The organism is Micromonospora sp. NPDC051227, assembly GCF_044455385.1.
Lineage (GTDB): Bacteria > Actinomycetota > Actinomycetes > Mycobacteriales > Micromonosporaceae > Micromonospora.
In genome coordinates this window covers 1-57021 of the sequence record NZ_JBITET010000005.1, presented here as the reverse complement: position 1 = coordinate 57021, position 57021 = coordinate 1, and the positions used below count along the sequence as shown (strand labels likewise).

The window sequence follows — 57021 nt, the reverse complement described above, 5'->3', positions numbered from 1 at the left end:
GTGCGTTGTGCTCGGTCAGGCCGGGTCCCGGCGGTGCTCGGCGGTCAGCCCTTCGAGCAGCGGCACCACGTCGCGGGGCGTCGGTACCGCGAGCAGTTCCCGGCGCAACCGCTTGGCGTGGTGGGCGTACGACGGGTCGGAGAGCACACGTTCCAGCGCCTTGCGCAGCAGCCCCCCGGTCAGCTTGTCGGAGTCGGCGACGTAGACGCCCGCGCCCTGGTCCTCCACCCCGTTCGCCACTGCCAGTGGACCGAACCACTTCTCACTCCAGTACGCACCCGGCACCACGAGCTGCGGAACCGCGTGCTCGTACGCCGACGCCGATGCGCCGTTGCCGCCGTGGTGAACCACCGCCCGGCAGGTGGGTAGCAGCACGTTGAGCGGCACGAAGTCGGTCAGCCGCACGTTCGCCGGCACGGGCGTGTCGCCGACCTGCTCGGCGTTCAGCGTGGCCACCACCTCCACGTCCAGCCCTTCCACCGCCTCGAACAGGTCCGCCGCGGTCGCCTCGGCGACGTCGGCGGCCCGGTGCGTGACGCCGAGAGTGAGGCAGACGCGCGGCCGGCCGTCCGGCTGGTGCAGCCACTCCGGCACGATCGACGGGCCGTTGAACGCGGTCGGACGCACGTGCAGGTGGCGGGCACCCTGCGGGCGCCACATCCACGGCGGCTGGGTGTCGATGGTCCAGTCGCCGGTCAGCACGTCCTCGTCGAACCTGCTGCCGTAGCGCTCCAGCAGCGGCTCCAGCCACTCGCGCAGCGGGTCCCGGTCCGGGCGGCGGCGTAGCGCCGCGGTGCGCAGTTGCACGTACCCGTCGGCGCCGAACAGCATGCGGGCGTGCGCGGCGCCGCAGGCCCGGGCCACCACCGCGCCGGCGTAGCTCAGCCCGTCCCACACCACCAGGTCGGGCCGCCAGGCGCGGGCGAAGCCCACGAGCTCGTCGAGCATGTCGTCGGGACACAGGTGCCGCAGCAGGTGGCGGGTGAGGTAGTCCAGTTCTCCGTACGGATCCTCGCGGGCGTAGTCCTCCTGCCGGGGGTGGTCCGGAGCGGCCGGCTTCTCCGCCGGCTCGGCCGCGGCGACCCGCATGAGGGTCTCCCCCATGTCCGAGCCGACCAGCACGCCGGTCAGGCCGGCCTGCGTGATGCTCTCGGCGAGGTCCGGCTGGGTGGCGACGCGGACGTCGTGTCCGGCGGTGCGCAGGGCCCAGGCCAACGGCGTCAGCACGAACAGGTGGGAGGCGAGGGCGGGTGGGGCGACGAACAGGACGCGCATGAATCTCTCCTAACGTCGGGCGATGGTCAGTGGCGGCGTGGTACGGGCGGCCACGGGCGGCCGGTCGGCCGCTGGGGGCACGGATCGCGGTCGGGGCGCCGGCAGGATCGCCGCCTCGCAGTCGAACGCGGCGGTGAGGCTGGGGAGCGCCCGGTGCAGCGCGGCCGCGGCGCAGACCGCCTCGACGAGCGTGTTCGAGACGGACAGCGCGAGCGTCGTCACGCCGACGCGGTGCAGCGCTTGTTGGAAGGTCGGCAGCACCAGTGGGTCGGCGCGGATGCCCTCGCCGTGCAGGATCAGGCGGGCCACGTCGCCGCGGCAGCGCACAATCGCGCCGCCGCCGGCGGGCGCGGCAGTGGCCAGGGCCGTGAGGACCGGTGGGCCGTCGGACCGTGGGGTGACGAAGCTCAGCGCGGTGCCTTCGGGTGCCGGCAGCAGGGTCAGCATCTCCGCCGCCGTGCCGGCCCGGCCGACGGCGGCGAGGACGGCGGCGACGTCCGCGGTCCCGACCAGGCCGGACACGGACACCAGCACCCACGTGTGGTCGTGGGTGAGACGACGGACGATCGACCCTTCCACCTGGGGGCCTCCGGGATGCTCGACGGTGACGCGGCGGGTTCCGGCCCGCCCGGGTGGGTGTCGGTCACGGCGGGGCTCGGGCCGATCGGGGGCAGCGCGGGTCGGGTCCAGCCGGTTGTCGTGACGGCATGATCAGCTCAGCAGCCCCAGCAGGTACTCGCCATATCCGCTGCTGAGCAGGGGCCGGGCCAGCTCGCGCAGTTCCGCGTCGGTGATCAGCCCGGCCCGCCAGGCCGCCTCCTCGACACAGCCGATCTTGCAGCCCTGCCGCTCCTCGACCACCCGGACGTACTCTCCGGCCCGGGCCATGTCGGCGATCGTGCCGGTGTCCAGCCAGACAGAACCCCGATCCAGCACGGTCACGCTCAGTTGGCGCTTCCGGAGGTAGTGGTCGTTGACCGCGGTGATCTCCAACTCGCCGCGCACGCTGGGCCGCAGGCCACGGGCGACCTCCATGACGGTGTTGTCGTAGAGGTACAGGCCGGGCACGGCGTACCGCGAGCGCGGGCGCGACGGTTTCTCCTCGATGGACAGCACCTGGCCGGCGGCGTCGAACTCCACCACTCCGTACGCCGACGGGTTCGGCACCGGCCAGGCGAAGATGTGCGCGCCCACCACCTCGGCGTCCGGCCGGGACCAGCGCCCCAGGTTGGCGCCGTGGAACAGGTTGTCGCCGAGGATCAGCGCCGAACTGCGCCCGTCGAGAAACTCCTCGCCGATGAGAAACGCCTGGGCGATCCCCTCCGGGCGGGGCTGGACGGCATACTCCAGGCGCAGCCCCCACTGAGAGCCGTCACCGAGCAGCCGGACGAACGCGTCGCGGTCCTCGGGTGTGGTGATCACCAGGATCTCGCGGACGCCGATCGAGATGAGCATGGACAGGGGATAGAAGACCATCGGCTTGTCGAAGACCGGAACCAGCTGCTTCGAGATCGCCTTGGTCACCGGCCAGAGCCGCGAGCCGGTGCCTCCGGCGAGCAGGATTCCGCGCATCGACGGATCCGGCCGGAGCGCCGTGGCGGCACCCGGGATGGGCGCCGCACCGTGCCGGTCCCGGCGGTCGGTCCACGAACCAGATTCGATCATGATCGCTCAGCCACCCCGACGTCGGTGGAGGATGCCGGGCGGAGCTTGCGCCCCGCCCGGCCTACCGGTCAGCGCAGGTCGAAGGCGTACAACTTGTTGTTGCCCGTGCCGATGTGGTACCCGGATCCCCAGTAGACCGAGCCGTCAACGACTGCGGCTCCGGCGATCACCGAGCCGCCACTGGCGAACCGCCATTTGATGGCGCCGGTGCGGGCGTCGAGGGCGTACATGTTGTCGCCGGTGCCGGCGCCGGAGCCGACGTACACCACACCGTTGGCGGACGTGACGTAGCCCATGTCGATGTCGCCCTGTGGATCGGGGGTCCGCCACAGGATCCGGCCGGTCGCTGCGTCCAGCGCCGCCCACATTCCCCCGGTCACGGTGGTCTCACCGCCGTTACCGGACGGGATCACGAAGGGCACCCGGTCCGAGTTGGCCAGCGCCACGTAGATCCGCCGGCCGTCGGTGGCCGAGCCCCACTGGATTCCGCCCATGCCACCACCCGGGCCGACCTGGGTCTTCCACACCACCCGGCCGTCGTCCGGGTCCAGCGCCCAGTAGTCGCCACTCTTCTGCCCGATCCCGAGCAGCTCGCGCTGGCGCCCGCCGATCGTGGTGGTGAACAGGTTCGGCGACGAGCCGAAGTTCATGTCGGTGCCCGGCGGCGGGTCCAACTCGGACACCGCGTCGGCGCTCAGCGTCTTGTGCACCCAGCGGACCCGGCCGGTCCGCAGGTCGAGCGCGACCACCGAGTCGAAGTAGTCGTCGGCGGCCGGCAGCTCGCAGCCGGTCTGCTCGGGACGGGTGCAGACGCCCTCCGGCACCGTGTAGTTGTTGCCGGTGCCGACGTACACCAGGCCGCGGCGGCGGTCCACGACCGGGTTGCTCCCCCAGACGGCGCTGCCGGTGTAGCCGGGCGGGGCCATGTAGGTCCGCCACAGGATCCGGCCGGTCCGCAGGTCGAGCGCGACGACGCTGCCCCGGAAGGTGTGCGGCGGCGGCAGGATCTCCTCCGAGGAGGAGATGCCGACGTAGACCACGCCCCGGTCGATCACCGGGGCGCCGGTCACCTTCGCGCGGGGGTTGGGGTCGACCTGGGTACGCCAGCGCAGCGAGCCGTCGCCGCGGTCCACCGCGATCACGCCGGCGCCGCTGGGCGACTCGACGGTGAAGCCCTTGCCGATCACCACCAGGTCACCCGAGACCGCGGGGGTGGTGCGGGAGCCGTCGACCGGTGGGCCGGTGTAGTCGCTGATCGGGTGCGACCACACCGGTGTGCCGTCGGAGGCCCGGATGGCCCACAACATGCCGCCCGCGTCCGGCACGTAGAGCACGCCGTCGGCCACCGCCGGAGTGGAATTGATGTCGCCGTTCGCTGTGAACACCCAGCGGGGCCGCAGTCGGCCGACGTTGCGGGCGTCGATGGTCCGCTCGGTCGCCGCGTGCCGCGTGTTGTGCGTGTTCTGCCCGGCGACTGACCAGTCGCGTACCGATGGCACGCTGGGCCGGTTGCCGGCGCCCGCGGGGGCCGCGACGGCGAACCCGGCGACCACCCCCAGGCTGACGATCCCTGCCAACACCCGCATCCGCATGAGCGCTCCTCCTGTGTCGGCCCGCCCCCGCCGGACCCGGTCAGGGCGGCGAGGGCGGACCACGACGTGGATCGGGGCGCCGAATCGGTCGCCGGACACTGCCCCGGCCCGGCCGGCGGCCCCTGTCGTTCCAGCATGGCGGGGGCCGACGGACCGGGGCATCTCGCAGGCTGCTCACCTCGATCGGGCGAGCGGCGGTCAGGCCGTGTGCGTCACCACGGCAGCCACGATGGTGTCCCAGTCCTGCCTGTGCAGTTCGTGGCCGACCCCGTCGAGACGCAGCAGCGACGCGTCCGGGATCTCCCGGACCAGGGCGGTGGCGTGGTCGAAGGGGTGCACCGGGTCGTCGCTGCCGTGGATTACAAGGGCGGGCGTGGCGAGCTCGCCGAGCCGCCCGCGCCACGGCGGCACGTCCCCCATCGCGAACTGGTTCTTCATGCTCGCCTCGATGTCCACCGCCCGGTCGAACTCGCGCCCGATCAACCGGCGGTAGCGCGCCTCCTCGAACATCCGGCCGGAACCGGTGCAGGGACGTTGCAACGACAACCGGTACTCGATGACCTGCTCCCGGTCCGACCAGTCAGGCATCTGGACGTCCGCGTACGCCTTCTGGAACTCATCGGACATGCCGGACAGGTCGGGGTTGTCCGAGCCCGGCACGACCGGGCTGGACGAGACCAGGACGAGGCCGGCGACCCGGTCGGGGTGATCGAGCGCCACCAGCTGGGCCACCATGCCGCCCATCGACTGGCCGACCAGGTGGGCGGCGGGCAGGTCGAGCGCGTCCAGCACGCCGACCACGTCGGCGGCGAGGTCGAGCAGGGTGTACGGCGGCTTGCCGGGCGGATAGGTCACCGACTGCCCGGTGTCGCGGTAGTCGTAGCGCACCACGAAGCGCGAGTGGTCGGCCAGCCGCTGACAGATCTGCTCGTCCCACATCAGCATCGACGACGTCGACCCGGCCAGCAGTAGTACAGCCGGGTCCGCGGGCCGGCCGAAGGTCTCGACGCACAGGTCGACCCCGTTCGCCTCGACCGTCGTACCGCCGGCCGGAAAGATGCTCTCGGTCATGATCTACCTCTCTCCGTGCCCTCCGGGCACCTCACATGTTGGACTGATCTCCGCCACCGGCGGCGCCGCCAGTGCCCGCAGGGGCGACGGTGCGGGACACCTCTGTCAGGGTCCGCGCCACACACTCCTCCGGCAGCAGGCCGGCCCCGTAATCGAACTCACCCTTGAAGCCGTGCTCGCCGAGCAGAGCGCGGACCCGCGCGGCGATCCGCTCCACGTCCAGGCGCTCGGCCGGCGGCAACGGCATCCCCACCGACTCGCGGGCCGCCGCCGCGGCACCGAGCAGCCGGGCCGCGCCCACCCCGTCGCCGGCCACCGCCTGGGCCCCGGCCAGGCCCTCCATCGCCAAGGCGATGGTCCGGCGCTCCCGGGTCTGCAGGGCGGCTTCCCAGCCCTCCCGGTGCCGGGCCGACGCGGTGTCGGCGTCGCCGCGCTGCTCGGCGACGAACCCCAGCTCGGCCTGCACCGCCGCGATGCCCGCCGGCCAGGCGGCTCGCCGGTTCCAGTCGAGCCACCGCAGCAGCCGCCGTTCCGCAGCGTCGAGATCCCCCTCCCACCGGTCGGAGACCGCCGACCCGAGGTCGGCGGCCTGCTCCATGGCCTTGACCGACTCCTCGGCGGCGACGGTGCGGGCCCGGCGGAACATCTCCCGGGCGCGCACGTGGTCGCCGTGGAGCTGGGCGATCCGGCCCGCACCGTTCAGCTGCCGCGCCACCTCGGCGCGCAGCCCGAGCTCCTGCGCGATGTGCAGCCCGTGGGCGAACCAGCGGCCGGCACGGTCGTACTCGCCGGTGAACAGGGCCAGCTCGGCCAGCGGCGTGGTCGCCTGGAGGATGCCCCAGTGGTCGCCCAGCTCACCGAAGAGCACCAGGCTCCGCTCGGCGTCACGGCGCAGGGCGGAGAAGTCCCCACACAACTGGGCGTGGTACGCCAGCACGGCCAGCGCCGCCGCCTCCCCCCACCGGTCGCCGAGGGCCCGGAAGGTCGCCAGCAGCCGGTTGACCGGGTTCGCGGCCGGCCGGGTGACGTCGATCGGGGTGACCACCGCGAGCAGCAGGGCCGCCCGGGCCCGGCCCGCCGGATCGTCCGGATCATCCACATAGCTCTTCGCCGTGGCGTACCGCTGCTCGACCAGCGCGTCCGGCGGCTCGCCGGCCAGCGCCGCGATGCCCGCCTGCCAGGTCATCGCGGTGCCGCGCAGTCCCTCCGGCGCGGCGCCCGGCACGGCCAACGCGGCGGCCAGCGCGGCGCGGCCCCCACCGACCCGGCTGCGCAGCACCCAGTACCAGGCGAGCGCGCAGGTCAGGCGCAGCGCGAGGTGCGCGTCGCCACGGTGTGCGCAGCCGCGCAGCGCGGCGCGGAGGTTGGCCGCCTCGGCGTCCAGCTGGCGCAGGGCGGTGCGCTGGTGCACACCGCGCAGCCGCTCGTCGGCCTGCTCGGCCAGAGCGGTGTACCACCCAGCGTGGCGGGAGCGCAGGTCGGTCAGCTCGCCGGCCGCACCGAGTTGTTCCAGGCAGTAGGCGGCGACCGATTCCAGCAGGCGGTACCGGGGGCCGTCGGGCTGTTCGGTCGGCACCAGGAGGGAGCGGTCGATCAGGCGGGCCAGCAGGTTCGGCACCTGGCCCGGGTCCACCTCGCCGCCCGCGCAGACCTCGCGGGCGGCGGCGAGCGTGCAGCCGTCGGCGTGCACGGCGAGCCGGCGCAACAGGGCCCGCTCCGGGCCGCTGAGCAGCTCCCAGCTCCAGTCGATCATCGCCCGCAGCGTCTGCTGCCGAGCCGGTTCCGAGCGCCGCCCGGAGGCGAGTAATCCGAACCGGTCGTCCAGGCCGGCGGCGAGCTGGTGCACGCCCATCGCCCGGACCCGGGTGGCGGCGAGTTCGAGAGCCAGCGGGATGCCGTCCAGCCGGCGGCAGACCGCCGCGACGTCGGCCGCGTTGTCGGGCCCGAGCGTGAAGCCCGCCGCCCCGGCCCGGGCGCGGACGGTGAACAGCTCGACCGCGCCGTAGCGGAGCAGCCGGTCCGGGTCGTGGTCGGCCCCCGGTTCGGGTAGCGCCAGCGGTGGCACCACCCACACCTGCTCACCGGACACACCCAGCGGCTCCTGGCTGGTGGTGAGCACGCGCAGGCCAGGCAGCCCACCGAGCAGCCGGCGGACCAGCTCGGCCACGTCGTCGACGACGTGTTCGCAGTTGTCGAGCACCAGCAGGAGACGGCGGTCGTGCAGTGCGTCGGCCAGCCCCTCCACACAGGACTGGGTGTCGGTTCGGGCCCGCACGTCCAGTTCGGCGGCGATCCGGTCAACCAGTCCCTGCATCGCGGAACGGTCGGCCCTGGCCTGGTCGACCGCCCCGACCGTCCGGTCCAGAGCGGCCAGCTCGACCAGCCAGACCCCGTCGGGGAAGTCGGCGCTCAGCCCGCCGGCGGCCTCCACCGCCAGCCGGGTCTTGCCCACCCCGCCGGGGCCGACGAGGGTGACCAGGCGGCCGCCGCCCAGCACTGCGCGCACCTCGTCGACGGCGCCGTCACGGCCGACCAGTCCGGTCAGCGGCGTCGGCAGGTTGGTCAGCCGACGCCGGACCGGCGGCCCGGCAGGCGGTGCCGTCAGGCCCTTCTCCTGCCGCAGGATGGCCTGGTGCAGGCTGACCACGGCCGGGCCCGGTTCGAGCCCCAGTTCCTCGTTCAGCCGCTCGCGCAGGTCCCGGTACGCGGCGAGTGCGTCGCCCTGCCGGCCGAGGCGGTACAGCACCCGCATCTGGGTGGCCCGGAACCGTTCCCGCAACGGATGGTCGGCCACCAGGTCCGCCAGTTCGCCGACCAGCGTCACGTCCTCACCGAGCTCGGCGCGCAGCTCGACCTGATCCTCCAGCGCGGCCAGCCGCCGCTCCTCCAGCCGGGCCACCGCCCCGACGGCGAACGGGGCGTCGGCAAACCCCACGAAGGACGGTCCGCGCCACAGCGCCAGCGCCTCGGCCAGGACCGAGACCCGCTCGCGCCGATCCTCGGTGCGCTCGGCACGGGCCAGCAGCGCCTCGAAGCGGTGCGCGTCGACCGCGTCGGGCGGGATGTCCAGCACGTAGCCGACGCCGCGCCGGACCACCGGGTCGGGCAGGCCCGGCTCGGCGTCGCGCAGCACCCGCCGCAACTGGGAGATCTTGCTGCGGAGCACCGCGTGCGGGTTGGTCGGCGGCCGGTCGCCCCAGAGATCATCGATCAGTCGGTCGGCCGTGACAACCTGGCCGGACTGCGCCAACAGGTCCGCCAACAGCGCCCGCACTTTCCACTCGGGAATCTTGACGTGCCGCCCATTGGTGGTCCACACCTCCAGTGGGCCGAGCACACCAAAGCGCATGTGGGGACTCTAACCGAGACCCGCGCAGATGGCGTTGCGAGGCGTTCTGACGCTGCTCCGACGTGCCGGAACAAATCCGGAACGAATCCGTAAGCCGCGCGACGACAATGGCGACGAGCTATTGCCATCTCGACGGACGCCGGCCAACGGAATACGAGGAGTTCGTGGAATGTCGTCATCGCGATTACGATTGGCAATCGTCGTCGGCAGCATACGGGCCGGTCGTTTTGGCTCGGTCGCGGCCCGCTGGCTCGCCGGCCAGGCCGAGCTGCGCGACGACCTCCAGGTAGACCTGATCGAGCTGGCCGAGGCGCGCCTGCCGGAGGTGCGCCTCGCCGAGGGCGACGTGATACCGCAGGCCGTGTGCGACCTGAGTCCGTGGCTGGCCGGCGCGGACGCCTTCGTGGTGGTGGTGCCCGAGCACAACCGCAGCTTCCCAGCGTCGCTGAAGAACGCCGTCGACTGGTACCGGGAGGAGTGGCAGGCGAAGCCGGTCGGCTTCCTCTGCTACGGCGGCCCCGCGGGCGGCCTCCGCGCCGCCGAGCAGCTCCGGCAGGTCTTCGCCGCGCTCGGTGCGGCGACCATCCGGGAGACCATCAGCCTGTCACACCACCGGGCGCTCTTCGACGCCCGCGGCCGGCCAGTCGACGCCGAGTCCGTGTCGGTGGACGCCCGGCGCATGTTCGACGAGCTGGTCTGGTGGGCCGAGGCTCTGCGCAATCACCGGCAGCTCCGTCCGTACGTCCGGTGACCCTGTCCCGCCGTCCCCGCACGGCCGACAACAGTGAAGGAAGGATCAACATGTCGTCGCACGCCGACACTCCGTCGAACACCGCCGCCCCCCCGGGCGCGCTTGCGGGCCGCCGCGAGTTCGCCGGGCTGGCCGTGCTGGCCCTCGCCGCACTGCTGATGTCGCTGGACCTCAGCGTGCTCTACCTCGCCCTGCCGCACCTGAGCACGGCGCTCTCCGCCAACAGCACCGAACAGCTCTGGGTCGTCGACATCTACGGTTTCATGACCGCCGGCTTCCTCATCACGATGGGCAGCCTGGGTGACCGGGTCGGCCGGCGGAAGCTGCTGCTGCTGGGTGCGGCGCTGTTCGGGATCACCTCGGTGGTCGCCGCCTTCTCCACCTCGTTCTGGATGCTGTTCGGCGCGCGGGCGTTGATGGGCGTGGCGGCGGCCACCGTCATGCCCTGCGGGCTGGGCCTGATCAGCCACATGTTCGCCCACCCGGCCCAGCGTGGCATGGCCATCGCCTCCTGGATGAGCTGCTTTATGGGCGGCCTGCTGATCGGCCCGATCGTCGGTGGTGTCCTTCTGCGGTTCTTCTGGTGGGGCTCGGTGTTCCTGATCGCCGTCCCGGTGATGCTCCTGCTGCTGCTGACCGGTCCCCGGCTGCTGCCCGAATACCGCAACCCGCAACGAGGTCCGCTCGATCTCGCCAGCGTCGGGCTCTCCCTGGCCGGCGTGCTGCTCGTCATCTTCGGTCTCAAGGAACTGGCAAAGGACGGCTGGGCGCCCGCGCCCATCGGCGCCGTGGTCCTCGGCCTCGTGGCGGCCACCGCCTTCGTCCTGCGCCAGCGGTCGCTTCGGGATCCGATGCTCGACACCGGGCTGTTCTCCAACCAGATCTTCGCCGCGGCGGTGATCTTCGGCCTGCTCGGCGGCGCGGTGCAGGGCGGCAGCTCGTTGCTGGTCACGCTGCACCTGCAGACCGTGGAGGGCCTCTCCACCCTGGGGACCGGGCTGTGGATGCTACCGCCGACCCTGGGGCTGATCGTCGGGCTCATGCTCGGCCCGGGTCTGGCGCAACGGATCCGCCCGGCGTACGTGCTCGCTATCGGAATGGTCATCGCGGCACTCGGATACGTGGTGCTCACCCAGGTCACCCGCACCGGCGGCCTGGCGCCCATTCTGATCGGCTTCGGCATCGTGCTGTTCGGCGTGGGCATCCCGCTCGGCTTGGTGACCGGCCTGGCGATCGGCGCTGTCTCCACAAAGGAGACCGGCTCCGCCTCAGCGGTGATGCAGACCGGCAGCGAGTTCGGGGTGGCCTTCGGCATCGCGGCCCTGGGCAGCGTCGCCGCCGCCGTCTACCGCACCGAACTGACCGACGCGCTGCCCTCCGGCGTCACCGCCGAGGCGGCGCGGGCCGCCCGGGGCAGCGTCGAAGCCGCGGAGGCCACCGCCCGGTCGCTGCCCAGCCCGCTGGGCAGCGGCCTGGTCGACGCCGCGCACGACGCCTTCACCGCAGGTCTGAACACCGTCGCTCTGGTCGGGGCGATCGTCGTGCTCGGCTTGGCCGTTCTGTCAGTCGTCGCGCTGCGCAAGGTCGACCCGGTGCCCCCGCCGCCGAAGCCGACCAAGCCGGTCGCCGGCACGGCCGCGGCGGAGGCGCCCGCACAGGCCCGCTAGGCGAACCCGCGTGCGGGGCAGGGCCCGGCCCTGCCCCGCACGCGTGTCCGGACCCGGCAATCTCGGAGACGTTAAGTCCCACGGCGGCGGCCGAGAATGGTGGCGGCGAGGTCGGTATGTAACTCCCCGCGCAGGGCCGACCCCGGCCGCCGGCCAAGCCCCCCGGCGCGGAGGAGAGGACAGCCATGGCGGACGATCCAGTCACCCTGATCACCGGCGGTGCGGCCGGCATCGGTGCGGCGACCGCCGAACGCCTGCTGCGCCGCAGCCACCGGGTCGCGGTGACCGGGCGGGACCCGGAGCGGCTCGCCCGCTTCGCCGCCGGGGCCGACGCCGGGCAGCGACTGGCGGTGATCCCCGCCGACGCGGCCGAGCCCGCCGCGGTGGAGCGGGCCGTACGCACCACGGTCGAGCGTTTCGGGCGGCTGGACACGGTGATCGCGAATGCCGGCATGGCCACCTTCGACGCCGTGGACGACGGGAACCCGCAGGGCTGGCGGGAGATGATCCTCGTCAACGTGCTGGGACCGGCCCTGCTGGTGCGCGCGGCGTTGCCGAGCCTGCGCCGCACCCGCGGCCGGATCATCCTGGTGGGCAGCCTCGCCGGCCTCGTCGCCACCCACGGCAACCTGTACGGGGCGACGAAGTGGGCGGTGACCGGGCTCGCGGAGAACGTCCGCCTGATGGTCGCCGGCGACGGGATCCGGGTCACCCTGATCGCGCCGGGCCGGGTCGACACCTCCTTCTGGGCGCACGCCGGCGGCACTCCCCCGGGCGGCAGCCTGACCGCGGGCCAGGTCGCCGACAGCATCCTCTGGGTGCTGGGCCAGCCCGAGGGCGTCGACCTGGCGAGCATTGTCATCCGGCCGATGCCCGCCGCCGACTGAGCCTCCGGTCCGGCCGGGCCACCGCCCGAACCGCCGGACCTCCCTTCCCGCCTGCGGAGGTAACGCACGGATGCGATACGACCAGCTCATCATTGGCGCCGGCCCGTGCGGACTCGCCGCCGCCCACGAACTGCACCGCGCCGGCGCCCGCCCGGTGGTCCTGGAACGCGGCATGGTGGCCGGCGGGCTCGCCTCGTCGTTCACCGACGAGGCCGGCTTCGTGTGGGACCAGGGCGCGCACGTCGCCTTCAGTTACTTCGGAGACTTCGACGCCCTGCTCGACGACGTCATGGCCGGTGACGTGCTGCGCCACCAGCGCTCCTCTTACATCCGCTACGGCGACAACTGGGTGCCCTACCCGTTCCAGCACAACCTCAGCGCCCTGCCGACCGACGACGCCGTCGACTGCCTGGTCAAGATGATCGAGCGGCCGGACGTCGTGGTACGCAACTACGACGACTGGCTGCTCGCACACTTCGGCACCGGCATCGTCGAGCGGTTCATGCGGCCGTACCACGAGAAGGTGTGGACGGTGCCCACCGACGAGATGTCCACCGACTGGGTGACCCACCGGGTGGCCACGGTCGACTGGCACGGCGCGCTGCGCAACCTGGTCGAGCGTCGCACCGCGCCGGGGTGGGGACCCAACAGCACCTTCACCTATCCGAGCAGCGGCGGCATCGGCGAGCCGTTCCGGCGCTTGGCGGCCCGGCTGCCCGACGTACGGTACGCGGCGCCGGTGCGGCGGATCGATCCCGACGCCCGGACAGTCACGTACGGCTCCGGCGAGCGGCTGTCGTACGAGCGGCTGGTCTCCACCATGCCCCTGACCGCGCTGGTGTCGGCGCTCACCCGGTGCCCGGCGGAGGTACGCGCCGCCGCAGCGGTGTTGCGCCACAACCGGGTGCTGGTGGTGGGCGTCGGCGCCCAGGGCCGGATCGACCCGGCGTGGCACTGGCTGTACTTCCCCGAGGGCAGCTACCCGTTCTACAGGATCACCAACATGGGCCTGTTCGCCAGCGCCAACATGCCGGAGCCACGGGAGCACCACGTGTCGTACCTGGCGGAGATCGCCCTGCCGTCCGACGGCGAATGGCCGGACGACGACGTGGCGGTGCGGCAGACCCTGCTCGGCCTCGAGCAGGCCGGGCTGCTGCCCGATCCCAGCGCCGTCGTCTCCCGGTACGTGCGAAGGATCCCGATGGCGTACCCGATCCCGACGCTGGACCGCACGGAGGCCGTGGCGCTGATCCTCGACCATCTTGAGGGGCGGGGCATCTACTCCCGCGGCCGTTTCGGCGTCTGGATGTACGAGTACGGGAACATGGACCACGCCATGAAGATGGGGGCCGACGTCGCCCGGCACCTGCTCACCGGGGAGCCGGAACGCATTCCCCTGCCGCACCGGCTGCCCCCGTCGGCCCCGTCGGCCCCATCGGTCGCCGCCGCCGTCTACTGACCCGAAGTTCCGCACTCGCGAAGACGTGCCGCCGACGCCGGCTCGGCATGCTCGGATCATCGGCCGCGACGCGACGTTGCACGCGACCGTCCCCCGACCCCCCACCCGGAGGTGAGGCGACGATGACGTTGCAAACGCACCACGAGGATCATCGCGAAACCGCGCCACAGACCGTTTCCGCCGCGCCTTCCGGCCACCGGCAGGCCGCGCTGGTCAGCACCGCCGCCGGCCTGCTGCTGGCGATCATGTGGTCGTTCGAGCTGGTCGACTCGGTGATCGGTGACACCGTGGCGAACGGAGTACTCGGGCACGACGCCAAGGCCACCGCGCTCTCCGGCACCGGCGCTGGCCTGCTCTTCGCCCTCGTATCCGGCTTCGCCGGCACCTTCACCGCCTGCAACATCGCCATGGTCGCCTCGATCGGGCCGATGAGCCAGGCCGGCCGGACGCCACGGACGGCCACCGGGACGTGGCGTCCCCTTCTGCGGACCATCGGCCTGCTGGCGGCCGGCATGCTGCCCGTAGCGGCGGCGTACGGCGCGATCGGCGTGTTGCTCGGCGACCGGCTGCCGCAGCTGTCCACCGCGTCCGTCGGGGACATGCCGGTCCGGCTCATCCAGTCCTCGGTGGTGTTCGGCCTGATCGGTCTGGCGCTGCTCTACCTCGGCCTCGCGGCGCTCCGCATCGTGCCGGACGTGTTCGCACACCGACCGGCGGGGCGCGTGGTGGTGCTCGGCGCGCTCGTCGGTGGATTTCTCATCGGCCGCCCCTATCCGCTGTTCAACAAGCTGTTCCACTGGGCGGTGGACACCGGCAACCCGGTCTACGGTGCGCTGGCGTTCGCCCTGCAGTCCGTCGGCAACATCCTCGTGGTGACAGTGCTGTTCGTTGGCATCGTCCTGCTCAGCCGGGGACGCTTCCTGGGCTGGATGGCCGACCCGCGCCGCAGCACCCTCGTCACGGGGACGCTGCTCGTCGCCTTGGGCGTCTTCACCGTCGTGTACTGGGACCTGCGGATTCCCGCGCACTTCGGTTTCGGTTGGTTCCCCAGCATGCCCTACAACTGACCGCTCAGCGCGCCCTGCAGTTGCTCGGTCAGTAGCTCGCCCCGTGGTCATCGACCAGAACGACGGTTCGACGGGCATCCACGCAAGGGTCATGCCGCCGCGCCCTCATGATCCGCCAACCGAATTGCCACACCAGGTCAACCGCATACTGGGACTCGTCCCCTGCGCCAGGGTGCCAACATGTCAGGGCCGGTGCCGCCCGTTGCGCGGCATGACAATGACAGGGGTCGGTCAGGGCGCAGGTTTGCAATTGTTCACGAAGACGCCGGCGCACCTTTCGCTGGATAGTTTCCTCACCATGTTTTCCGATTCCCCCGCCACTTCGGGGAACGATTTCTAGGAGGGGAAGATGCTCAGACGTCGCGTGTTCGGCATCGGGCTCGCCGCACTGCTGGCGGTCTCCGTGGCCACCGTTGCTACTCCGGCTAGTGCGGCAGAGTCTGCGACGGCTGCCGGGACGATCCCACAGCCGGTGCTCGCAGCGGCACAGGCTCTGGCCGGGGAGCAGGCCGCAGCGACGACGCCCACCTTCAGCCGGGAGCCGACCGCTCGTGGGCCGGCCACGGCGGCCGCCGCGAATGTGATCACCTGCACCGCACGGGCCCAGTACCCACATGCGTCGACCGGCGGCAACGGCATCCCGGGCAGCATCGACGGCAAGGCGGATTCGTGGTGTGACGCGCCAATCCCGTACATCGGTGCTCAGGCCGAGTTGTACCAGTACGTCCCAGGCAGCGGCTTCTTCCTGGTGTCAGTCGGAAGCCTGAACTCCGGCCCGGGGAACAAGAAGTACACAGGTGTCGCCTTCACGATCTGCCAGAGTGTGCCGAACTACTACGTCACCAAGGGCATCCACACGTACACCGCTCCCGGCGGCTACTACCCACCGTCAGTGACGCTGACAACACAGTCGCCCATCGTGCAGGTCACCTGCTGAGGAGGCCGCACGGATCAAACCGGTCGACCGTCGCGGTGCCAGCGGCGGTCGACCGGCTACGCCCGGCCTCGTCATGCCTCCCGCAGCCGGTCGGCGAACGCCCAGGCGACGGCGGCGGTCAGGATCCGCACGCCGCGGGTCGAGGCCGGACGCAGCCCGATCAGCTCCTCTACGCGTCGCAGGCGATAGTCGAGCGTGCGGGTGTGCACACCAAGCGCCCGTGCCGTCGCCGGTCGGGACATGTCGTGCAGGTAGTACGCGTCGAGGGTGCGGATCAGGTCCGGGCCGGCTTCGAGTCGGGTGATGAGCTCCCGCAGCCAACCGTCCATCTGGGGCAAGCGGGCGGCTCCGAGTTCGACGAACCTGTCCGCGACGCTGTAGAGGTGCTGGGGCCTTCGCTCCGCCGACGTCAGGCGGCTGATCTGTCGTGCCTGGTCCAGCACACCGGCCAGCTGGCCCACGGGCCCGAGGGCAGCGCCGGCGGCGCACTCACGGCCGGAGTCCATGGCGACGCCGCGGACCAGGTCCAGGGTGCGATCCGCCGCCGGACCGTATACGCCACCGTCGACAAGCCATGCCGACGTGGCCGCCGGCGCGTCGACCGATGCCGGCGTGACAAGTACCAACTCCGCCGGCCCGAGCCAGGACATCGGGATCCGCCAGGACGCCAAAACCGCGGCGACGATGCGTTTCCGAGCCGGCGCGGTCAGGCCCGGCGGGTCGAACCGAACAACCGTCACCAGCCAGTGATTCGCAAGACGTACGCCGGCCGCCCGAGCGATGCCCGTCGGCGGTGGTTCGTCGGCCAGCAGCGACCGCGCGAGCATCTGGACCTGAGCCGACATCGACCAGGTCTGTGCAACGCCAACAAGGTACCCGTCCAGGTAGGCGCCGCGGGCCCGGTTGCCCTCCCGCCCGAGCCAGTTGGCCATGTGGAGCACATCCTCGGTGTTGGCCGCAGTAGCGGTCTCCACCACATCGCGCAGCATCAGTGCGGTATGGGTGCTGAGCGCCTGCCGCTGCGACGCCAGCGAGAGCCGATCCTCGCCCCGTCGTCGGCCGACGTCGCCGATGGCCGCCAGGTCGTCCTCGTCGAGCGGCGTGTCGTCCCGTACGCGCTCCAGACTCACCAGGCGGATGAAACGCGCGAAGTCGAGCATGTGCGCGAGCTGCTCCGGTGACGGTGACGCGTACTCGGGCACCTCTCGCTGGTAGGTATTGACGGCACGCACAGCATTGACGTCAATCCGCCGTTGGAGCGCCACGATCAGGTCCGGCACGACACCTCCTGCAAGGGACGGCGAACGCATTTCGATCGGTGTTCGCCGATCCTATCGTCGGACCTCGACGCAAACGGCGACGTGGCGACGGCGGTCCACACCTCCGGAGTCGAGTGCGACCTTCATCCAGCAGCGACACCATCACCGATCTGGTGACCACGGTCCTCGGGCCAGCTGACGAAGGCGCCTGGTGGTGCCGTACCTGGAGACCCTGTCCGTGCTCCTCGACAACCAGGGCAACTACACCGCAGCCGACGCCGCCCGTCGGCGGATCTCCGTCGGCTGTCAGGCGCCGGCCTACCGGAAGTCGGCCGCGCGGGAACCAACAGGATCACCCCTACATCCTGCACCTCGGACCGATCAACCTCGAACTGTTAACCGGGCCCACCCCCGATTCGCAGCATGGGCGGACGAGGCCCAGGCTCCTATAGTCCCTTCCGTGGACGCCAACACCGAAGAGTTGAGAGCCTCACACGACGTCCTCGCCGATTATTACGCCGAACGCCTGGCTGACGCTCTTGATCACATGCCCGCAGAGCGGGCCGTCCTCGACCTGTTCTGCGACCTGACGCTTGCCGCGGACTTGGGCATCACCGTCGGCGATGTCGGCTGCGGGACGCGACGCCTCGCGCCCTACCTGGCGGCCAAGGGTCTGGCGCCGTTGGGAGTCGACCTCTCACCCGAGATGATCCGCGTGGCGCAGCGTGACCATGCGGCCTTCCGGTTCGACGTGGCCGATTTGCGTGAGCTGCCCTTCGAGCCAGCGTCGCTGGCAGGCGTGGTTTGATGGTACTCCCTAATCTTTCGGGCACCGGCCGATCGTCAAACGGCCTTTGACGAGCTAGCACGGGTATCACGTTCAGGGAACCGTGTCGCCAGACCGCGAGACTGCTAAGCAACTGGATTGTCGCTCGGTCGCTGTCTGCGGCATCGGTGGCGTCGGCAAGCCGAGGCTGGCTGCCAGGTCGTCGGTGTGCACGACCAGCTCCATGACCCGGGTCAGCAGGAATCGTCGACTTTTAGGCCCCAGTCGCCCAGGTCCACGTTGCGGTCGGGCGGTTGCGCTGTCACCGTGGCACGCAGGTCGGTCAATGCCGCATCGACCGCGTCCGCCAGCTCCCTGGGGGTCGTCGCGGCAGCTGTCTGCTCGCTGCGGCGCCGGATGTCGATGTTGTCGGCACTATCCAAGCCTGAGGTCACCCAGGCGTTGCCGGTGAAGTGCTCAAGCACCGAGATCGCCGATTCTCCTGGCGGTGCGGCAATGAATGCCGCTGTCTGAGTGACCTGGTTGGCCAGATGGTGGGCGAGGCCGCCGGTGGAGAAGTCCGGCAGCGCGAGCCCTTGGCAGTGCGGCGGTGGTGGCAGGATACCCGTGTGGACAGAGGCGAGAGGGATGCGTCAGATGCGTTCGGTCCACTTGCCGACCTGTCGGACGTGGAGTCGACCGCTGCAGCCATAGGTCAGGTCTTATCCATGCTTCTAGCTGCGCGGCAGTGGTGGAGGTGCACAGCCTGGACCTGAGTGGGCCCGTTCTAGAGCAGCCCGGGCTCGGCCATGAGGGTGGCTAACGTCTCGGCGTCTGGTGGTGTCGTAGCCGCCTTCTACGGCGTGGCGGTTGGAGCGGCGTCGGCCCTGGATCGCACCCACGGCGGATACAGCACGGAGAGCAAGCCACCCAGGGCAGGCGTGAAGCACGACAACAAGATCCGACCACCCCGGCCGGCCTCCCCGCGAGACAGTCAGACCCATCGCCGCGACTGCGATCGGTACAGCGCCGAACTAGCTGTACTTTGGCGCAGAAAGACGTCGGCTGGGCGTACAGCATGCCGCGGTGGGTTTGACGACCCGGCCGGGCTGGGACATCGCGTTAGGCGCGCTCGTCGTCGGGCTGGCGTCACCGGTCGCCGGCTGGTCGCTCACCGCGGTCTGTCGCGGAACGCGGCCACCACGGCGTGCGCGACGAGCGAGGACGCCTCCCAGAACGGCTGGCGGGTCTCCGCGCACAACCGGGTGCTCTCTTCGGCGGCGGCCACGGCGTATGACCAGTTTCCCCGGCGCAGGGCGGACCACGCGAGCAGCGACAGCGTCCTGCCGAGCGTGTGCAGGTGACCGTCGGCACGCAGCCGCTTCGCCGCGTCGGTGAGCAGGCCCTCGGAGACGTCGGACGCTCCGGCACACGCCGCCGCGTGTGCGAGCCGGTAGCTGGTGGTGGTGTCCCGGGCGGCGGCCGGTACATGGGCGATCAAATCCCGGATCTCGGGGTCGCTGTCGAAGGGTGAGCAGTACGCCAGCAGTTGCGCGCGCGTCGGAGCGTCGACAACCGCCAGGCGGTCGGCCGCGGCGATCACCTGCTTGCCCACCGGTCGACCGGGAGCGAGGTTCCAGCACCGCAGCGCCGACGCCCGCAGGAAGTCGGTCGCCAGCGCGTCGTCGCCGACCATGCTCGCCCGGCCGGCAAGGTCGACGAGCGTAGTGATGCGCTGGTCGCCGCCGCGGTCTCCCTCGGCCAGCTCAATGAGCCACTCGTACCGCAGACCGTCGTGCTCGCTGTCCATCAGGTCGCGATAGTGCCTCCGGAGCCGCTCGCCATGCTCAGGACGCCGCACCGCCTCTGACCTGCGACAACGTGGAGCCGCAGGCAGGGGTGGGTGCAGTTGAGCGCCGTTCGATGCCGTTGGACGCAGTTCAGGGCCGTTCAGGGCACCCCGCTGCTCCCAACCTGCTCCCCCAAATGGGCTCGCGCCGGACCGTTGGCCGATAATCGTCACCGTAAATGCGCCGAGCATGCTCTCTGTCAGTGCGCTATGCACGACTAGCCTACGGCTACTGGAGCCGCCTCCGTAACTGCCGGTGCTTAAGGACCCCTCGGCGCATCCATGGCCTCCGACCCGAGGAAGACACAAGATACAAGCCGTGGCGCCGACTATTCTCAACAGTTGATCCAACGCGCTGGGCGCAGTCGGGAGCCGTTGACGTAGCCTACGACGAGGCCGTTATCGGCGATCCCCCAGCCGAAGGGGTCTCGGACACCGGGGATGGTGCCGCCTAGGGCGACGAGCCGGTCGCCGTGGTCGACGGCTCGGTCGCCGAGCACTGTGCCTCGACTGTTGACGTCCTGCGCTGATACCAGCGCCGGGTTCACGGCGGACGCCACGCCAGTCCGCAGGTCCCAGCGCACCAGGGTGCTGTCCCCGCCCTCACTGCCGGTGCCGATGCTACCAACTGCCCAGGTCCCCCGGGCCGCGGAGATCCCCGACCACCGGGCCCCGGGGGCGGTGAGCCGGTCGGTCCTTGCGTCGGGATGGCGTACCCAGCCGAAGCTGCCGGCGGTGCCGATGATAGTGCCGTCGTCGAGGATCTCCCTCGCGCTAGCGTAAAACGGGGCGTCGATCACCTCGACGGTGCCCGGCCGGTCAACGGGCCAGAGCAGCGGCAGGGTCGACTCGGTCTCTTCAACGGCGCCCAGGCCAACGATGTCGCCGCGTGAGTTGATCCCCAGCGCAAAGGTGTTGGAGACCGTCGGCAGGACGGGTAACCACTCCAGGCGCCCGTTGTGGTAGCGCCAGGGGCGGTAGACGTTGCCGACGAAGGCATAGCCGACGGCAACGCCGTACCGATTGATGTCCTCGACTTGCCCCGGCGCTCCGATGGTAACGACGGTGAGGCGGGGTTCGCCCCACACTCCAGGCCCGGGTCGGTGCGGCGTTCCGGCCCACAGCAGCAGTAGCGGCTGCGAATCGTCGTCATCGATTCGGTAGCCGATACCGGCGATGAACCGACCAGTCGGGTCGACCGCCAAAGCTCGACCACTCATGTCCGCTGGTAAGGGCAGTGGTCGTAGCGCGCAGACCGGGACGGTCCGGCGCTTCGGCTCGGCCATGGCAACGCCGGGCAGGCCCAGCGTTGCGGTCAGGGCAACAGCGGTCAGACTGACCAAGAAGCCGTGCCGAACAGTCCGGGTCATCTCTACTCCCAGTGGCGTGCAGTGGTGGTGTGCTTACCGAAGCACGTCGGTGTCACCATCGGAAGTGCTGCCTACGGCTAGGCGGCGCTGATTTCCGACACCGCACAGCCGCGCCGTTGCGGAAGCCGCCCTTGCATCAGGCTGTTGAGGTGATGAGTCCGCAGTGAGGGGATCGGCAGGCGCGCCCCGCCCTATCCGATCCTCGAGTAGGAGGACGTGTGCCCGCCCGAGTTGGCTGCGACCCACGCTATCGGAGGCAGATCCGGATGCCGCAGCGCACGCGTCTGCGACGGCAGCCGGCTCATCCTCTGGCACGGCGAGGACGTGCCGCCCGGCGACGACCCGGCCGGGGCGATGTCGTCGTCGCTGCGGGTGGTGCCGCTCTCGACGGTCACCGAGATCGGCTGCCGGCGGCGGCTCATCCGGCTGCCCAACGGGCAGACGCGCACCACTCCATCGACGTCTACCTGCTGTTCACCTCGATGGACGAGGGCGCCCCGACGGAGGAGCACCAGACAACCCGACCTGCCCGAGTGCCGCAGGCGACGGCTGACCGAGCTCTGTTGGAGCTTACGGGCCGGACGGGGCGGCAGTGACCGTCTCGGACTGCCGCCCCCTGGTCACATGCCCGTAGCTGCAGCCTCAATCTTTTTGGCCTGCGTCGGCTTCACCTTCCCCGAGACCCTCACCAACACCCGCCCTTGATCCGCCCTGTAGTGATATTCGGTGCCCAGGATCGGCATGCTTTTCAGCGAATCTTGGATGTACTTCGACCGCCGTTCCACATCTTCAACGGCGGTGAACACTTCAACAACAAGTCCACGGTCAATGCCGTACTTGTCGGCTTGCTTATCCCCGCCGGGCAGGTCAGCAGACGCGCGCGAGGTGTACCCGTTGGGCCTGCCTAGCAGGTCGTTGGGGTCGGTGTCCTCGTTCTGAACAGCACTTGACGTGAGGCCGACTTTCGCGGTGGTCAGCTTGTCAAGCACCTGCTTCGCGGTGAGCGGTTCGGCCGGTGCCGGGGCCGGGGCGGACTGGGTGATGCTCGGCTCCTGTGGGCTGCTAGTCGGTTTGTCAGGTGTGTCGGTGCCGCAGCCGGCGGTGAGCAAGACGGCGACGGTGATGGCGACGGTGCTGTGGCGGAGACGCATCGCACGATCCTGGGGCAGGAGGCGCGTGGACGTAGCCCTGCGACCCGCGGCCGGCCTGTCTAGTTGGCGACACAACCGTCATCGCGGGCCCTAGGCTGTCGTCGCCGGCTTGGCTGAGGCACCTGGGGTTGCGGTGAGTTTGACCTGTACGTCTGGCACGAGGACCAATCGGTCACTGCGGCCGAGGCGCGAGCAAAGCTGGAGCGCTGGGGCGACGGCGTACCGGAAGTGTTCGCCGCGCATCCCGCCGTGGGGCGGCTCTATGACGCACTGCTCGACCGCTTCCCGCCGCTGGAGAGTCTCGGCGATGATGACATCGACCGGCTCGGCGTGTGGAGCATGACTCCCGAGCGTTCCGACGCGATTCTGACCGTCTCGTGCGTCTGGTCGCGAGCCGACGAGGTCGGTACCGCCGTCCTGACGCTCGCCGCCGAGCACGGCCTGGTCTGTTACGAACCGGGGTACCACGTCGTAAACCCGAACGCGCCGGGCTACGCAGCGCCTTTTACGCTCTCGTCGGAGAGTCTGCCGACGATGCCAGACCCCGACGCGGGCCGATTGGAATGGATCATCGGCCAGGTCGGCAAAGACAACGGCTACGTGATCCTCGAACGCGCCGACGGATGGTTCGTCCAGGTTGGCTACGGCGACGCTGCCGGAGTACCCGCCGGGACATACGCACTGGAGTGTCAGGAAGGTTCCATCGACCGACACTTCCGCTGCCAGACCACCGACCGTGAGGCAGCCCTGCGGCTCCTGCAGGATTTCCGAGCCGGCGACGAGAGGTGGAAACGCCGTCACCTGTGGGGACCGCTCTGACCAGTTCCACAACTGTCCATCCAGCCATCACAGTTGTCCGGACGCGTATGCCCAGCGGAGTCCCACCGCACTGAGGCGCGACCGGCGGCATCGCCCGCACGTCGGCTACGAGCCCGATCGTGCGCACTGTTCTCGGCATGTGCAGACGCCGCCCTACCGCCTCAGCAGGGCACCATCGCTGACGCCTTCGGACTCGGCGAAGAGGTCTCCCAGCAAGAAGCCCTGGTCAGAAGGTTGCTGGTGGGATTTGAGTCTCGGCTTCCGGGATGCATACCGACAGCAGCACTGACGGCCTGTCCAACATCGATGAGCACTTCGGGCGCGCTGACCACTTCGCCAACCTGCACCCAATCTGCGCCCAGTTGCAAGGCCGGGCCACCTGGCAGCTCCTTACCGCCGTGACCTGCGATCTCCCCTGCCAGGAGGGATAGAGCGCTGTCGACTGCTGCGGAAAGTCGCGGAGCACTCCGCGGGAACCAGGACGCTGCACCGACTCTGACCTGCGCGAACGTGGAGCCGCAGGTAGGGGTGGGTGCAGTTGAGCGCCGTTCGACGGCGCTGGACGCAGTTCAAGGCCGTTCAGGGCACCCCGCTGCTCCCAGTCTGCTCCCCCTATCCACGCCCGGCACCGCCTCCTTGTAAGTCACAGGCAACACCAGCAATACAGATCCTCGCCCGCGTCTCGCGCGCGCTGAGCAAGCGCGGCAACCTTCTCAATCACAGGCAGCATCTCGTCGTCAGAAAGCGGACCACTCCACGCCAACTCCTCGATCCGCCCCCATTGCGCCGCCAACTCCCGCACCTGGGCGTCGCTGATAGAGGCGAGGGTGTCCCGCGCGGCCCGGTCCAGCGACATCAGCCACGGCCCGTCCTGCTCGTCCCCGCTCCACAACAACTCAAGGTCGACCAGGCTCACATCCCAGTCAACCTGTCGAACGAAGCTCACCAGCTTGCCGAGGGTCACGGTCGGCTCAATGCCCTTCAGGTCAACCGCATCCACAGCTATGCCGCCGCGGCTGACAGCGAACGGTCCGCCCTCGAAATCCTTCATCAACCTGACAGCCGCAGCGTCGTCCTTGGCCCGGAAGTAGTCGTACAGCACACCCATGGCACGCACTTCACCACAGGGATACGACAGCGGATCCCCCACATCCGGGGTACGTCAGGATGCAGGTCCAGCGCTGCATTGGCGACGCTGCCGTGGTGCATGGCAGGCCCTCTTGCTGGGGCTTGTGCCTGTGCCCTAATCCCGCCTACCGGCTCAGGCGCGACAGCGTGGTCAGCTACGAACAGCGCCTGGCCGAGATCCGTCACCGCCCATAAAAACCCCACCATTCGAGAGCAGAGCGACGACGACCTGCCCGCGCAACAAGAAGAGATCTTGTTCAGTTAGGCGATCGGTAGTTGTAACCGAGGGCAGCCGGGTCAATGGAGGCGTACCCGTCGGGCGAGTTCGGCCCAGAGGTGGTCGATGCCGGCGCCGGTGCGGGCGGAGACCGCGACGGCGTCCGGGTGGACCCGGCAGAGCGAGTCCACCCACTCCGGCGGCGCCACGTCGATCTTGTTGAGGACCAGGAGCTCGGGAACGTCGCGCGCGCCGATCTCGTGCAGCACGCCGTGCACGGTGGTGATCTGGTCCAGCGCGTCGGGGGCGGAGGCGTCGACCACGTGCAGTGCGAGGTCGCTGCGGGTGACCTCCTCCAGCGTCGAGCGGAACGCGTCGACGAGTTGGTGGGGAAGGTGTCGGACGAAGCCCACCGTGTCCGTGACGGTGTAGGTCAAATCGCCGGTGCTGATCCGACGGACGGTCGGGTCCAGGGTCGCGAACAGCACGTCGTGGACCTGGGCATCGGCGCCGGTCAGCCGGTTGAGCAGCGCCGATTTGCCGGCGTTGGTGTAGCCGGTGATCGACACCGAAGGCACCTGGTTACGGGCGCGGCGGGTGCGGGTGCGCTCGCGCCGTCGGGCGAGTTCGGAGGCGTTGCGGCGTAGTCGGGTGGCGCGCTGGCGCAGGGTGCGGCGCTGGGTTTCCAGCCGCATCTCACCGGGACCCCGGACACCCATACCGGCGCCGCCGGCCGTCCGGCCGCCGCCGACGCGGGACATGGTGCGGCCCCCGCCGCGCAGACGGGGCAACTGGTAGGCGATCTGCGCCAGTTCCACCTGTACACGACCCTCGCTGGTCCGGGCGTGCTCGGCGAAGATATCGAGGATCAGGGCGGTGCGGTCGACCACCCGTACGCCGACGCGTTCCTCCAGGTTGCGTACCTGACCGGGGGTCAGTTCGCCGTCGGCGATCACCAGGTCGGCGTGTGCGCTTTCGGCCAGCGCGGCCAGTTCGTCGACCTTGCCGGAGCCGACGTAGGTCGCCGGGTCGGGGTTTGGCCGGCTCTGCACCACCTCGTCGGCGACGGCCAGGCCGTCGGTGGCGGCTAGCCGGCGCAGCTCGGTCAGCGAGGTCTGCGAGCCGGGACCGCTGTCGGCTGCGCCGTCGTCGCGTACCGCCACTAGAACCGCCGTCAGGCGCTCGCCCTGGCCACCGGTGTCCGGCCCCAGCAACCACGATCCGGCCATGGTCCCACCTCACCTCGTCTCGGGTGCGTATCACCTACCCCCGCCGGAAGCGACCATGCCGGCCACCCGCTCCCAGCCCGGCTGGTCGGCTGCCCGGCGATCGCCGCGTCGGCCCTTGGTGGCGCCGGCACCAGTCCCCCGCGCACGCGACGTACGCCCCCTTCAGCGAGATGGTCTCAAGAACGGGCCTGACAACGGGCCGGCAGACAGCACCGCCGCCGTGGCATTAGGTTTCGGGAATGCACCACGTCCGCGTGGGTAGGACTACCGGACGACGCGTGCATACGCGGCCCTGAGGGGAAGGAGAGCACATGGCTACCGGAGAAACCGGCTTCGACGACGTGACGTTCGACCTCATCTCCGTGCAGTACCACTCGCTCAAAGCAGGGCACGACTACGGGCAATACGTCCGCGACGCCAAGAACGCCGGCCAAGACGAGATCGCGTCGTTCTTCGAGCAGGTCATGGCGGAGGACTCCGCGCGTGCCCACAAGTGCCACGATTTCCTGGCCCGCCTCGGCGGCACGGACAACACCAGCCCGCAGAACGGCTGAACCACCGGCGTCTCCGCAGGCTCAGATAGCGCCGAGACTGCGGAGACGCCCATTCACGCGGACCGAGTCGAACAGTACGCTGATTGACCCCCAGCTCACGCCCTGACGACGATTGTGCTCGTTGGGCTGCAGCACGCCTGCAGACGTGGCCTCAGGCGAACCGAGACGCCGGCCGGCGCGAGCTATCCCGGGAGCAGCAACGCCTGACCACTTCGAGCTCTACTGGGAGGTCACGCCGCACCGCGCGACCGCATCACTACAGGTCAAAGCCCTCGTCCCTGTCCGGCATCGATGAGCACTTCGGGCGCGGAGAACACTTCGCCAACCTGCACCCAATCTGCTCCCAGTTGCAAGGTCGGGCCAACCGTCGGGTCCTTACCGCCTTGACCTGCGCACACTCGCCTACCAGGCGGCATGGAGCGCTTTCGATCGTATCGCAGAACCGCGGAGCACTCCGCGGGAAACAGGACCCGCACCGACTCTGACCTGCAGAAACGTGGAGCCGCAGGCAGGGATGGGTGCAGTTGAGCGCCGTTCGACGCCGTTGGGTGCAGTTCGAGGCCGTTCAGGGCATGCTGTTGCTCCCCACCTGCTCCCCCATTTGCAGATCACCCCGGTCGTCGCCGACGCCCTCGGCTTCCACCCCACCACCGCGACCCGCCAAGTCACCAATGCCGGCGGCACCTGGAGCCGCTACCCCTAAGCCCAAGGTCATGACTTGTCATCGCGACAACCCCGCCTGTCGGCCCAGCCGGTACTCAGCTGGCTTTCGAGCCAGGTGACCAGCGTCGTGCTGTACTGACTGCTGATGCTCGCGATATCTTCGCGCTCGTCGAAGCTCGGCAGGTGGTCGCATCCATCGAGGCGGCAGACCGTCAGGTCCAGCGCTCCGGTGGTGGCGGCACGCCGCCAGGCGGCGATGCTCGCATCGACCGGCGACCAGGCATCGGTCGCTCCGTAGAACAACAGCACTGGACAGTTCGCCCGCGCGAACACCGGCTCTGGATCGAACTCCATGTCGGTCCACGTGCCGGTCTCGGTGGGGAGCTCGCGGGGTAGCCTCGCCAGCGGAAACCATGGGCGCGCTGCGGCACGGTCTACGGCGTGCTGCGCCGATGCCCGGCCGGTGTGCCCACGCAGGTACTCCTCGACCGTGCCGCGCAGATGGTCCAGGTCCACAAGGTCCGCATCGGTGAAGCCGTACTGGCGTAACTGTTCCGCGGTGCCTTAGCGCATCTGTGCGGCGGGGCTGACTCCGCTGCAGGAAACGAGGATGAGGAAGGCAACCAGGCCGGGGTTGCGCGCTGCGGTCAGCGGTGCGGCCCAGGCGCCCTGGCTCCAGCCCCACAACCCAATCGGCACCGCACCAACGTATCCACGCAGCACGGCGATGGCCGCAGCCGCGTCGTCGGCCTGGTCGGCCAAGGGCACGTCGTGACCGCCGATGCGGGGTCGACGCTCGTACCGCAGGACTGCGACCCCCGCGTCGGGCAGGATCTGAGCGAGGTGCATGTAGCCGAAGTACGAGCGGTGTCCCGCCTGCGCGCCGTGGAGGATGACCACGGCGCCGCGGACCTGCCCGGTCGGCAGGTCGAGCGTCGCAGCCAGCCGCGTGCCTTCAACATCGATACCGAGCTCCATGCGGCAGTCAAGCACGGTGCCGCCGGCGGGGTGCGCCCGAGAACTGTCAGTAGCGGTCCAGGACGGCAACGACCGAACTCGTCCATGTCGAATACGCACTCCTACCGGTCGAAGCGGCTGCCGTCCACGCGCTCCTGAATACCGTGGCCACCGTCCGCGTCCAGTCACAGCAACGTCCCGATGTGCGCGCCTGGCGCGAGCTCTGTGCCAGGTCAACGGTCGATGCTCACCCAAGCCACTGCCTCAGCCGGTCCTGAGAGGTGGGGTTCTTCAGTAGCGGTCAATGGTAGGTACAGCCGGCTGCTCCAGGGCGGTGTCAACCTGCGTCCGCGCGGCCATCTGGGCGAGCGACGGCGGCTGCCTGCGGGATGCCGGAACGTGCCTGGCTCGGGTAATTACAACAGCCCTGCGGACACAAAATTGCGACCATCGCTGCTCGGTCTGAGGACCGGGCGCAGCGGGCCACTCCGTCGAGCGGACGGCCGGAGACCCGCTGCGCAATCCCAAGGATGCGCAGCGGGCCGGCGCAGGCGAGTACTGGTCGTATTACTTGTGCACTGTCAGCGACAGTGGCGGAGTGGCCATCCATCGCACATTAAGAGATTGCCGCACCATCGCGAGTGCCCTGTTGCCGAGGCCGAACCACGACGTGCTTCACCTGGTTGGATGGAGTCAGCGATACGCGGTCGGAGGGGTCTGACCAGGGCAGACTTTATTGGATCCGTTGCCTTGCAACAGGTCGTCCCGTATCCAGCCCCTCTTATCCTTATACGGCACGCTGATGACGTATGTCCACGTGTGGATCCCGTTGATGTCCCGCGCCCAGCAGAACATGTCAAGTTTCTCGCCGGGGTAGATCGTGTAGAGGTCACTACACCTGGTGCTGGAGCCGCTCCTGACATTTGCGGCCTCGGTTACATAGCCCGGACGGTCATCGAGGTTCTGCGGGGCCCCCCTGCCGCAGCTCCAGTGCATCGGGGTCATGTCGGCTGACGTGTCGGCTTTGTCCGCGGCGGCATTGGGCTCGCCGGCCGAGGCTGGTGTCGTGAGGATGGTCGTCGTGGCGGTTACGAGCGCGAGCGTCGACGCGGCGAGGGTTAGTGGACGGATGGGTAGCCTGATCAACGGAACTCCTAAATAGGGAATTGACGTTACGTCGTAGGTTGCCGGAAGATTCGCCGAAAGCCCGGCGCTGTCCTTTGGGGTCAACCTTGGTGAGCTTCGTTCGGGCTGGGTGCGGCGACAGGTGGTGAACGACCGCCGAAATGTGACATGACAGCTCCAACTGGTCGACTCGGATTGCCGGCCGTAGACGGACCCGATGAGTCAGAAATGCCGGCTGCTCACCTGTCAGGCCCGACCGTGATCTCACGACCATGCCACGGGCAGAACCCGTCACCATGAAACCTGGACGTCCATGGACGCCCAATATCGAGGCTTGACCCTCGACCTCGAGGCCCCACCTGGGACTGGTCGCGCAACTGTTGGTCGGCCCTCTTCTCGAACGATCCACGCCGAGCCGGTGCGATGCGGGCCCCTTGTCCAGGAATCTCGGCCAACTTTCGTAGTCGCGACTCATCCGCCGACACTGGGGTCCACCTGGGCCGCGGAAAGCGACGCCACACGTCTCCTCATCGCCGGCCCGCTATCATTTCCGCGAGCCATACCAGTCTTCGAGCCCGCAGCCCCGTGCGGCCTTCGACGCTGACAGGTCCTGCGCAAACCAGGCTCCCGTCTGCTGCCGTACGCGTCCCGCGAACTCGCCTCCGCCGCGACGGGACACTGGTACCTCAAACCGTCGATCTGCTCCGACCGCGAACGTCACGCCAGGGTGAACCGCCGCCGAGAAAGCTTGTCCTGCCACGGATCGGTGGACGAAACTTGCATTCGTGTCCGACGATGTCACGCGTGACCTTGCTGCGGTGTGCACTCTGCAGGACCTCTTGGACGAGCTGAACCGGCTACGTATCAACGCCGCTCGGCACCGAGGCAAGGTACGTCTTTCGCTACAGGATCTCGAGGTGGCCAGCGGCATACCGAAGAGCAGTCTGGCGAACTATCTGACCGGACGTACGCTGATGCCGGCCGACGTGCTGGATCGCCTGGTGGTCGCCTTGGGGGTCGACGCAGCGCAGGTACGCCAGTGGGCTGAGGCGTGGGAGCGGATCATGGATGCCCGGCTGCAAGCGGGCACCCAGGACGTGCGGAATCGTCATGGAGACGCGACCACCGGCACCCGGCGCGACCCCTCAACGGGAGCGGGGAACGCCGGTGGCGGCACGGGTGGGCGCGATGAGGGTGAGACCGCTGCGGCGCTACGTGAGATCACCGCACTGCAGAGCGTGGCGGCCACGGCAGTCGGTCTCGGTCAGGATCAGCACGCGGAGTTTGTCGCCGGCCTTGAGGGCCTGGCCAAGGACCTAGCGGAGTTCGGTCTCATGGTCGGCGATGTACGCGCGCTCACCGCTCGTCTCCAAAGCGACCTCCATCGGCAGGCCGCCGATCGCCGCGATGACCGCGACCACCATCTCCGGCACGCCGCCCAGTTGCGGCTGATCCGGGATGGGCTCCAGGTCATCGAGCAGCGGACCCGCCCTCAGCAGGACACTGACCGCGTCTTTGACGGGGATCAGCCCCCGTACCGTGGTCTGTGGCCGTTCCAGGAGGACCAGGCGGGCGTGTTCTATGGGCGGGAGCGCCTGACCGCCGAGCTGACCGGGCGAGTGGAGCAACGGCTCTCCGGCGTCGGGATGCTTGTGGTGACAGGCGCCTCAGGGGCAGGAAAGTCGTCCCTGGTACGTGCCGGACTGATGCCTGCGATCGCCCGGGGTCAGCTGGCCGTAGCGGGCTCGACGGACTGGCCTCGTCTGATCATCACGCCCGGCACGGCAGCGATCGATGAGCTGGTGATCCAGCTGGCCACGCTTGCCGGGGTGGACGCCGCGTCGCTTCGCCTTACGATCAGCCACCGGCCGACGGAGGCGCGGCTATTGGCCCGACAGGCGGTGCTGGCGCACGCGGCCCGGTTGCCCGTCGAGCGCCGGGAGGCATGCCGGGCGGGTGGCCGACTCGTGCTCGTCGTGGACCAGTTCGAAGAGCTGTTCACGCTCGCCGACGACCGAGGCGACGCGCAGGAGCGCCGACAGGCATACATCGATGCCCTGGTGGCCATCGCCACGGCGGATTCCGCGCCGGGCCATCCACCCGGTCTGGTACTGCTGACCATCCGTGGTGATTTCCTCGACCGGTGCGCCGTGTATCCCGAGCTGGTTCCGGTGTTACAGGACGGCCAGTTCGTGGTCGGGCCGATGAGCATGCCGGAGTTACGGCGTGCGATCACCGGTCCGGCCGCGGCCTGCGGAATTCAGGTGGAGGACGGTCTGCCCGAGGAGATCCTGGCGGAGTTGCGTACCCTGCCCGAAGCCGCTCAGTTCGCCACCGGAGCGTTGCCATTGCTGTCCCAGACCATGCTGCTGACATGGCAACGGTGTGAGTCCAACCGGCTCACTCGCCGCGGATACGGTGCCACCGGAGGAGTGAGCGAGGTCATCGCGACAACCGCGGAGGACGTATACAACCGTCTGACCGGACCGCAGCGGGAAATCACTCGGCAGCTGTTCGAGCGGATGACCACTGTCGGCGCCGACGGGGCACCGACCCGGCGACAGCTCGCCCGCGCGGAACTGTTTGCCGTCGTTGCCGACACAAAGCACCGTGGACGGGTGGAGGCCGTACTCGACGCCTTCACGGCGAAGCGGCTCGTCGTCGCCAACGCCGAGTCGATTGAAATCGCCCACGACGTGGTGTTGCTCGCCTGGCCTCGGTTGCGCAAGTGGCTGGAGGGCGATCGCAACGATCGGCTCATCCACGCGCAACTCCGACAGGATGCGGCCACCTGGCAGGCACGCGACCACGATGCCTCATTCCTCTATCGCGGAGCCCAACTCGCCATGGTGCGCCGTGCCACCGCGGATCGGAGCGCGGTTGCCGGGCCGCGCCTTGCCTTGACCCTCGCGGAGCAGAGCTTCCTCGCCGCCAGCGACCGCCATGCGAGACGGAGCAGCAGGATTCGGCAGTCCATCATGGCGGGCCTGGTCACTCTTGCCCTGGCTGCCTGTATCGGAGCTGTCGCCTCGGTCACCTACGCGGTGAACGCCGACCGTCAACGCGCTGCGGCACTGTCCCGCCAACTCGCGGCGCAGAGTCAAAGCATCCACCAGGACGATCCGGTGAGGGCCTGGCGACTCGCGTTGTCGGCGTGGGCCGTCGCTCCGACCGACGAGGCTCGCAGCAGCATGAATTCACTCATCACCGAACATCGATCCGCCCTCATCGGGCACGTCTCGCCGGTCTACTCCGTGGTGTTCAGCCCTGATGGAAGACAGATCGCCGCGGGCGGTCGCGACGGCACGATTCGACTGTGGGACGTCGCCACCCGCCGTCCCGTCGGCGAACCCATGACCGGTCACCGGGGGCGGGTCTACGCCATGGCGTTCAGTCCAGATGGAAAGTTTCTGGCCACCGCCGCCGGCTTCCAGGGCGACACCAAGTTGTGGAATCTCGCCACCGGCGATGTCGCTGATGTTCCTCCTGGCGCTCCGGAAGGAGGATGGATCACCACGATGTCATTCAGCCCGGACGGCAGGCTTCTAGCGACCACCAGCAGTTCCAGAAGCCAGCTTTGGGACGTGTCCACCGGCCACTTCCGTTGGGTGTCAAAGGAAGAACCCGCGTACATCGCGGTGATGTTCGGCCCTGACGGAAGATTGTTAGCCGTTCCGCGCAGCAGTGGAAAACTCCTTGTTTCGGTGCCGGATCGCACGAAAAAGCCTCGTGATGAGATTGTTACGCACTCGGCCGAGGAATACCAATCAGCGTGGTTCAGCGCAAAAGGTGACCGCCTAGCCGTTGTAGCTGGCCACGGCCACGTGCAGCTGTGGGATATACCGAAAAAAGAACGTATCGGCAAGCCGTTCAACCGTCATGTGAACCAGTACCCGCCGATGGCGCTCAGTCCGGACGGCAAACTCCTGATAACCGCCGCCAGCGACAACAGGGCGCAACTGTGGGACAGCGGCACCCAGACGCCCATGGATGGTTCCCTGTCGGGCCATACGGACACCATCAGGGCGGCAGCGTTCAGCCCAGACGGTGGGCTTTTGGCAACAGCAAGCGACGACGAGACAGTGCGATTGTGGAACCCAGCCACTCTCGATCCAGCTGCAGGCCCGCTGACCAACACCTCGTACTTGGCGAACTCCCTGGGCTTCAGCACCGACGGGAAACTTCTGAGCGCTGATCTGGGCGGGGAGACGGTGCGACTCCGGCGTCCGTTAAGCGGCGACAGCATTGGTGGACAGCAGACCGGAGACACTACAAGCCGCTATGAAACCATGCTCCGCCCGGACAGAGTCCTGACGAATGACATCCATCAAATAGCAATCAGCCCCGATGGTCTCCTACTGGCCATCCTGACGAGCGACAAAGTCCAGGTGTTCGACACCGCTACCGGCATCCGGATGGGCAAACCCACCCAGCTACCGCCGGGGTTCGATTCCGGCCCCATCGCGTTCAGCCCTGACCGGAAGCTTTTGGCCGTGGCGAGGGGTAGCGGCATACATCTCGTTTCCCTGACCGGCACTGACCCAATCAACATACCCTTGCCCAATCACGTAGATACCATCTTGTCGGTGACATTTGGTCCTGACGGGAGATTGTTCGCGTCCGCAGGAGTGGACGGGACGGTCCAACTGTGGGATCCGATCACACGTCAAGCTGTTGGCGCTCCGCTCACCAGACATACGAACGAAGCGACCACTGTGGCGTTCAGTCCTGACGGGAGACTGCTCGCGTCCGCAGGAGTGGACGGGACGGTCCAACTGTGGGATCCGATCACACGTCAAGCTGTTGGCGCTCCGCTCACCGGACATACCGGTGCCGTGATCGCCATGGCGTTCAGCCCGGACGGCAGGCTCCTGGCCACTGCCGGCGACGACAGGACCTTACGGCTGTGGAACACAGCCACCTGGCAACCGGTGAGCACGCCGTTGACCGGCCACACCGCGGCAGTCGTGGCAGTTGCCTTCAGCCCCGACAGCTCAACCGTCGCCACCGCAAGCATGGACACAACGATACGGCTCTGGCACCCCGCCCACTACGTCAAGCCCGTCGAATACATCTGCAGCATGGTAGGACCCCCAACCAGCAAGGAGTGGAGAGGATTCGCCCCGGGCGAACCACTCCCGAGAGTGTGCGCATAGCACTCGAAATCTTAGTACTCCAGCCGTATTTGCCTGATCTGGCGTTTCGGCGCGACGAGTAGCGAGCAGAGGCTTAACAAGCAGCGTCGCTGACGAGTAGACGCCAAGTTTCCGCATGCCGGTTCGTTGTCAGACGTGCACCAGGCAGCGCGGATTGGCGTCGAGTGTGGTGAAGAAGCTGGGGACACTGTGCCAACCGATCGCGAACGAGCCGAGCGTCGGCGACCATGCGCCGTACGCCCGACTGGCGTTTCGCACCCGCTGGGTGATGCCAGCGTCGGTCGGGGCGTCCCACGCCTCACTGACCTGGCTGAGCCGAGGGTCCGACCAGTACGGCGGCAGGATGTACTGCCGCAGGTCGCCGAACCGGGTCGGGTTGCCCGAGGACAGCGGGCGGGCGGCCCGGCCGGCGGCGACATGATCCGGATGATTGTCAACGATGTGCGAGTGCGTTTTGATCCGCAGCGGGCCACCGGGCGCGATCCGGTCCGCGACGGCGGCGATCGCCGCCTCCGCGTCGGCCTGCGTGATCGCCCCGTCCGGCAAGCCGGCCTCATGCAGCGTGAGCGTCCCCGTCGTACCGGCCGCCAGACACCGTACGGCGGCTGTACCCTCGGCGATCCGCGCCGCGCCGAACTCGTCCACCCCGAGCGGCTGATAGCCCTCGGCTGCGGGATCGTGGGTGACGCCCCACCGGGCCGACAACGCCGTGCCGTTGAGTTGGTCGCGAGCGCCGGACGCCGTTCCCCTCGACAGCCACAGCAGGTGCACGTCCTGCCCCGCCGCCAGGTGCTCGGCGAGAGCAACGCCCATCGCCTGGACCTCGTCATCCGGATGGGCCACGGCGAACAAGGCAGGAGGCAGCGCGGCGGCCGCGGAGCCTAGAAGACCGGTCGCGGTCACGCCCGCGGCGCCGGCAGGTACATGTCGACGAGAAACCCCAGCCGCTGTTTTCACCCAGGTTGGAAGCGAACCAGCGATCACGATAGCGCCCTTCGGCCATGGCTAGCGCACAAGGTGAGCTGCGCTTGCTTGAGCAAGACTGCGCTGCGGCCGAACATGCCTGGCGGCAAAATCGTCGACGCCCGGATCGACGGATGCCCTTCGGGCCGCGATGACATCGGCGACAACATCACCGACCTCAGACGCACCCATCCGCCGAGCGACGTACCGCCACACGTCACCGTGATGGCACTCGTACAACTCGGCGAACTGCTCCTTCGCAGCGTCCATCACACCCCCTACGTGCTTATGTCCGGCACCAGCCAAAACGTCACGCACCGCAACGAAGAACCACCCAATCTCGCACCGGCCGCCTCAACCAGGCGGGCCCAGAAGTCAGGCATGCCCAAGAAGGCTGCGAGCCGAAGAACCTTGTCAGCGCACCGCCCATGGGATCGGCGCCCCAGATAACGCCACGCCGGCATGCTCTTTTCAAGGTCACCTGGGATGCCGAGCGTCGATGCCTGCCAATCTTGGTTTGGCTCGCCGCTGTGCCTTAACGGCGGGGCACAGCAGAGCGAACCGGTGGCAGCATGGCTTCGGTGACCGCTACTACCAACTGGCACGACTGGCACCTGCCCTACGACGACGACACATCGCCGCTGTCGCGGAGGCTTCGGCTCGTTCAGCAGCACATCAACGGCTGGCTTGACCAACGTCCTGACTCCTCGCTCCGGATCGTCAGCGTGTGCGCGGGACAAGGGCATGACCTCATCGGCGCCCTTGCGCCGCGGCCGGACGCCGAACGGGTATACGCAGAGCTAATCGAGTACGACCCACGCAACGTGGCCGCCGCCCGGATGGGTATCACCGCCGCTGGGCTCAACGGGATCACCGCCACCCAAGCCGATGCTGGCGACTTCGCCGCCTACCGCACGGCCGCCCCTGCCGATTTGGTCGTTCTCGCCGGGGTACTGGGCAACATCAGCGACGGCGACGTGCGAGCAACGATCAACGCCTTGCCGCAGCTATGCGCAGCCGACGCAACCGTGATCTGGACCAGGACCCGGCGCGGTCCCGACCTCACCCCGGCGATACGCGGCTGGTTCGCCGACGCCGGCTTCGCCGAGGAGGCATTCCACGCACCACCTGACGTGCTGTTCTCTGTCGGCGCTCATCGATTCCACGGACAACCTCAGCAGGCACCACCCACCGGCAGAATCTTCACGTTTACCGCGTGAGTAGCCGATCGCGATGGCTTCTGTCGCCGCGAGGTGATCACAGAGCCCTGCCTTGTCGTTCGGAGCCGCCTTCACTACAGCATGAGCGGACGCCGCCCTACCGACCCCAGAAGGTGCCACACCGTCCTGCACAGGGTCGGTGAGCACTTCGGGCGCGCTGACCACTTCGCCAACCTGCACCCAATCTGCTCCCAGTCGCAAGGCCCCGCCAATCAGTGGCTCCTTACCACCTTGACCTGCGCACACTCCCCTGCCAGGCCATATAGAGCGTTGTCGACCGTTGTGCAGAACCGCGGAGCACTCCGCGGGAAACAGGACGCTGCACCGGCTCTGACCTGCTAAAACGAGAAGCCGCAGGTCATGGTGGGTGCAGTCGAATGCCGTTCAATGCCGTTGGGCGCGGTTCGAGCCCGTTCGGCGCACCCGACTGCTCCCCACGTGCTCCCGAATCCCGGCGGGCAGCTGTAGCGTCGCACGGCGCCACGACACGGCCCGGAATCCGTAGTCACGCGGCCACCGCAGCGTCGACGTACACGCGAGAGGCGACTGCGGCGACGAGCAGCCGCCGCACAAGCCACGCGGCGACGTAGGCGAGGCCAGCGAGGAAGCCGGTGCCCAAAGGTTCCCCGACCCAATGTTTCCCACGGCCCTCCCGGCTCGGCCGTCTGACGAGCTGGGTGAGCGCGCTGGCTCGGCGGCAGCAGCATTGGGGCCACGCCTGCGGCGAACGACGACCTAATATTGGCGGTCATCGTCGCTCATGCCTGCCAAGGGATGCGTCGCAGTGGACCACCAAGGGACCGTGGTGTCCACGCCAAGGCCTTGCCCGGGGCAGGCGAATCGACCGTATGGCGGTTGGTCGAGCAGGACAGGGGTCACGCTGGCTTACGACGACTCACACCGCCTCTGGCGACCTCACGGACGCAGCACAGGGGCGGGCGATCGCCGGTCGTCCCTTCAGCCGGGCTCGGGGCGTCCGTTCCGGCAATCTGCTGATCGAGGGCTGGTCAGCAGTCCGGGATGGCTGGGTCAACGTTCGTCGTGCCGTTGGAGCCGAGGGGGTCGCCGTTGGCGAACACGTCCGACGGCGCGTACAGGCCATCCCACGGGGCGCCGCGTAGCAGGTACCAGTAGGTGACGCTGGTGAGCGGGGAGGCGTTTTGGGTTTTGCAGGCGACTTTGACCTCATGCCCGAATGGAATCCGGTCGGGCACTCCGCTGGCAGGTGTGCCGCTGGTATCGGCGAAGACGGGGGCGCCTGCGCGGTTCGCGGACAGCGCGACATGAAGAGGGTCTTCTCCATTTGGGATGGGGCGACGGCTTGTCGAGGGGGACGCCGGACGCTGGGCCACATCGCTGGCCTTGGGACTCGGGGAGCCAGGACGGGCGGCCTGCACCGTAAAGCGCACCAGCCCGGTGGTCCGGCCGGTGCGTTCGTCGGTCAGCTGGGTGGTGTACTCCCCTGGCGGGTCGCCGGCGCACGGCCAGGTCCAGCTGACGCCACCATCTGGGGTGACCGCGGCCGAGATTTTCGCCAGTCCATATGGCCTGCCGTCGGGGTGCCACGCGCGGGTGGAGTAGGTCCCGCCAACGGTGAATCCGCTACTGCGGGCGGACAGGGTGCCGCCAGCGGTCGTGCAGGAGCCTGTCACGGCGAACACGAGGGGTGCCAGGCTGGCTGTGCCCATCGACGGAGTTCCGGCACTGCCGGTTGGACTGGGCGTGGACATCGGCTTCGTTGGCGCGTTGACCATCCGGAAGCCGATGACCGCCGCTACCAGCACGAGTACGGAGCCGCCAGCCAGGACGAGCGGCTTTCCTCCGCGCATGACCCTCTCCTCGTTGATCGGTGGTATCACTGAGTGGGACGGTCACCGGCGGTTGCGGGGACGTGCGGGTCGGTCTCGGTGTGCTCCGGTATCGCCCTGGCCTCGCGGGCGACGCCACCGGTAACCTCCGCCGCGCCGATTCGGGCAGGCGGCGCCTCGGCTGCGGCGTGCTGGGTGAGCAGCGCGGCTGCGCTGCCGAGTATCAGACCGACGGCAGTGCAGGTGACGACGAACAGCGACGTCCGGACACCGACCCGTGCAAACAGACCGTGGCGATGGGCTTTGGCATAGCCCATCGCGAGCAGTGGCGCCGAGCCGACGGTGATCAAGGCGATGAACAGTGCGGCCTTGTTGGATTCGACGAACGCCCCGGCTATCTGCATGGCGGCGGAGATCGCGCCGATCATCAGGCCAGCAGCACCGAGCAAGGCCATCACTGTGAGTCTGTCGAATTCTGAGCGGTCACGCATTGCCGCCCTTCCGAGGGAACCGACAGACATACGTTGTTCAGTGTGCCAGGCGGATGTTTGAAGATCGCCATCGCGTCGTCCATTCGCACCGTTCTAGCGATGCCACCCCGAGGCAGCGGAGGCAGCGGGCCTGCACTGGGACCCATTTGTCATATCTGGTCCACGCCTGTCCACAAGCACGCTGGAGAAGTGTCGGAAATTGGCAATGGGCAACGGACTAGAAGAGCCGCCGTAGGGAGAAATAGCGACCGCCGACGGCTGGCGGAGCGGTAGCGTGAACCGCGGGTTTGGAAGGGAGCACCCATGGTGGAGTCGGGTACGGTCGGCGAAACGCTACGGCGACTGCGCATTGCGTCCGGCCATTCCCTCAGCGCCTTCGCCGAGATCATTCGCTACGACAAGGGATATCTCAGCAAGATCGAAACCGGCCAACGCCGACCGAGCCTCGCAGTGTTGCAGCGGGCCGACGCGGCGCTGAAGACCGGTGGGACGCTGGTCGCTCACATCGGTCACCAGGGCAGGGCCGCTCGCCGCCTGCCGAAGCAGCGGCCCCCAGCCGACGTCGCGGCTTCCAACTCAACCGGGCGGGCCGGGCTGCCGGAACTGGTGGACCGCCTCGCCGCTCGTGGCATAGCACGACAGGGCGGCAGCATCGAGGTCGCGCCCGATCGGACGTCTCACCGTCGCCTGGCAGCGACGGCCCAAGCTCTGAGCCAGGATCTGCGGGCGTTGTGCCAGCAGGTCAACGCGACGACATGCGCTGGGCTGGTCGAGCCCTGGGCGCTGACGCTGGCGGCGTCTGTGGCGGGCTGCCCGGACGAGACCTGTGAATTGCTGGAACCGGCCTTCGCGTACGCGGACCTCGCTGGCTGGATGGCCCAGGAGAGCAGCAGCGAGGCGGTCGATGACTGGATCGAACTCTCAGCAGTGCTGGCGGAGTGTCTCGGCTCGGCCGACGCCGTCGCACACACGTGGATACGCCAGGCGGAAACGGCTCTGTACCGTTGCGACGCCGCGCAGGTGCTCAGCGACGCCGGCAGCGCCCGAGCCGCCGCTGGACCCGGCGCCGGTGTGCTCGTCTCCCGCATCACCGCCCAAGGGGCGGCCTGCGCGGGCGATCACGACGCCTACGCAGTGGCCGTCGACCAGATGCGCGCCACGACCGACCGTCCTGTAGTGATCGGCCGGTTCCGGCTCGGCTCTACCTCGATCACCGACCTGTTGGGCGCCACGATCGGCTGGTGTGAGGTTGACCTGCACCGGCCCGACCAGGCGATCCAGTTCCTTGAGCAGACGGTAGCGACACTTGCGCCGACCTCTGTGCGAATGCGAGGGCTGTTCGCGGCACGCCTGTCTACCGCCTATGCCCGCATCGGTGAGCGGCGCCAAGCCGTGGAGGTGGGGAGGCAAGCCGTAGCGCACGCGCGACGGACCGGGTCCGGCACGACCCGGGTTCAGTTGCGCGCTGTGTCCCACGAGCTGCGTCGCTGGCGTCGTGACTCGCTGGTGCAGCAGTTCCTGGCTGAGGCCGCGGCGCTCACCTGACCGGTCGCGCCCGCAGGGCCGGCCCCGTCGTGGTCAGGCCGCACAGACCATCCCCATGCCGTGCCGCCCACGGTTTGCCTCCTCGTCACGAAGGTGGTCCCAGATGCACGACGCGACGCTCGGTTCACGGCACGCGCCACGCGGAGACGACACCCACTACGACGTGTGCTTCAGCTTCGCAGGCGAACAACGGCAGTACGTCGACCGTGTCGCCGAGGTCGCCAGAAGCGCGGGAATTCGCGTATTTTACGACCTTTATGAGCGGGTCGAGCTCTGGGGCAAGGACCTCTACCAGCATCTCGACGGGGTCTACTCGGATGCATCGAAGTTCTGCGTGGTGTTTCTGTCCGCAGACTACGCCCGGAAACTGTGGACCTCGCACGAGCTCAAGAGCGCCCAGGCCCGCGCGTTCCGGCAACACGAGGAGTACCTGCTACCCGCTCGTTTCGACGACACCCGGATCCCGGGCATCCGTGACACCGTCGGCTACATCGACCTTCGACAGACGACCCCGGAACAGTTCGGCGCGCTCATCGTGGCGAAGGTCCGGGGTCAGTCAACTGACCAGGTTCCCGTGGCCCGGTCCGACCCACAGGCGGTCGACGGCGAGTGGGTGGCCACCTACGTGGCTGCCGGGCTCGCCGCCGCGGTGACGGGGTTCCTCGCCTGGATGCAGCATTCCCTCGAGGTAACGACCGCCTCAACGGTCGGCTCACTCGCGGTCTCCGCCGCGCTCGCGGCGGCCGCCTGCGGTGGCATCGGGTGGTACACGCTCGCTCGACAGGCGGGCGACCGTCCACGCTACGCGCGGTGGTACACCGCGGTGGCGGTCGTCGTGGGCCTGGCAGTGGGCGGGCTCGCCGGGCACGCGCTCCGGCCCAGCAACGACGGGCCGCCACGGACGTACACCGAGTTCGCCGGCAACCGCATCGGTTCCCCGCTGTTCAAGGATCCAGGTTCCACACCGGATGGCCGGCGGATCCCGTACGGCACTGCGGTCGAGATCGACTGCAAGGTGCCGGACGCGAGCGGCATGGCCAGCGTAAGCAACTGGTATCACATCGTCAGTGATCCCTACCGGGGCCTGTACGCGCCCTCAGACACATTCGCCAACGGTGATCCGCTCGGGGGAGGCGTCACGGCCGTGGACGCACGAGTGCCCGACTGCGTCGACAGATGACCGAGCTCAGCCCGGCACGTCATCCAACCGAGGAGGTATCCGCAGCCCATGCGCCGTCCATCTCTTCTCGTCTCGCTTCTCGTGGTGTTATCGGCCGTGTCTGCGCTCGGCTACTGGTCTGTGTCGCGTCGGACCGATGAGGCACCCCCCGACGCGCCGACCGAGGTCACTCAGGTGTCCCAAAAGCGGCTGGACCCGTCCGGTGAGCAGGCGATATCGGGCACGAGCGTCGTGCGCAGCGACGACGCGAAACTCCCGGTACGCATGCGCGCCGAACCCCGTGGCGGAGACAACGTCATCGACGAACTTCCGGACCACACGAACGTCACGATGAACTGCTGGTGGGACGGACGCGAACCGCTTCCCGGCACGTCGTCCCGATGGTTCATCGTCACGCAGTCAGGGAACGGACCACACCCTGGAGTCAAGGGATGGGTGTGGTCCGAGCTCGTCTGGGAGCAGATCAAAGTGCCCAAGTGCGCTGGGTCCACCGTGACCAACCGCAACCTGCTGGCAAGTAGCCGGGCGGCGGTACGCCGCGGAGACCTCGGTTACAGCGGTTACCGGTACGTGGTGGAACTGACTGGACTGCCCCCGGGATGGCACGCCAAGGTCGAGTGCTACGACGACTCCCCGCTCCCGGTGCCCGGCCGCGCGCCGGAGGCCATCCACGAAATGGTGCTCGTCGCCGACGCGGCGGGTAGGGCCCGGGACGACACCAGCTGCACCTCGGCTCTGGACGGCGAGCACTGGGTGCAGATCCGCCCCGTGCCCTTCGAACCCACCTGGATCGTGAGTTCCAACCGCGCGGTCTGGGACGGCCCCCGCACTCAAACGCCCACCACCCCCAAGCCGGGCGAGAGCAGCGGTCGGCCGGTGGCGCCCCAACCGTCGATCAACTTGGCACGCGGCCCAAACGCAACCGTCGGGTATCGGTACGCGATCACCCTCGAGCGCTTCCCGGCTCACCAGGCCATCTCCGTCACCTGCCGGGACTCCGTCAACCCGGAGGGCTTCCTCACGCTCACCATGCGCACCGACGGAAGCGGACGCGCGTACGCCGAAAACTCGTGTTATTCGGGCGACGGCCCGGACCACTGGGTCACCGCTGGCGGTGTCGAGTCCAACCGTGTGCGGTGGACCGTGCCGAAGGCTGACCCGCCGCCGCCCCCTCCCCTGCCGGCCCCGAGGATCGACTTGGCCAGAGGTGGGGCGGCCCGGTATGGCTGGTGGTACTCGGTGGTGCTGTCCGGCTTCGCGCCCGGCTCCAGCGTCACTGTCACCTGTCGAGACTCGGCCGACCCTGGTGGTTTCTGGACCCAGGCCTTCACGATCGGCGGAGACGGCAGGGCCTCGGACAGCGCACTCTGCTACTCCAGCGACGGACCCGATCACTGGGTCACCGGTGGCGGCGTGGAGTCCAATCACGTCGGGTGGTGAGAACCGCCTTGCGCCCACCGCGAGCGGCTTTGACACCCGCCATGGTAGGGCGGCCAGCCGAATACTGCGGAGCGCTAGTTGTACTGACCCGTGAGGTTTGGGACGCGGCTGGCGGGTGGTAGGCCGTTGAGTGCGGTGTGTCCGCGGTGGTGATTGTAGGAGTGGATCCAGCCGGGGAGGGCTTGTCGGCGTTCGGTCTCGCTGGTGTAGGGCTGTGCGTAGGCCCATTCGTCGAGCAGGGTGCGGTTGAAGGGTTCGACTTTGCCGTTGGTTTGGGGTCGGTAGGGCCGTGTGCGTTTGTGGGTGATCTTGGCGTGATTGAGGGTGTAGCGCCAGAGGTGGGAGCGGTAGCAGGCGCCGTTGTCGGTGAGTACGCGTTTGACGGTGATGCCGGCGTTGGTGAAGAACGCGTGGGCGCGTTGCCAGAACGCTGCGGCGCTCTCGCGGGTCTCGTCGGGCAGGATTTCGGTGTAGGCGAGCCGGGAGTGATCGTCTACGGCGTTGTGCAGGTATTGGTAGCCGAGGTTTGGTCGGTTGGTCAGTCTGCGGGGGCGAGTCGGGTCGCGGTGGGCTGAACTGTTGCGGCTGCCGTCGGCGCGGCCGTGGACGCGGTGGCCGCCGCCGTCAGGGATGTTGCCGAGTTTCTTGATGTCGACGTGGACCAGGTCGCCGGGGGCGTCGTGCTCGTAGCGGCGCACGTTGCGGCCGGTGGCCCGGTCCAGATGGGTCAGACGAGCTAGCCGGTAACGTGTCCCTATGGGTTTCGTCAAGCGGGGACGGGTGCCTGATCTGTCGGCCGTGGTTGGTAGGGGATCTTGTCACGGAGCATGGCGAATAGGACGTCGCAGCGGCGGCGGGCGAGGCAGATGAGGGCGGCGTTGTGGCGTTTGCCTTCGGCGCGTTTGCGGTCGTAGTAGGCCCGGCTGACGGGGTCGGCGAGGGCTGCGAACGCGGCGAGGAAGAACGCGCGTTTGAGGTTCTTGTTGCCGCCTCGGGGTGGGTGTTCGCCGCGGATGCTGCTTCCGGATCGTCGGGTCACCGGGGCGAGGCCGGCGTAGGCGGCGAGGTGGCCGAAGGTGGCGAAGGCGGCGCCGTCGCCGACTTCGAGCAGGATCCGGGCGGCGGTCCTGACGCCGATGCCGGGCATCGAGGTCAGGACCGGGGCAAGAGGGTGAGCATCAAGCATCCCCTCGACTTCTTTGGCGACCTGGTCGCGTTGTCGCAGGACGTCGCGGAGGCTGTCGGCGAGGCGGGGCAGGATCGTCTCCGCGGCCTGGGTGCCGGGGACGGTGACGCTCTGCTCGTCGAGGGCGGCCATGATCTGCTCGACGAGCCGCTCACCCATGCGGGGCGCGTGCGCTGCGGCGATCGAGAGGAGTTTGCGGCGGCCGGCCTTGCGCAGCCCGATCGGACCGCCGCAACGCGACAGCAACTCCAAGACCGCCTTGTGGTGGCCTTTCGGGCCCAGCACCCGCTCCAGGGCGGGATGGATCTGCGTCAGCAGGCCCCGGATCCGGTTCGACACCCGGGTGGCTTCGCCGGCGAGGTCGTCGTCGAAGCCGACGAGGACTTCCAGCTCGGCCAGGGTCTCGTCGCCGGTGTCGACCCGGCGCAGCGTGTGCGGCAGGGTGCGGGCCGCGTCCGCGATGACGTAGGCGTCACGGGCGTCGGTCTTCGCCGAGCCGGGATGCAGATCAGCGATCCGCCGCATCGCCAGACCAGGCAGGTAGGCCACCTGATGCCCGCACGCCCGAGCCACCGCGACCGGCAAGGCGCCGATCGAGGCGGGCTGGTCGACCACGACCAGGACCCGGCCGTGGCGGGCCAGTTTGTCGAACAGCTGCCGCAGCCGGACCTCGATATTCGGCAACGGCGCGTCGTGCAGCCGCTTGCCGTCCGGGGCCAACCCGACCGCGTGGTGATCATCCTTACCGACGTCCCAAGCCTAGGAAGACGCCATATCCGTCGTGCACCAGACCCCCCTCCACGCATCGCATCGTGGCCTCGGCCGCAGTCAGGGCATCGGACTGCCGGCAGCCACGTTACGAAGAGACCTACCCGAACACGGCTGGCCGTGTCCCTATCAGCGGTCCGCCGATGCCACCCGACCCGGCGACAACACCCCCCCGGATCATCCGAACGACAGGGGCAGGAAGTCATACCGGGCCGGGCGACCGAGGGTCCCCGGCTGGGGACGATCAAAAGGTAACGGGCATCTGGGACTACGCGACGTACTACCTCAAGCCCGCGGAGGACGGCTGGCCAGTGCGCCACCTTGAGGTGTACGACTCGGGGTCCAATCCTCATCCTCGGGCTACTTCAGAAAGCGCGACGTGCTCGTGGCTGGGAAGCTCATGCAGTCGAGTGCGAACCACCAGTCGAGAATCCCGCCAGTACCGAGCCGGCACCCGCGGTGACACGGTCATCATCTGCGCAGCCTGATCCGCTAGGAGATGAAGAATGCCTTCTCCTCGATGTTGGTGCATGTGGTTCAGAGCGAGGCGAGGGCCAGCGTGAGGGTGATCGCCGCCAGGATCAGCAGCAGAGCCGGCATCGGCAGGCCCGGGGTGTCGCGGACCCGGACATGGGTGATCACTGCGCCGGCGAAGTAGAGGACGAGGCCGATCGCCGCGGCGATGCCCAGCGGCCGCTAGGCGATGCCGATCCACCGCCCGAGCGCCCCGGCGAGGTTGAGCAGGCCAAAAGGCGCAAACCACGACTTGGATACGCCAGCTGCGGTCAGCCCGGCGACGACGCGCTCGACTCCCCGGATCTTGGTGATGGCGTGGCGGTGACCGCCAGCCCGTACACGACGGCGGCGACGACGTAGGCAGCGAACATGTGCATTCCCAAGCGATGGTTATCGGATAGTCATCATTGATACCCTGTAATGATTGGGATGATTTAACAATCATGTGCCTGGTATGATGGGTTACATGCCACCAACTACGCGCACCGCAGTCCCGACCCAGCTGGGCGTGCTCCTCGCCGGTCGCGGTGCCGTTGCCAACGCCCGGGTCCGCAACGCCCTCGCCGACCGCGGCCTCACCATGCGATCCGTCTTCACGCTCAGGCACGTGGCGAAAGAGCCGGTCAGCCAGCAGGCATTGATCGACCTGCTCGGCGTCGACCCGAGCGCTCTGGTCTCGGTCCTCAACGAGTTGGAGGGACTGGGGCTGCTTACTCGGCAGCGCGACCCCGTCGACCGCCGACGGCACGTTGTCACGATCACACCCAAGGGCACCACCGCCCTGACGGAGGTCGACGCCATCCTGGACGGCGCGGACGATGACCTGTTCGCGGCACTCAGCCCCATCGAACGGGGTCAGCTGGAACGGCTGCTGGAGAAGGTCGCCGACATCGAGCACTGCGGCGACAAATACTGAGTCTTTCCAAGCTGATCTTGCAGGTCAGGCTGGGTTGGCGAGGGCCGTAGATCGATGGGTGCGAGGCTCCCGGTAAGACCGCATATCGAGCAAAACCCGATGCCCCGACCGGGAGCATCGCCGTGCTGTCTTGCCCGTCACGATCGCGTTGTCCAGCCGGCCCCTGAACCACCTCGCCGACCGCATCCGTGCCCACCGTAACAGCGCCGATCCCGGTGGCAGCGCCTCGATCCCGGCCTGTAGGGTGCCAGAGCTGAGTTCCGGTTGCTGACCTGCGAGTTTTCCCGTTCCCGCCACGTCGCTATACATCCCCGATCGTGTTTCTGCCCGTGTCGGCGGAGCCGGTCAGGCCGCGGCGAGCGCGGTGGTCGCCGCAGCACTCGCATCCGCCGACGTCGTGCACAAGGCGACCTACACGACGGCGGAGAACACCAACAACCCGCTCAGGCTCTTCGCGACGGTCGCGGTCTGGAACGGCGACGAGGTGACGGTGCACGACGCTACGCAGTGGACCTCCAACACACGCACCACCATCGCCCAGATGTTCGGGATTCCCGAATCCACCGTGCGCGTCTACGCCAAGTACGTCGGTGGTGCGTTCGGGTCGCGGCTGCGGGTGTGGCCGCACGTGATCCTCGCGGTGCTCGCCGCGCGTACGGTGGCGCGGCCCGTGAAGCTGGTGCTCTCCCGTCCAGAGATGTTCACCGGCGTAGGACACCGCCCGGGCACGGTGCAGACGATTGCGATCGGCGCACGGCGTGACGGCAGTTGGTCGCGATCGACCACGAGTCTCTGCAGACCGTCGCCATGGAAGACGAGAACATGGAGCCGGTGGCGGCTTCGAGCGCCAACGCGTACGCCTGTGCGCACGTCGCGAACCGGGACCGGCAGCGGCGGCTCAACATCCCCTGTCCGGGGTCGATGCGCGCCCCCGCCGAGGCCCAGGCCAATTTCGCGCTGGAGTCGGCGCTCGACGAACTCTCGTACCAGTTGGGCATCGACTTCTTGGACCTACGGCTACACAACTATGCCGAGGTCAGTCGCGCTGCGACGCCCTGGCCACGATCGGACGCGACGGGACCGGCAAGCGAATCCGTTCCCTGCCCGTCACCCTCGATCAACTCCTCCCGGCCGGCGGCGAACCGTCCGAATAGCGAGTGTGACGTCGTGCCGGCGCGGACCCGGCACGCGCGGTTCCTGCGACGACGGACGGCGCCGGCAACACCGCCCGACACCGAGGCGGCTGAGGCGTGCCGATCGGTCGGTGCGGTACCCACCGGTCTGGCTTCCGTCGCACACGTCCCCTGGACACTGGACAGACAGACTCGATCACACCGAGCCATAACAACCCATCGGTTTCGGTCCTGCGCCCGCTTGGTTCGGAAGGCGACGGACAGCACTTGCCAGCCACGTACGACTACCGGGTCGAGGCGGTAACGCCGGCACCTCAGAGGGCCGGAGCTGACTTTGTCCTCCTGGTTGACGGCGTGTTCCTCCTGCCGCCCGCGCCTGCGGGGCCGCGGCCGTTCAGCCCGCATCGGGGCGCCGCCCGCCCGATGATGTCTTGACCGAGGTCTCACGCTTGAGAGGAGCTATCAAGGATGGTCGACCAGATACCAGGAACGGTCGTGCTCACCGGAGGGACCAGCGGGATCGGTGCGGCGGCAGCACGGCGCCTCGCCAAATCAGCCCGACGCCTGCTTCTGCACGGGCCGGAGCCACACGCGGCGGTGCAGCCGCTGCTCGACGAGCTGCGCAGCGCCGGTCGAGCCGAGGTGGTCTACGCGCAGGCCGACTTCGACAGACTTGACGACGTCGTGGCTCTGGCCAGGACGGTGGCGAGCGCCACCGAGCAGGTCAACGTGCTCATCAACAACGCCGGTCGCCCCGGCGCCGAGAGCCGCCGGTGCAGCACGGACAGCTACGAAGCGACGCTGCAGACCAACTACCTGGCGGCCGTCCTGCTCACCGAACGACTCCTGCCGCTCATCCCCGCGACGGGCCGGGTGGTGCACGTGTCGTCCGCGACCCATCTCTCTACCCGTCTCGACCTGGACGATTTGCAATTCCAGCACGGCTACCAGCCGGCCGCCGCGTACGCCCGGTCCAAGCTCGCGCTGGTCGCCCACGCCGTCCGGCAGTCCCGGTACTACCGCCCCGGAATCGTCAGCGTTCACCCGGGAGTCGTCAACACCCGACTGTTGCACGCGATGTTCGACGTGCGGGGTGCGGATGCGGCACACGGGGCGGCAAACATCATCCACGCCGCCCGCGATCCGGGCGTGCCCAGCGGGGTTTACCTGGACGAAGGGCGGGTCGCGGAGCCGGCCGAACAGGTCCGCGTGGTGAACTTCCAAGACGGTCTCCACCAGCGCACCATGACCCTGCTTACTCCCTGGCTCGACGACTCGCCGGCTGAGTCCCCTGCCTAGCCGCTGCACCGCCTGCGGACGGGCCACGCCGGGCACGATGACGCTGGTCTCGATTCAGTCGTCGATGCGGAGGCGAAAGGACTCACCGTCGCGCAGCACGCGGCCGGCCGTGGGGCCGGCGAAATGCGTCCCGATCAGCAACGCCTGGTCGTGGGCTAGGGCCGATAGGAGTCTCCCGGCGGGTACGGACGGCCTGTTCGGCGTCGAGAGATCGCCGGCGGTCGTCCATTCCGGATGGGCTAGCTGGCAGGGATGGTGAATTCTGTCCCCGGTGATGACCGCTCGCTCACCCGCCGAAGCGGTCTCGACGCTGACGTGCCCGGCGGTGTGCCCCGGCGTGGAGATCAGCCGGACCTCGTCGCTGATCGCGTGGTTGCTGCCGACCGTGTCGACGAGGCCCGCGTCGAGCACGGGCCGCACCGTAGGCAAGCCGCATGCCACCAGTCGCGGTCTCGGCGTTTCGACGCCAGTGGTCGAGATCTCCGGCCACGATCAGCTGACGGGAGTTGGTGAACGTCGGGACCCACACGCCGTCCACGAGATGGGTGTTCCAGCCCACATGGTCCATGTGGAGGTGGGTGAACAACACGGTGTCGATGGACTCGGGCGGGAACCCGGACTCCGTCAATCGGTTCAGCAATGGGGAACGCAGGTTGTTCCATGCCTCGACGGGACGGCCCTGCTTGTGGGAACCCAGGGCGGTGTCCACGACGATGCGGCGCGCCGGGGCCTACCGTCCTGTGTCGCGAAGTGAGATACCGCCTCGAACCCGCCGCCGGCCGGGCGTAATGGGTGACGAGTCGCCTTCGGCTCTCGGCTTCAATGCAGTGTGATCCGGCCAGCCGAGCAAGTGTTTGGTGTTGAGTCACCCTAGATACCTCGCCCTTGCCGGCAAATTCCAGTTTGCTGCAGGCCCGAATCCTTGGTTCCACCAGGCAAAGCATAGGGACAATCCGGCCTGAAATGCATAATCTGCCGAAGCCAACGGGAGCCCATCTCGCTGCCGCATCGAGCCATGACTTGACACCTGACACCCTGAAGGGTGATGTGTCACCCGCCACTAATGGGTGTCGCGTCACCTAACTATGGCTACGGTTGGCCGCGACGCCCGCTCTCACGAGCCAGACCGCCGGGTGGCGGGGGCGCCGAAACCCACAACCGCGGAGGAAAAAGAGCTCACCATGTCCAACGTCGTCAAGCTCGCCCTGATCTACTACTCGTCGACAGGCACGGGCACGGAGATCGCCAGGACGATGGCGGGAGCGGCGGAAGCTGCCGGCGCGGAGGTCCGTGTCCGCAAGGTCGCCGAGCTGGCGCCGCAGGCCGCGATCGACTCGAACCCGCTCTGGGCCGCCCACGACGCGGCCACGGCGGACGTGCCCGCTCCGACCCCTGAAGACCTCTCCTGGGCGGACGCCGTCATCTTCGGCTCACCGACCCGCTTCGGCAATATCGCCGCTCAGTTGAAGCAGTTCTTCGACACGTTGTCGCCGCTGTGGCAGGCGGGGGGTCTGGCCGACAAGGTCTACAGCGGTTTCACCTCGGCTGGAACCCGCCAGGGTGGGCACGAGTCCACCTTGCTCGCCATGTACAACACCATCCACCACTTTGGTGGAATCATCGTGCCGCCGGGATACACCGACCCGGTCAAGTTCGTCGACGGCAACCCGTACGGCACCTCGCACCACGCGGTGTGGGGCCCCGACCTCGGCTCGATCGACGACGACACCCGCAATGCCGCCCGCCACCAAGCAGAACGTGTCGTGCGGATCGCGCGGGCGCTCAAGCCGAAAAGCGCCACCTGACGAGGGGCCTCACACCGGTCACCAACCGCATCGAGCGGAAGGTCCCTCGACAGGAAAGTCGCCGACGAGAACACGCCCCTGCGGCTGCCGATGGGCAATCGAAACCCTGGACGACCGCCGCAAGGCCGCCGCCAAGCAGACGGACGAGCGGGCCGCCTGGGAAGCCGTCAGCCGGGCACCGACTTCATCGAATGAGATACGCCTGCACCGAGGGTGCGGGAGAGAGGAACTCGCAATGGAGCGTGTCGGAGGAAAGACGGCAGTGGTCACTGGCGGCGCGATGGGAATGGGCGCCGCCACCGTCCGCCGGCTGGTAGCCGAGGGCGCGAACGTGGTCATCGCCGACGTGAATGTCGCAGAGGCCGAGGCGCTGGCCGCCGAACTCGGACCGAAGGCCGTCGCCGAGCAACTCGACGTCCGGTCACCGGACCAGTGGGCAGCCCTCGTCCAACGTGCCGAGGAGCGGCTCGGCTCCATCGACATCCTGGTCAACAACGCGGGCATCGCCGATCCGGCCCCGCTGGAGCAGTGGGACACCGCACGGCTGCAGCGCACGTTGGACGTGAACCTGATCGGAGTCTTCAACGGCATCCAGGCCGTGGTCCCGGCGATGAAGCGGGCCGGCGGCGGGTCGATTGTCAACATCGGCTCCGTCGGCGCCCTGCAAGGAGTGCCGAGCCTGTCCGGCTACGTCGTCTCCAAATGGGCCGTCCGCGGCCTGACCAAGACCGCCGCCCTGGAGTTGGGCGCATACGGGATCCGCGTGAACGCCGTGCACCCTGGTCAGATCAACACACCAATGACCAGTGGCGTCATCTTCGACACCAGCAATGTGGCGCTCGGCCGGGTAGGAGAGCCGGACGACATCGCCAGGATCGTACTCTTCTTTGCCAGCGACGACTCGCAGTTCGTGACGGGCAGCGAGGTGGCCGGTGACGGTGGACAAATCGCCGGGCAGGCCGACTATCAGGGCCTGCCCCGATAGCGGGCAAGGCGAGTCGGCCGGGAACGCCCAGGTGGACCGGACGAGGTTGGCAGGACGCATCTGCCCGCCGTCTCCCCCGAGGCAGATGAGTCTCAGCCGACAATGGCCACCGCGCGATCCCCGGTGATTCCTGATGAGGATCGGGGACCCGCGCGGTGGCCATCGGCCGTCGGCGGCGCGACCGATTCAGCCGTCACCGGTGAATACCTGCACCCGCGGACTCTCGGGATGCTGCTGACCCTAAGGTCCCCGGGTTCACGGAGTCTTCTGATCATGGTCTTCCGTGGGGAGGAGTCTTTCGTGGCAGCACCAAAGAAGCATCCCGATGAGCTGCGGCATCGTGCCGTTCGGTGATCAAGCGGCTGGGTGTGCATCCGGAGGCGTTACGGAACCGGATCCGGCAGGACCAAGCCAACCGCGGTGAGCGCGAGGACCAGCCGACGACGGAGATCGCCGAGGAGAGCCGCAGGCTGCGCAGCGAAGTCGCGGAGCTGCGCCGGGACGAATGAGATCCTGAAGGCGGTGAGCGCGTATCTTGCCGCCGAACTCGACCCGCCCCGGCGACGGTCATGAGGTTCATCGACGAACACTGTGACCAGTCGCGGTCGCGCTCCTGCTACGGGTCCTGAGCATCACCACCTCGACCTACTACGGGTGGCTGCGCCAGGGCACACAACCGTGCGACCGGGACCTGGTCGGCCTGGGGCTGTTGAGCAACATCTACGACGTGTGGGAGAACTCGGGCCGCACCTACGGCGCTGACCGGGTCCACCAGCAGCTACGCCGTGACGGCATCCGCGTCGGTCGTAAGCGCGTGGAACGGTTGATGGCCGGACACGGCTGGCAGGGAGCGGTCCTGCGCCAGGGCTGGCGCGGCGGCTCCATTGAAATCCCCCGGAAAGCCGAACACCCGCACGCTGTCCCCCATGCCATGTCCATGAGGGTCAGACGGGCGGAGCGGGCAACCCCGGCCGGCGGCACGCCCGGCGAGACGGGCTACACCTACGGGTTCGTCACTGATGCGTGGGCTGCCATAGGTGCCGCTGGAGTCGTCGAAGACCTTCCGCACGGCGGCCGCCAGGTCGCCGCGCCGCTGCTGCCGGGGTGTGGGCGGCCGATCCCGCCATTTGTAGAACCAGGACTCGGGCACCCCCAAAACCCGCAGCTCACCACGTGCGGCACATCGTGTTCGGTCCTCTGGAAAGCGATGGAAGGCAGCCACGCTCACCGGCCCCGTTACTTCCTTGACCCACAGGACCACGGATCGCTTGAGGACATCACGCTCCATCGCCAGCTCAGCGTTCTCGCGCCGCAACCGGGCCAACTCCGCTCGCTCGTCCTCCGACAGCCGCCCAGCTGCGGCGTCACCGCGCTGCTCACGGTCCTTTTCACCCGGTTGGTAAGGGGGTGCCGTCGTGATCCCCAGGTCACGCGCGACCTGCACAACCGACTTGCCGGCCTCCCGCACGATCCGCACCGCGCCAGCGCGGAACTCCGGATCGAACTGACGCCTCGGTCTCCGCCATGAACCTCTGTCCCCTCAAGTTCCGGCCTACACGCTACGAGGGGAACCGCAGTTCGATGTTCGGCGCCAGCGCGGAGATCGCCGATCCGACGGCCAGCGCGAGCAGCGAGGCGACGAGCCCTCGTTCCTCGCCCAGGTGGTCGCCCAGGGGCGTGAACGCCGAGGCTGACAGCAAGAAGGCGGTCATGACCCAGGTAACGAGATTCGGCGTGGTGTCCAGTTCGTCGGCAGCACAGGGTTGATCAGTGATTGGAGCAGAGGATCGCGAACACGGCGTGCAGTACGACCGGAAGCACGGCGCGGTTCGATGAACCGGGCGGGAGGTGTGAAGCCATCTGGCTGGCCTGTCTTCTCTGTGTGGCGCTCGACTGCTCGAGAGCGCGGCTGGATCCCCGCTGCGAAGGCGCGGCTCGTGCCTTTCGGAGCACGAGCCGCGTCATCACCGGTCGTCCGCTGCCACACCGCCGGCGCGACGGCCAGGCGCGCCGGCGGTGCAGCCCTTAAGCGGGGATCAGACGACGTACCAGGGGCCGCCGACACCCCGCCGCTGGTAGCCGTGGTGGGTCCGCTCGGTGCGGGAGGACTCCATCACGGTGAAGGCGTGGTACTTCGTGAACGGCGTGGCGCCGGCCAGCCGCTCCTGCCAGAGCTGGCCGTTCGACGTGACCTTGCTCAGCGTCTTGTCGGTGATGTAGTTGACCATCGAGTTCATGAAGTTCTCCGCGCCGACGAGGCGGTGCTCACGGCCCATGCCGTGGTGGAATCCCTCCAGCACGTCCTTGGAAGCCATCTCCTTGAGCGCCTCGCCGGAGAAGTTCAGGAGGTCGTGCCAGTACTCGCGTACGGTCTCCACGTCCTCGCGGGTGCCCCAGCGGGTGATGTGACCGCCGATGAGCGCATTGAAGTCGTAGGACAGGATGTCGTCGTGGGCCTGGTAGAACCCGCTGATGTTCTCCGAGAAGTCGGCGTGCATGAACGCCACCGAACCCGGGCTCACGATGTCGATCTTCGTGAGGACCTTTTGCTTCGGCGCCCAGACGTAGATGTTGCCGGGGCAGTGGTCGGCACCCTTGTAGGACAGTTCGAGCTTGGTTCCGCCGACCTCGAGGGTCGCGTCGGTGTCGAACGTCTCGGTGGGCAGCGGGCGGTACTTGTCCGGGAAACGGGCCAGCAGCTCGCGGGTGATGTCATGGGCGATGATCTTCACCTTGGGGCCGAACATCGACGCGGCGCCGATGTGGTCGGAGTGCCAGTGGCTGTAGACCAGGTGCGTGACCGGGGCGTCGGTGACCGACTCGATCGCGGCGAAGATGTTCTCGCCCAGCGGCGGGGGGGCGTCAATCACGATGACGCCCTCGCCGGTGAGCATGAACGCCGACTCGTAGCCCGACGGGGTGGTCACCCAGTAGAAGCCGTCGCCCAGCTCCTCCTTGTGCCAGCCCTTGGCGTAGAAGGACGGGTCGTTGATGTGGTCGGGCATGAACTGCTGGGGTGACGGGGCGTGCTCGGCTGCCACGGCCTTCGGGAAGCCGAACTTCTTGGCGGCGTAGAAGTCGCCGTACTTTCCCACCATTTGTGCTGCTCCTGTTCTTGTCCTACGGCCGCCGCATGGTCGCGGGGCCGGCTCGGCGGCGTCACGGGCTTGTCGTGCGAGGCCGCGTCGGTGTCGCCGAAGACATGGGTCCGCGCCTGCCGATCGGCCGCGAGCCGGCCGGACCTGCTGACACGGACGGATCCTGAGTTGACCCCCGCTGCCGTTTCGCGTCGCTCGTGGAGAGCAAGTCGAGGGACCCCTCATGTTTTGAAAGGTAGCACAACCTGAGGGCTCCCTCATGTTATGTGATGTGCTTCATGAGCTGCCTCGCTGCCCGCAGAACCAGCCCTCGACCGGAAGCCGAGGGCTGCCTCATCTTTGCTACGGTGATCGGGTGGCAAGGGGATCGGATTTGCCGCCGGGGTCGGCGCGGCCGCTGCGGCGGGACGCTCAACGCAACCGCGACGCGCTCCTGGCAGCAGCGTCAGACGCCTTCGCGCGTGAGGGCCTCAACGCGTCGCTCGAAGGGATCGCGCGCCAGGCTGGGCTCGCCATCGGTACGCTCTACCGGCACTTTCCCACCCGGCTGGACCTGGTGCAGCAGGCGTTCGAAGGCAAGCTGCAGACCTGGCTGGCCGCAGCGCAGGCGAGCGCGTCCGCGTCCGACCCGTGGCAGGGCTTCTGTGGTTACCTCGAGACGCTGTGCGAGCTCCAAGCCGACGACAGCGGCATGAACGACCTGGCGTCGATGCACCTGCCGCTGCCGGACTTCGTCCACGGCAAGCTCACCCGGATCCGTGAACTCACCCAGACCATCGTCGACCGCGCCCACGAGCAGGGCAGCCTGCGCGCCGATGTGACGCGCCAGGATCTGGCGTTTGTCATGTGGGCGCACAGCCGGGTCGCGGCCGCGACCCGTGACGTGGCCCCCGATGCCTGGCGGCGCCACCTGTACCTGATGCTCGACGCCTTCGGCGCAGCCAACGCGAGTCCCCTGCCCGTCCCACCGATGACCCAGATCGAGGTCGACCGGGCGATGGTGAACCTCGGCAGCGCCAACCCGCCTGCCGAGTGAGGTCGTGAGCCCGGCGCACTGGGCGGTCGCTTGGGCGTCCAGTTCAGGTTTGGCAGGAGCGGCGGTGTCGAGCTGGAGACCGGTTCGGGCCCATCGTGCGTGCCGGCCGAGTAGGCCGCCTCGGCGCGCGGAATGGGCACGGTGAGGACGGCACCCGCGCGCCCGTACGACCGGTCAGGTCGCCTGAACCTGCGTCCGGTCGGTCTTCGGCGGCTGGTACATCCGGCGGGTCCTCGGGGCGGCGAGTGCCGGGGTGTCGTCGAGGTCGGCCGGTGTGCGAGTGCGGCTGGCGCGGCGGTAAGAGCCGGTGCGGCGGTCCGAGTCGCGGAGTCGGCCGGTCCGGCGCGGGCGTCCCGGTAGCCAGCCGGCGCACCGAAGCCCAGCGGCTGGGCCACGGTCGCGGAGCTTCGCTGCGGTCGCGCCGGCGACCGGCCCGCGCCGACCAGGTCGACGGGCTCCGGCTCGTCAGTAGTGCCACCAGCGGCAGGCGTCATGGCCTGCGAGATGGCGCGGACGGCGGACAGCGGAAGGCCGGTCGGCTCGACGACCCGCGCTACGGCGGTGCGCGGCAGACCGAACGCGAGCGAGGTGTGGGCTCGCGCGGTCGCTTGTGGCCCTTGGCTGTCGCCGAGGCCGGGGATAGGGCGTGTCCTGCCGATCTTGTAGCGGTTGATCGTTGACGATGTGTCGGTGGTACGTCGTGGTGAACTGACCGATGAGGCGTGGGCAGTGATCGCGCCGTTGCTTCCGGAGCCTGGCGGCGCGGGGGCGGTGGCGGGATCACCGGCAGGTCATCAACGGGATCCTGTGGAAGCTGCGCACGGGTGCGCCGTGGCGTGACCTGCCGGAACACTCCGGGCCGTGGAAGACCTGCCACGAGCGGCTGCGCCGGTGGACCGCCGATGGCACCTGGAATCGGATCCTCGCTGCGGCGCAGGTCCACGACGACGGCACACCGGTGCAGTGGACGATCAGCATTGACTCGTCGACCGTGCGGGCGCACCAGCATGCCGCTGGCGCCCGTAAAAAGGGCGCTCCCCGCGAGTGCGGCGACGCCTGGTGCGCAAGCTGGTGAGGCCATCGGCCGATCCCGAGGTGGACTGAGCACGAAGATCCACCTCGCCGTCGACGGACGAGGCCGGCCGTTGTCGATCCTGCTCACCCCGGGCCAGGCCGGCGACAACGCCCAACTCCTCGCGCTGCTCGACGCGATCCGGGTCAACGAGCCTGGCCCCGGACGGCCCCGCAAGCGACCCGATGTGCTGATCGCTGACAAGGGCTACGCGCATGACTCGACCCGCCGGGCACTGCGCCAGCGAGGTGTCCGGCACGTCATTCCTGAGCGCAGCGACCAGGTCGCCCGCCGTGCCGCCAAGGGCAGCGCCGACGGGCGACCACCAGCCTTCGACAAGCAGGTCTACCGCAAACGCAACGTCGTGGAACGCTGCTTCAACCGGCTCAATCAGTGGCGTGACCTGGCCACCCGCTACGCCAAACGCGCGTCGCTCTACCAGGCCAGCCTCGTCCTCATCGCCGCCATCACCTGGCTTCCATGATCGACAGGACAGAACACCTAGGCGATGTAGGCCGGGCCGTCGTTGCCCTCGGCCTGGTAGCCGTGGTGGGACCGCTCGGTGCGGGTGGTCTCCGCGACGGTCCAGGCGTGGTA

Annotated in this window: 44 protein-coding genes and 9 pseudogenes; 26 read left to right on the top strand and 27 right to left on the bottom strand. The window is 68.7% G+C overall.

From position 1 onward, the window contains the following. Positions 1-15 precede the first annotated feature (15 nt). From ACIA47_RS15200 to ACIA47_RS15175, 6 genes are all read right to left on the bottom strand, one after another. Entirely contained in the window at positions 16-1275 is a 1260-nt protein-coding gene (locus tag ACIA47_RS15200; protein ID WP_396708325.1) for an activator-dependent family glycosyltransferase, read from the bottom strand. Between the two features lie 9 nt (positions 1276-1284). Then, positions 1285-1854 carry a hypothetical protein gene (locus ACIA47_RS15195; protein WP_396708323.1) on the bottom strand — a complete coding sequence of 190 codons (570 nt, stop codon included), beginning with the start codon at positions 1852-1854 and terminating at the stop codon, positions 1285-1287. A 132-nt stretch (positions 1855-1986) separates the two neighbouring features. Further along, positions 1987-2847, bottom strand: a complete 861-nt coding sequence (rfbA, locus tag ACIA47_RS15190) for a glucose-1-phosphate thymidylyltransferase RfbA (RefSeq protein ID WP_203119385.1) — start codon at positions 2845-2847, stop codon at positions 1987-1989. Positions 2848-3008: 161 nt separating this feature from the next. After that, positions 3009-4532 carry a PQQ-binding-like beta-propeller repeat protein gene (locus ACIA47_RS15185; protein WP_396708321.1) on the bottom strand — a complete coding sequence of 508 codons (1524 nt, stop codon included), beginning with the start codon at positions 4530-4532 and terminating at the stop codon, positions 3009-3011. Positions 4533-4730: 198 nt separating this feature from the next. Then, positions 4731-5603, bottom strand: coding sequence for an alpha/beta fold hydrolase (locus tag ACIA47_RS15180; RefSeq protein ID WP_396708319.1), 873 nt, complete (start codon positions 5601-5603; stop codon positions 4731-4733). 31 nt (positions 5604-5634) lie between these two features. Then, on the bottom strand, positions 5635-8952 hold the full coding sequence (locus ACIA47_RS15175) for a BTAD domain-containing putative transcriptional regulator (RefSeq protein WP_396708317.1): 3318 nt from the start codon (positions 8950-8952) through the stop codon (positions 5635-5637). A 169-nt stretch (positions 8953-9121) separates the two neighbouring features. Between ACIA47_RS15175 and ACIA47_RS15170 the strand changes: the two genes are divergently transcribed. The 6 genes from ACIA47_RS15170 (at position 9122) to ACIA47_RS15145 (ending at position 15720) form a co-directional block, all read left to right on the top strand. Further along, positions 9122-9703 carry an NAD(P)H-dependent oxidoreductase gene (locus tag ACIA47_RS15170; RefSeq protein WP_203119320.1) on the top strand — a complete coding sequence of 194 codons (582 nt, stop codon included), beginning with the start codon at positions 9122-9124 and terminating at the stop codon, positions 9701-9703. 50 nt (positions 9704-9753) lie between these two features. Further along, entirely contained in the window at positions 9754-11370 is a 1617-nt protein-coding gene (locus tag ACIA47_RS15165) for an MFS transporter (RefSeq protein WP_396708315.1), read from the top strand. A gap of 185 nt (positions 11371-11555) precedes the next feature. After that, positions 11556-12257, top strand: a complete 702-nt coding sequence (locus ACIA47_RS15160; RefSeq protein WP_396708313.1) for an SDR family oxidoreductase — start codon at positions 11556-11558, stop codon at positions 12255-12257. A gap of 70 nt (positions 12258-12327) precedes the next feature. After that, positions 12328-13716, top strand: coding sequence for a protoporphyrinogen/coproporphyrinogen oxidase (locus tag ACIA47_RS15155; RefSeq protein ID WP_396708311.1), 1389 nt, complete (start codon positions 12328-12330; stop codon positions 13714-13716). 122 nt (positions 13717-13838) lie between these two features. Further along, the gene (locus ACIA47_RS15150) at positions 13839-14783 is read left to right on the top strand and encodes a hypothetical protein (RefSeq protein WP_238410597.1); all 945 of its coding nucleotides are present in this window, start codon (positions 13839-13841) and stop codon (positions 14781-14783) included. Between the two features lie 349 nt (positions 14784-15132). Continuing rightward, on the top strand, positions 15133-15720 hold the full coding sequence (locus ACIA47_RS15145; RefSeq protein ID WP_396708309.1) for a hypothetical protein: 588 nt from the start codon (positions 15133-15135) through the stop codon (positions 15718-15720). Positions 15721-15791: 71 nt separating this feature from the next. Here ACIA47_RS15145 and ACIA47_RS15140 read toward each other — a convergent pair whose 3' ends face one another. Beyond that, positions 15792-17000: a PucR family transcriptional regulator gene (locus tag ACIA47_RS15140; protein WP_396708307.1), complete on the bottom strand. Its 1209-nt coding sequence runs from the start codon at positions 16998-17000 to the stop codon at positions 15792-15794. 439 nt (positions 17001-17439) lie between these two features. On the opposite strand from ACIA47_RS15140, the pseudogene ACIA47_RS15135 reads away from it, so the two are divergent. Continuing rightward, positions 17440-17865, top strand: a pseudogene (locus tag ACIA47_RS15135) (class I SAM-dependent methyltransferase); the annotation flags it as partial. A gap of 134 nt (positions 17866-17999) precedes the next feature. Here the strand turns inward: ACIA47_RS15135 and ACIA47_RS15130 are convergent. From ACIA47_RS15130 to ACIA47_RS15120, 3 genes are all read right to left on the bottom strand, one after another. Then, positions 18000-18230, bottom strand: a complete 231-nt coding sequence (locus ACIA47_RS15130; protein ID WP_396708305.1) for a hypothetical protein — start codon at positions 18228-18230, stop codon at positions 18000-18002. Positions 18231-18916: 686 nt separating this feature from the next. Further along, positions 18917-19555 carry a hypothetical protein gene (locus tag ACIA47_RS15125; RefSeq protein ID WP_396708303.1) on the bottom strand — a complete coding sequence of 213 codons (639 nt, stop codon included), beginning with the start codon at positions 19553-19555 and terminating at the stop codon, positions 18917-18919. 374 nt (positions 19556-19929) lie between these two features. Further along, positions 19930-20964, bottom strand: coding sequence for a hypothetical protein (locus tag ACIA47_RS15120; protein WP_396708301.1), 1035 nt, complete (start codon positions 20962-20964; stop codon positions 19930-19932). 282 nt (positions 20965-21246) lie between these two features. On the opposite strand from ACIA47_RS15120, the pseudogene ACIA47_RS15115 reads away from it, so the two are divergent. Further along, positions 21247-21473, top strand: a pseudogene (locus ACIA47_RS15115) (hypothetical protein); the annotation flags it as partial. Between the two features lie 111 nt (positions 21474-21584). Here the strand turns inward: ACIA47_RS15115 and ACIA47_RS15110 are convergent. Continuing rightward, positions 21585-22115, bottom strand: a complete 531-nt coding sequence (locus ACIA47_RS15110) for a hypothetical protein (RefSeq protein ID WP_396708299.1) — start codon at positions 22113-22115, stop codon at positions 21585-21587. Positions 22116-22343: 228 nt separating this feature from the next. On the opposite strand from ACIA47_RS15110, the gene ACIA47_RS15105 reads away from it, so the two are divergent. Further along, positions 22344-22934, top strand: coding sequence for a hypothetical protein (locus tag ACIA47_RS15105; protein WP_396708297.1), 591 nt, complete (start codon positions 22344-22346; stop codon positions 22932-22934). Between the two features lie 643 nt (positions 22935-23577). Here the strand turns inward: ACIA47_RS15105 and ACIA47_RS15100 are convergent. Together ACIA47_RS15100 and hflX are read right to left on the bottom strand one after the other, a co-directional pair. Then, positions 23578-24042 (bottom strand): hypothetical protein, encoded by a 465-nt coding sequence (locus ACIA47_RS15100; RefSeq protein WP_396708295.1) that lies wholly within the window; start codon positions 24040-24042, stop codon positions 23578-23580. Between the two features lie 317 nt (positions 24043-24359). After that, entirely contained in the window at positions 24360-25508 is a 1149-nt protein-coding gene (gene hflX / locus ACIA47_RS15095; protein WP_396708293.1) for a GTPase HflX, read from the bottom strand. Positions 25509-25819: 311 nt separating this feature from the next. Here hflX and ACIA47_RS15090 point away from each other — a divergent pair, with 311 nt between their 5' ends. Next, entirely contained in the window at positions 25820-26062 is a 243-nt protein-coding gene (locus tag ACIA47_RS15090) for a hypothetical protein (protein ID WP_396708291.1), read from the top strand. Between the two features lie 711 nt (positions 26063-26773). On the opposite strand, the gene ACIA47_RS15085 is transcribed toward ACIA47_RS15090, so the two are convergent. From ACIA47_RS15085 to ACIA47_RS15075, 3 genes are all read right to left on the bottom strand, one after another. Next, positions 26774-27241 (bottom strand): alpha/beta fold hydrolase, encoded by a 468-nt coding sequence (locus tag ACIA47_RS15085; RefSeq protein WP_396708289.1) that lies wholly within the window; start codon positions 27239-27241, stop codon positions 26774-26776. A gap of 48 nt (positions 27242-27289) precedes the next feature. Further along, complete coding sequence (locus ACIA47_RS15080; RefSeq protein WP_396708287.1) at positions 27290-27703, bottom strand: alpha/beta hydrolase; 414 nt, start codon at positions 27701-27703, stop codon at positions 27290-27292. A gap of 672 nt (positions 27704-28375) precedes the next feature. Further along, the gene (locus ACIA47_RS15075) at positions 28376-28828 is read right to left on the bottom strand and encodes an SH3 domain-containing protein (RefSeq protein ID WP_396708285.1); all 453 of its coding nucleotides are present in this window, start codon (positions 28826-28828) and stop codon (positions 28376-28378) included. A gap of 764 nt (positions 28829-29592) precedes the next feature. Between ACIA47_RS15075 and ACIA47_RS15070 the strand changes: the two genes are divergently transcribed. Next, positions 29593-33963: an AAA family ATPase gene (locus tag ACIA47_RS15070; RefSeq protein ID WP_396708283.1), complete on the top strand. Its 4371-nt coding sequence runs from the start codon at positions 29593-29595 to the stop codon at positions 33961-33963. 129 nt (positions 33964-34092) lie between these two features. On the opposite strand, the gene ACIA47_RS15065 is transcribed toward ACIA47_RS15070, so the two are convergent. Continuing rightward, positions 34093-34806: a PIG-L family deacetylase gene (locus ACIA47_RS15065; protein ID WP_396708281.1), complete on the bottom strand. Its 714-nt coding sequence runs from the start codon at positions 34804-34806 to the stop codon at positions 34093-34095. A 189-nt stretch (positions 34807-34995) separates the two neighbouring features. Between ACIA47_RS15065 and ACIA47_RS15060 the strand changes: the two genes are divergently transcribed. Both ACIA47_RS15060 and ACIA47_RS15055 read left to right on the top strand, forming a co-directional pair. After that, a complete protein-coding gene (locus ACIA47_RS15060; protein WP_396708279.1) occupies positions 34996-35376 on the top strand; it encodes a hypothetical protein in 381 nt (126 codons plus the stop codon). Positions 35377-35507: 131 nt separating this feature from the next. Then, positions 35508-36146: a class I SAM-dependent methyltransferase family protein gene (locus ACIA47_RS15055; protein ID WP_396708277.1), complete on the top strand. Its 639-nt coding sequence runs from the start codon at positions 35508-35510 to the stop codon at positions 36144-36146. A gap of 1007 nt (positions 36147-37153) precedes the next feature. Here the strand turns inward: ACIA47_RS15055 and ACIA47_RS15050 are convergent. Together ACIA47_RS15050 and ACIA47_RS15045 are read right to left on the bottom strand one after the other, a co-directional pair. Next, the gene (locus ACIA47_RS15050) at positions 37154-37975 is read right to left on the bottom strand and encodes a hypothetical protein (RefSeq protein ID WP_396708275.1); all 822 of its coding nucleotides are present in this window, start codon (positions 37973-37975) and stop codon (positions 37154-37156) included. A gap of 26 nt (positions 37976-38001) precedes the next feature. Further along, positions 38002-38409 (bottom strand): hypothetical protein, encoded by a 408-nt coding sequence (locus ACIA47_RS15045; RefSeq protein ID WP_396708274.1) that lies wholly within the window; start codon positions 38407-38409, stop codon positions 38002-38004. Between the two features lie 339 nt (positions 38410-38748). Here ACIA47_RS15045 and ACIA47_RS15040 point away from each other — a divergent pair, with 339 nt between their 5' ends. The 3 genes from ACIA47_RS15040 (at position 38749) to ACIA47_RS15030 (ending at position 42610) form a co-directional block, all read left to right on the top strand. Next, a complete protein-coding gene (locus ACIA47_RS15040; protein WP_396708272.1) occupies positions 38749-39990 on the top strand; it encodes a helix-turn-helix domain-containing protein in 1242 nt (413 codons plus the stop codon). Positions 39991-40093: 103 nt separating this feature from the next. Continuing rightward, the gene (locus tag ACIA47_RS15035) at positions 40094-41170 is read left to right on the top strand and encodes a toll/interleukin-1 receptor domain-containing protein (protein ID WP_396708270.1); all 1077 of its coding nucleotides are present in this window, start codon (positions 40094-40096) and stop codon (positions 41168-41170) included. Between the two features lie 48 nt (positions 41171-41218). Next, positions 41219-42610: a hypothetical protein gene (locus ACIA47_RS15030; protein ID WP_396708268.1), complete on the top strand. Its 1392-nt coding sequence runs from the start codon at positions 41219-41221 to the stop codon at positions 42608-42610. 74 nt (positions 42611-42684) lie between these two features. Here the strand turns inward: ACIA47_RS15030 and ACIA47_RS15025 are convergent. From ACIA47_RS15025 to ACIA47_RS15015, 3 genes and pseudogenes are all read right to left on the bottom strand, one after another. After that, positions 42685-43362 (bottom strand): annotated as a pseudogene (locus ACIA47_RS15025) (IS481 family transposase); the annotation flags it as partial. A 14-nt stretch (positions 43363-43376) separates the two neighbouring features. After that, positions 43377-44607, bottom strand: a pseudogene (locus ACIA47_RS15020) (IS110 family transposase). Between the two features lie 494 nt (positions 44608-45101). Next, positions 45102-45248, bottom strand: coding sequence for a DoxX family protein (locus ACIA47_RS15015; RefSeq protein ID WP_396708782.1), 147 nt, complete (start codon positions 45246-45248; stop codon positions 45102-45104). Between the two features lie 298 nt (positions 45249-45546). Here ACIA47_RS15015 and ACIA47_RS15010 point away from each other — a divergent pair, with 298 nt between their 5' ends. The 4 genes and pseudogenes from ACIA47_RS15010 to ACIA47_RS14995 all read left to right on the top strand — a co-directional run bounded on the left by ACIA47_RS15010 (position 45547) and on the right by ACIA47_RS14995 (position 48428). Next, entirely contained in the window at positions 45547-45996 is a 450-nt protein-coding gene (locus ACIA47_RS15010; protein ID WP_396708266.1) for a MarR family winged helix-turn-helix transcriptional regulator, read from the top strand. Between the two features lie 364 nt (positions 45997-46360). Beyond that, positions 46361-46705: pseudogene (locus tag ACIA47_RS15005) on the top strand (molybdopterin cofactor-binding domain-containing protein); the annotation flags it as partial. Positions 46706-46803: 98 nt separating this feature from the next. Next, on the top strand, positions 46804-47433 hold the full coding sequence (locus tag ACIA47_RS15000; protein WP_396708780.1) for a molybdopterin cofactor-binding domain-containing protein: 630 nt from the start codon (positions 46804-46806) through the stop codon (positions 47431-47433). Positions 47434-47624: 191 nt separating this feature from the next. Beyond that, positions 47625-48428, top strand: coding sequence for an SDR family NAD(P)-dependent oxidoreductase (locus tag ACIA47_RS14995; RefSeq protein WP_396708264.1), 804 nt, complete (start codon positions 47625-47627; stop codon positions 48426-48428). Between the two features lie 54 nt (positions 48429-48482). Here ACIA47_RS14995 and ACIA47_RS14990 read toward each other — a convergent pair whose 3' ends face one another. Both ACIA47_RS14990 and ACIA47_RS14985 read right to left on the bottom strand, forming a co-directional pair. Next, positions 48483-48839, bottom strand: a complete 357-nt coding sequence (locus ACIA47_RS14990; RefSeq protein WP_396708816.1) for a hypothetical protein — start codon at positions 48837-48839, stop codon at positions 48483-48485. A 46-nt stretch (positions 48840-48885) separates the two neighbouring features. Next, positions 48886-49137, bottom strand: a pseudogene (locus tag ACIA47_RS14985) (MBL fold metallo-hydrolase); the annotation flags it as partial. A 472-nt stretch (positions 49138-49609) separates the two neighbouring features. Between ACIA47_RS14985 and wrbA the strand changes: the two are divergent. The 4 genes and pseudogenes from wrbA to ACIA47_RS14965 all read left to right on the top strand — a co-directional run. Then, a complete protein-coding gene (gene wrbA, locus ACIA47_RS14980) occupies positions 49610-50233 on the top strand; it encodes an NAD(P)H:quinone oxidoreductase type IV (RefSeq protein WP_396708778.1) in 624 nt (207 codons plus the stop codon). Positions 50234-50468: 235 nt separating this feature from the next. Then, a complete protein-coding gene (locus ACIA47_RS14975) occupies positions 50469-51218 on the top strand; it encodes an SDR family NAD(P)-dependent oxidoreductase (protein ID WP_396708262.1) in 750 nt (249 codons plus the stop codon). Between the two features lie 350 nt (positions 51219-51568). Continuing rightward, on the top strand, positions 51569-51727 hold the full coding sequence (locus tag ACIA47_RS14970; RefSeq protein WP_396708260.1) for a transposase: 159 nt from the start codon (positions 51569-51571) through the stop codon (positions 51725-51727). A 200-nt stretch (positions 51728-51927) separates the two neighbouring features. Continuing rightward, positions 51928-52068 (top strand): annotated as a pseudogene (locus ACIA47_RS14965) (IS3 family transposase); the annotation flags it as partial. A gap of 507 nt (positions 52069-52575) precedes the next feature. Here the strand turns inward: ACIA47_RS14965 and ACIA47_RS14960 are convergent. From ACIA47_RS14960 to ACIA47_RS14950, 3 genes and pseudogenes are all read right to left on the bottom strand, one after another. Next, a pseudogene (locus tag ACIA47_RS14960) lies at positions 52576-52686 on the bottom strand (hypothetical protein); the annotation flags it as partial. A 91-nt stretch (positions 52687-52777) separates the two neighbouring features. Continuing rightward, on the bottom strand, positions 52778-52930 hold the full coding sequence (locus ACIA47_RS14955) for a hypothetical protein (RefSeq protein ID WP_396708258.1): 153 nt from the start codon (positions 52928-52930) through the stop codon (positions 52778-52780). A gap of 324 nt (positions 52931-53254) precedes the next feature. Next, a complete protein-coding gene (locus ACIA47_RS14950) occupies positions 53255-54316 on the bottom strand; it encodes an MBL fold metallo-hydrolase (RefSeq protein WP_396708256.1) in 1062 nt (353 codons plus the stop codon). Between the two features lie 355 nt (positions 54317-54671). Between ACIA47_RS14950 and ACIA47_RS14945 the strand changes: the two genes are divergently transcribed. After that, on the top strand, positions 54672-55352 hold the full coding sequence (locus ACIA47_RS14945) for a TetR/AcrR family transcriptional regulator (RefSeq protein ID WP_396708254.1): 681 nt from the start codon (positions 54672-54674) through the stop codon (positions 55350-55352). 690 nt (positions 55353-56042) lie between these two features. Next, a pseudogene (locus ACIA47_RS14940) lies at positions 56043-56908 on the top strand (IS5 family transposase). Positions 56909-57021: the final 113 nt, after the last annotated feature.

What these genes read in the sequence shown, in the direction of transcription:
- ACIA47_RS15200 (WP_396708325.1), bottom strand. Translation starts at nt 1,275, where the DNA reads ATGCGCGTCCTGTTCGTCGCCCCACCCGCCCTCGCCTCCCACCTGTTC.
- rfbA (WP_203119385.1), bottom strand. Translation starts at nt 2,847, where the DNA reads ATGCGCGGAATCCTGCTCGCCGGAGGCACCGGCTCGCGGCTCTGGCCG.
- ACIA47_RS15185 (WP_396708321.1), bottom strand. Translation starts at nt 4,532, where the DNA reads ATGCGGATGCGGGTGTTGGCAGGGATCGTCAGCCTGGGGGTGGTCGCC.
- ACIA47_RS15180 (WP_396708319.1), bottom strand. Translation starts at nt 5,603, where the DNA reads ATGACCGAGAGCATCTTTCCGGCCGGCGGTACGACGGTCGAGGCGAAC.
- ACIA47_RS15175 (WP_396708317.1), bottom strand. Translation starts at nt 8,952, where the DNA reads ATGCGCTTTGGTGTGCTCGGCCCACTGGAGGTGTGGACCACCAATGGG.
- ACIA47_RS15170 (WP_203119320.1), top strand. Translation starts at nt 9,122, where the DNA reads ATGTCGTCATCGCGATTACGATTGGCAATCGTCGTCGGCAGCATACGG.
- ACIA47_RS15165 (WP_396708315.1), top strand. Translation starts at nt 9,754, where the DNA reads ATGTCGTCGCACGCCGACACTCCGTCGAACACCGCCGCCCCCCCGGGC.
- ACIA47_RS15160 (WP_396708313.1), top strand. Translation starts at nt 11,556, where the DNA reads ATGGCGGACGATCCAGTCACCCTGATCACCGGCGGTGCGGCCGGCATC.
- ACIA47_RS15155 (WP_396708311.1), top strand. Translation starts at nt 12,328, where the DNA reads ATGCGATACGACCAGCTCATCATTGGCGCCGGCCCGTGCGGACTCGCC.
- ACIA47_RS15150 (WP_238410597.1), top strand. Translation starts at nt 13,839, where the DNA reads ATGACGTTGCAAACGCACCACGAGGATCATCGCGAAACCGCGCCACAG.
- ACIA47_RS15145 (WP_396708309.1), top strand. Translation starts at nt 15,133, where the DNA reads ATGCTCAGACGTCGCGTGTTCGGCATCGGGCTCGCCGCACTGCTGGCG.
- ACIA47_RS15125 (WP_396708303.1), bottom strand. Translation starts at nt 19,555, where the DNA reads ATGGACAGCGAGCACGACGGTCTGCGGTACGAGTGGCTCATTGAGCTG.
- ACIA47_RS15120 (WP_396708301.1), bottom strand. Translation starts at nt 20,964, where the DNA reads ATGACCCGGACTGTTCGGCACGGCTTCTTGGTCAGTCTGACCGCTGTT.
- ACIA47_RS15110 (WP_396708299.1), bottom strand. Translation starts at nt 22,115, where the DNA reads ATGCGTCTCCGCCACAGCACCGTCGCCATCACCGTCGCCGTCTTGCTC.
- ACIA47_RS15100 (WP_396708295.1), bottom strand. Translation starts at nt 24,042, where the DNA reads ATGGGTGTGCTGTACGACTACTTCCGGGCCAAGGACGACGCTGCGGCT.
- hflX (WP_396708293.1), bottom strand. Translation starts at nt 25,508, where the DNA reads ATGGCCGGATCGTGGTTGCTGGGGCCGGACACCGGTGGCCAGGGCGAG.
- ACIA47_RS15090 (WP_396708291.1), top strand. Translation starts at nt 25,820, where the DNA reads ATGGCTACCGGAGAAACCGGCTTCGACGACGTGACGTTCGACCTCATC.
- ACIA47_RS15080 (WP_396708287.1), bottom strand. Translation starts at nt 27,703, where the DNA reads ATGGAGCTCGGTATCGATGTTGAAGGCACGCGGCTGGCTGCGACGCTC.
- ACIA47_RS15050 (WP_396708275.1), bottom strand. Translation starts at nt 37,975, where the DNA reads ATGCGCGGAGGAAAGCCGCTCGTCCTGGCTGGCGGCTCCGTACTCGTG.
- ACIA47_RS15045 (WP_396708274.1), bottom strand. Translation starts at nt 38,409, where the DNA reads ATGGCCTTGCTCGGTGCTGCTGGCCTGATGATCGGCGCGATCTCCGCC.
- ACIA47_RS15040 (WP_396708272.1), top strand. Translation starts at nt 38,749, where the DNA reads ATGGTGGAGTCGGGTACGGTCGGCGAAACGCTACGGCGACTGCGCATT.
- ACIA47_RS15035 (WP_396708270.1), top strand. Translation starts at nt 40,094, where the DNA reads ATGCACGACGCGACGCTCGGTTCACGGCACGCGCCACGCGGAGACGAC.
- ACIA47_RS15030 (WP_396708268.1), top strand. Translation starts at nt 41,219, where the DNA reads ATGCGCCGTCCATCTCTTCTCGTCTCGCTTCTCGTGGTGTTATCGGCC.
- ACIA47_RS15010 (WP_396708266.1), top strand. Translation starts at nt 45,547, where the DNA reads ATGCCACCAACTACGCGCACCGCAGTCCCGACCCAGCTGGGCGTGCTC.
- ACIA47_RS15000 (WP_396708780.1), top strand. Translation starts at nt 46,804, where the DNA reads ATGGAAGACGAGAACATGGAGCCGGTGGCGGCTTCGAGCGCCAACGCG.
- wrbA (WP_396708778.1), top strand. Translation starts at nt 49,610, where the DNA reads ATGTCCAACGTCGTCAAGCTCGCCCTGATCTACTACTCGTCGACAGGC.
- ACIA47_RS14975 (WP_396708262.1), top strand. Translation starts at nt 50,469, where the DNA reads ATGGAGCGTGTCGGAGGAAAGACGGCAGTGGTCACTGGCGGCGCGATG.
- ACIA47_RS14955 (WP_396708258.1), bottom strand. Translation starts at nt 52,930, where the DNA reads ATGACCGCCTTCTTGCTGTCAGCCTCGGCGTTCACGCCCCTGGGCGAC.
- ACIA47_RS14950 (WP_396708256.1), bottom strand. Translation starts at nt 54,316, where the DNA reads ATGGTGGGAAAGTACGGCGACTTCTACGCCGCCAAGAAGTTCGGCTTC.